This is a genomic window from Nocardia aobensis NBRC 100429 (assembly GCF_000308375.1).
Taxonomy (GTDB): Bacteria; Actinomycetota; Actinomycetes; order Mycobacteriales; family Mycobacteriaceae; genus Nocardia; species Nocardia aobensis.
This window is the reverse complement of record NZ_BAFQ01000150.1, coordinates 1-56,948: the sequence shown is the minus strand read 5'-3', so window position 1 is coordinate 56,948 and position 56,948 is coordinate 1. Positions and strand designations below refer to the sequence as shown.

The window sequence follows — 56,948 nt, the reverse complement described above, 5'->3', positions numbered from 1 at the left end:
GTCGCGAGTACATCGAGAAGATCCCGAGCGGCCGCCCGGTATCGGTCGAACGCGAGGTGTTCCCGTCGCTGCTGGCCGAGGGCGCCCACATCCAGGGCCATGTCGACGCCTCGTACTGGCGGGATATGGGGACGCCGGAGGACTTCGTGCGCGGGTCCGCCGATCTGGTGCGCGGGATCGCGCCCTCGCCGGCGCTGCCGGGTCAGCGCGGGGAATCGCTGGTCCACCCCGGTGCCGGTGTCGCGCCGGGTGCGCTGCTGATCGGCGGCACGGTCGTGGGGCGCGGCGCCGAGGTCGGCGCTGGTGCGCGACTCGACGGTGCGGTGCTGTTCGACGGCGCCCGGGTCGAGGCCGGGGCCACCGTGGAGCGCTCGATCATCGGATTCGGTGCGCGCATCGGGCCGCGGGCGCTGGTCCGCGATGCGGTGATCGGTGACGGCGCCAGCGTCGGCGCCCGCTGTGAGCTGCTGCGCGGCGCCCGCATCTGGCCGGGCGTGGATCTGCCCGACGGCGGGATCCGCTTCTCCACCGACGTCTAGTTCCGGCGACCTGTGCTGTGAGGCGACCTGTGCTGTGAATCGACAAGGCCGCCCGTGCACTCGCACGGGCGGCCTCGTCGTAGCTGCCGGAAGGATGTCGAACACTCGTACCGCTGACTACTGCGGGACGGCTGTGGCCGGCACCACCGCGACGGCGTTACGGGACGACCCCGCCGCCGAACGCTCGCGGATGAGCAGCACGCCGGTCGCGGCGACCAGGGCGGCGGTCAGACCGTGCACACTCAGTGCGGTGGTCACCGAGCCGTGATTGTTCAGCACCGTGAGCATGTCGCCGATCGGGGTCACCGCGGTGGCGAGCATCGCGATGCCGAGCGCGAAACGCTGCCGTGTCAGCAGCAGCGCCAGGAGCACCGCGCCGGAGCTGATATCGCGGACCCCCTTCAGTGTCATGAAGGCGGCCGACTCTCCCTGCGGCCAGGCCGGAAGCCCGAAGCCGGGTGCCATGGAATTCGGTGTGAGGACGTAGCCGAGGCCGATGTACAGGATGAAGGCGACGCCGATCAGGACGAGGGCGGTGGCGAGGCGGGGACGCGTCATTGTCTTGCTCCAAAATCTAGCGTTGCTAACCGATGGGATAAGCGTAAGCGGCAATCGCTAACTTGTCTAGCGTTGCTAGAATTTCGGTATGACGGTTCAGGAACGCAAGGAACGCGAACGTGCCCAGCGCCGGCAGGCGATCATCGACAGTGCGCGTGAACTGGCCGAATCCGACGGCTGGGATGCGGTGACGGTGCGCCGGCTCGCCGAGCGCATCGAATACAGCCAGCCCGTGCTCTACAGTCACTTCTCGGGAAAGCGGGCCATCGTCTCGGCCGTGGCCGAGGAGGGGATCGGTCAGTTGCGGGATGTGCTCCGCGCCGCCCACGAGCAGGCCGACGGCCCCGATGCCGCGATGGAGGCGGTCGCCCGGGCCTATCTGAAATTCGCGGCCGACAACGCCGCCCTCTACGACGCCATGTTCGTCCTCGACACCGAACTGCCCTTCGGTCCCGACGCACCCCAGACCCTGCGCGACTGCTTCGAGGAGCTCGAGCGGCTGTTCCGGCCGCGGGTCCCCGAAGCCGACACCGGGGCCTACACCGAGGTGTTCTGGAGCACGTTGCACGGGATGGCGGCGCTGGACCGCAGTCATCGCCTCCGCCCGGACCTGTGGGAACAGCGCATGGACGTGCTCATCCGCTGGGCCACCCGGAGTTGATGCCCTGAGTCCCTTGGTTTTCGGACCCTACAGTGGTGATCATGGCGGATGCGGTGGTGGTCGGCTCCGGGCCCAACGGTCTGGCCGCGGCGGTGCTACTGGCCCGCGCGGGGCTCGAGGTGGAGGTGTTCGAAGCCGCGGATCGTGCCGGTGGCGGCTGCCGTACCGCGGAGCTCACCCTGCCCGGATATCACCACGACGTGTGCGCGGGCGCGCATCCGATGGCGCTGGCATCCTCGTTCTTCCGCACCTTCGATCTCGGTGCGCACGGCGTCGAATTGGCGACTCCCGCGATCTCCTACGGACATCCGCTCGACGGCGGGGTGGCCGCGTCGGCCTGGCGGGATCTGGACCGGACGGCCGAGGGGCTGGGCCGCGACGGTGCGACGTGGCGGCGCCTGTTCGCCCCGCTGGTGCGGGAGTGGGAGGCGGTGGTGGAGCTGGGGATGTCGGACCTGCGCCGTATTCCTCGTGATCCGCTGTCCGCGCTGCGCTTCGGCCGCCGACTGCTCGAGCAGGCATCTCCGCTGTGGGACCTGCGTTTTCGCGAGGAACGTGCGGCGGCGCTGTTCACCGGGGTGAGCGCGCACGCCATCATGCCGCCGCGGCAGTTCTCGGCGGCCGGTGTGGCGTTGCTGCTGGGCACCCTCGGCCATGTGGGTGGCTGGCCGATTCCGCGCGGCGGCTCACAGGCCATCGTCGATGCGCTGATCGCCGATCTGGAACGCCACGGCGGGCAAGTCCACACCGGGCACCGCGTCGATTCACTGGACGAATTCGCCGGTGTGCGAACGGTTCTGCTCGACACCGCGCCCACGGAACTGCTGCGGATCGCGCGAGTGCCCACGGCATATCGAAACCGGTTGCAGCGCTACCGGTTCGGCGGCGCCGCATGCAAGGTGGATTTCGCTCTGTCGGGCCCGGTGCCGTGGCAGGCGACGGAGCTGGCGGCCGCGGGAACCGTACATGTCGTCGGCACGCGAGCCGAGGCAATGGCCGTCGAACGTCTCGTCGCGTCGGGCCGGCACGCCGAGCGGCCGTACGTTCTGGTGATCCAGCCGGGCGTGGTCGATTCGTCCCGGGCTCCCGGCGGCAACCACACGCTCTACGCCTATGCCCACGTACCCAACGGATCCGGCCGCGACGTGAGTCCCGACGTCGTCGCGCAACTCGAACGCTTCGCCCCCGGCTTCCGTGATCTGATCCAGGCCACCCATGTGCGTCCGGCAGCACACATGCCCGCGCACAACGCCAACTACGTCGGCGGCGATATCGCGGCCGGCGCGATGACCCTGGCGCAGACGATCTTCCGCCCGACGCCGCGCTGGAACCCTTATGCCACCCCGCTTCCCGGTGTGTACCTGTGCTCCGCCGCGACCCCGCCGGGTCCCGGCGTGCACGGCATGTGCGGCATGCACGCCGCGACTCGTGCGCTGCGAGAGCAGTTCGGCATCCGCATCGACCCGGCCGTCCTGCTCGGCGCGTCGTCATGAACCGGAACCCCGCGCGCCGCCATCGGACCGGAGCAGTGATCCTCGGTGCTCGGGCATCCGCCGCCCGAACCGCCGCCGCGGGTCTACACCGGCTGGGTGCGGTACAGATCAGGCTCGATGTACATGACCCGGGCGGCGGGGACGGCCGCCCGCACCCGGGCTTCGGCGTCGTCGATCGCGGCGGCGATATCGGCGATCTCCAGTCCGGGCACGATCGACACCTTCGCCGCCACGAGCATCTCCTCCGGGCCGAGGTATTCGGTGCGCAGGTGGATGACCCGGTCGATGCGCTCCCCGTCGACCAGCTTCGCGCGGATCGCCGCGTCCTGTGCGGGGGTCGCGCCCTCACCGATCAGCAGGCTCTTCATCTCCACGATCAGCACGACCGCGATGACACCGAGCAGCAGGCCGATGCCGAGGGTGCCGATGCCGTCCCAGATGGCGTTGTCGGTCACCACCGTCAGAACCACCGCGGCCAGTGCGATCAGCAGACCGATGAGCGCGCCGGTGTCCTCGAGCAGCACCACGGGCAGTTCCGGGCTGCGCGAGTTGCGGATGAACCGCCACCAACTCGCACCCTCGCGCAGCGGTGCGGATTCCCGCATCGCGGTCATGAAGCTGTAGCCCTCGAGCGCCGCCGCGATGGCCAGGATCACGATCGCCACCAGGGGGGAGGTCAATTCCTCCGGATGCTGGATCTTGTGCACACCTTCGTAGATCGCGTACATCGAGCCGAGGGAGAACAGCACCAGCGCCACGACGAACGAGTAGAAGTAGCGGTTGCGTCCGTAGCCGAACGGATGCAGATCGTCGGCTTCCTGCTCGGCACGTTTCTGCCCGAGCAACAGCAATCCCTGATTACCGGTGTCGGCCACCGAGTGCACGGCCTCGGCCAGCATCGATCCGGAACCGGTGATCGCGGCGCCGACGAATTTCGCCACCGCGATACCGGCATTCGCGCTCAACGCCGCGAAGATCGCCTTCTTCCCGCCACCAGCAGACATGGTGCAGCCCCGGTCCTTTCGTCCCCGGCGCACGCCGGTAGATGTCCGATTTGTTCGATCAATCTACTAAAGCGGCCGAACCGGCCGCGCGCTCACTCGCCCACACACGCGCAGAACAGCTGCGCGGGGCCGCCGAGAGCTCGCGCCCGGATATCGGTATCGGTGGCCGAGATCCACGCGGCGCTGCCGGCGGCGATCGGCAATTCGTTCCCGGCCTGCGACAGCGCCACGGTGCCGGCCGTCACCAGCATGATGCCGGGGCCGACCCGCGGAATGTCGACCGCGGCGGCGTCCTCGGTCAATTCGAAGCGTCGCAAGGCGAATTCCGGGGCGGGCGTGGGGTACCGGAACGAGTTCTCATCGACCGGTTCGGGTTCGATGATCGGCGTGCGCAGCGGTTCGAAATCCAGCACCCGCAGCAGCTCGGGCACGTCGACGTGCTTGGGAGTGAGCCCGCCGCGCAGCACATTGTCCGAATTGGCCATGATCTCGACGCCCATGCCGCGCAGATAGGCGTGCAGGCTGCCGGCGGCCAGGAACAGGCCCTGTCCGGGTTCCAGCGTCAACCGGTTCAGCAGCAGAGCCGCCAGCACCCCGGCATCACCGGGATACGCCTCGGCCAGCTCCAGGGTGGTGCGCGCTTCGGCCGCGAATTCCTTGGCCTGCCTGGGGTATTCGAGCGGGTCGACCTGTTTGAGGTAGCGCACACATCCGTCGAGGACCTTCGGCAGCAGGGTGGCCAGCATAGCCTGCGGCAGGGTGATCCAGGTGGTGAACAGGGTGCGCAGGCCACCCGAATCCGGCTGGGCGGCAAGCAGTTCGGTGTACTGCACCAGCTCCGGCACGGCCAGCGAGTTCAGCAGGTCGACGGTGCGCAGCGGATCGCGGAAACCGGCCAGCGCCTCGAAGCGATCGAGTGCCACCACCAGCTCGGGCTTGTGGGAGTCGTCGCGGTAGTTGCGCATGGGCGAATCCAGCGGCACCCGCGTGTGGTTCTCCCGTTCGAATCCGTAGCGGGCCTGATCGGCGCTGGGATGCGCCTGCAGCGACAGCGGTTCCTCGGCCGCCAGGATCTTCAGCAGGAACGGCAGGCGGCCGCCGAACGCCGAGGCGACCGCGCCCAACTCCCGGTTCGGCTCGGCCTCCAGCAGTTCCAGCAGCGAACGGCCGGTGCCGTCGGTGAGGACCTTCGCCGGGTCGGCGGGGTGGGCGCCGAACCACAATTCGGCCTCGGGATGGGGGGAGGGAACCTCCCGGCCGCACAGCTGAGCGAGTGCGGTGCGAGATCCCCAGGCATAGGAACGCAACGCACCAACGAGTTCGTGCACTAGTAGTGGCCCCCGTCGTAGTGGGCGGGACGGCTCGCGGCTGGGGGGCCGCCGAGCAGACGCAGATAGGCGGCGGCCATTTCCAGCCGCAGCACCAGCACCGCCAGTTGTTCGAGCTCGCTGCCGCGGCCGGCCGCCGGCGCCTGGGGTTCGCCCGCACCGGTATCGCGCGGCACACTCGCCTCGGTGCGCATCAGCTCGATGTCGACGTTGACCAGATCGGCGTCGACGATGCCCGCGCCCGCGCCGAAAACGGCCAGCCGGCGCCGGGCCGCGACCTGATCGCCGTCGGCGCTCACCACGAACACGCGGGCCCGATCGACCGGGGCCGGTCCGTCCAGCTGCTCGTCGTGGAACAGCGGATCGTAACCGGGCGCGGTCCCCTCCGCGGATTCGATCAGCCGTGCGTTCGCGGCCACGGCCTCGGTGAGGTCGACGGCGGCCGCGATCTGCCCCGCGGTCTGCAACAGCACCTCGGCGCCGTGCTCGGCCACCACCGCGGCAGCGGGGGAATCGCCCGTAAGCACCAGCCGCCGTTCCCGCATCCGCGCGGCGAGGGTTTTGGCGGGGTTGTGGAAGACCTCGTGGTGCGGGCCGTCGCGCAGTGCCTCGGCATCGAGCACATCGGCGAGTTCGTCGAGGTTCGGGACCAGCGGTCCGATATGCATCGGGTCGACCGCCTGCAGCACCGCGATGCCGACCGCGACGAATCGCAGCATCCGGTTGTGGTCGAGCACCCGGATCCGCGGCGGCAGCATGGCCGCCCGCCCGGCGGCCGCGGCTCGCATCGGACCCTCGTCGGGTGCGGCGACCACGACTTCGGCGCCGCGGCGCAGTGCCCGGTCGACGGCGCCGGTCAGTCGCGGATCAGCCGAGTCGTCACCGGCGACGACCACCACGTCCAGCGAACCGACCCACTGCGGAATCGTGGTGGCGCTGATGATGGGCAGCCCCGCGCGGTCGCCGAACGCGGCCTGCAGCAGAGTGGCCGCGCGGGCCGCGCGTCCGGTGCCGGAGACCAGCACCAGACTTCGCGGCCGCAGACCGTCGAGCCGGCTGAGCGCGTTTTCGGCGACGGCGGCCGCGGTGGCACGCACCTGGGCGCCCCCGGAGGCGGCCGAACGCAAAATTCCCCCGGAATCCGCGGCCTCCAACGAGGCGACGTCATCGAGGTCGAGTACGGGTGTCCCTGCGATCATCGGGCGTTGCCACCTCCCCTCAATCGGGTCACCACGCCGGGGGATGTCGTTGTCCCCGGGCGAATCCAAGCCCTGTGATTCCACTATTCCAGTCAGCCGCGCACGATGCTCAGAATCTCGGTCACGAGTGCGTCTACTTCCTCCTGCGAACGGGCCTCGACGTTGAGTCGCAACAACGGCTCGGTGTTGGATGCGCGCAGATTGAACCACGCCTGGCCGGGCAGTCGCACGGTCACGCCGTCGAGCCGGTCCACCGATTGCGCGCGCCCTTCGAATGCGGTGACCACCGCCAGGGTTCGCTCCTGCGCATCCGCCACTGTGGAGTTGATCTCCCCGGAGGCCGCGTAGGTCGCGTACGAGGACGCGAGCTCCGACATCGGCCGGTCCTTCTCGCCCAGGGCAGCCAGCACGTGCAGAGCGGCCAGCATACCGGAGTCGGCACCCCAGAAGTCGCGGAAGTAGTAGTGGGCGGAATGCTCGCCGCCGAAGATCGCGCCGGTCGAGGCCATCTGCTGCTTGATGAAGGAATGGCCGACGCGGGTGCGCACGGGCGTGCCGCCGAGTTCGGTGACCAGTTCGGGCACGGCCTGCGAGGTGATCAGGTTGTGAATGATCGTGGCGCCCGGCTCTTTCGCCAGTTCGCGCTCCGCGACCAGCGCGGTGATCGCGGAGGGGGAGACCGGTTCGCCGCGCTCGTCGACGACGAAGCAGCGGTCGGCGTCACCGTCGAACGCCAGGCCGATGTCGGCGCCGGTCTCGCGGACGTACTTCTGCAGGTCGACCAGATTCTTCGGGTCCAGCGGGTTCGCCTCGTGATTGGGGAACGATCCGTCGAGTTCGAAGTAGAGCGGGGCGATGGTCAGCTGCGGCACCGCACCGAGCACGGCGGGGACCGTATAGCCGCCCATCCCGTTACCGGCGTCCACGGCGATCTTCAGCGGCCGGATCGCGCCGAGATCGACCAGCCCGCGCAGGTATTCGGCATAGGCCTCGAGCAAGTTCTGTTCGGTCGCGGTGCCGCGGGTGCCCGGTCCGGCCGGCACGCCCTCGACGAGTTCCTCGGCGATGGTCGCGAGCCCGGTCTCCTGGCCGACCGGCAGCGCGTTGGCCCGGCACAGCTTGATGCCGTTGTAGCGCGCGGGGTTGTGGCTGGCGGTGAACATGGCCCCGGGGCACCGCAGATGGCCGGAGGCGAAGTAGAGCTCGTCGGTGGAGGCGAGCCCGATGTGAACCACGTCGAGTCCCTGATCGAGGACGCCGTCGGCGAAGGCGGCGGCCAGTTCCGGGGAGGAGTCGCGCATATCGTGACCGATGACGATGCGCGTGGCGGGGGTGGCGTCGGTGCGCATCAGCCGGGCGAAGGCCGCGCCGACGTCGCGGACGAATTCCGCGTCGATCTGCTCCCCGACAACTCCGCGAACGTCGTATGCCTTGACAACTGCGTGAACGGACTCGGCAGACCGGGCGACTGTCATGACCAACACCCTAGTAGGGCCGCGGGCCGGTCCGGGCTTCAGGCCGGTCGCGCGTGTGCGGCGCGTGGTGCGGGCTCAGTTCGGGGGATCGGGGAGCACCCGTAGATGGCCGCGACGGCCGGTGCGGCCGGGCCGCTGGGGTCGCGCCGGGGGCGGGGCGTACTCGCTGTAGCCGCGCTGTTCGGGTTCCGGTGCGCGGCGTCGCATCCCGGCTTCGCGGACGGCCTCGGCCAGTGCGGTCAGGTCGTCGTCGTCCGGTGTGCTGGAGGAGAATCCACCTTCGTGCCGGACCAGTTCCCAGCCCTTGGGGGCGGTGATGCGGGAGCCGTGGGTTTCGCACAGATCCCAGGAGTGCGGTTCGGCGACGGTGGCGAGGGGGCCGACGACTGCGGTGGAGTCCGAGTAGACATAGGTGAGCGTCGCGACGGCCGGATTCTTGCAGCCTGGGCGGCAGCAACGACGCATGGGAATCACATCCAGCAGACTAACCCCCCACGCCGGGTGTCGCAGACAGACACGCGGGCCGGTCCCCGGCCACTTCGGGTCGCGCGGGGCTCCGGCTCCGGGGAGATCACGTGGCCCCGCCGCCGGCGCGGTGACTACTGTCGCAAGGTATGACCCGATCGAAGAGGCGGCCGGTGACGACCCGTTCGGTGGTTCGCCGCGGCCGCGGCGTGCGCGGACCGATGCTGCCGCCGTCGGCGCCCGCGCGCCGCACCCGCGGCCAGCAGTTCGACCGCCTGGTGCTGGAGGCGTTCGCCCCGCTGGACGCCCGCTGGCACGATCGCCTGACCAAACTCGACATCGCGGTCGACGACGTCCCCAAGATCCGTCCGCTGCATCCGGATTCGGTCACCTGGCCCGACGAGGTGGTCGCCGACGGCCCGGTCCCGCTCTCCCGCCTGATCCCGGCCGGAGTCGACCGCCACAACGTAGCCACCCGAGCCCGAGTGGTCCTGTTCCGCAAACCCCTCGAACTCCGCGCCCACGACCCGGAAGACCTCCTGGACCTTCTGCGTGAAGTCCTGGTCCAGCAGATAGCCACCTACCTGGGCGTAGACCCGGAGATCATCGACCCGACAGGGGAGTAGGCCCACGAGAGCAGCCGGTCGCCCCGCTCGTCACGGAAAACGAGAACCGGACGACTCGATCACTGTCGCCCCCGTTCCCGCCCCGCTCCGCCGAAGCGAAGCGAGGCGAACGGGGCACCCGGACAACATATTTCGCGAGCACATGGGTAACTCACCGGGTACGCCCACAACCCGGCCAGGCCCACAACCGCCGGCCCGCAACGCGACCCGAGCGGCTCTTACTCGTCCGCAGAGGCCCGGAGAGGCGGCTACGAGATGCCGCGCTTGAGGCGGCGGCGTTCGCGTTCGGACAGGCCGCCCCAGATACCGAACCGCTCGTCGTGGGCGAGTGCGTATTCCAGGCACTCGTCGCGGACCTCGCAGCCCAGGCAGATCCGTTTGGCTTCCCTTGTGGAGCCGCCTTTTTCGGGGAAGAAGGCTTCCGGATCGGTTTGGGCGCACAGCGCCCGTTCCTGCCACTGTTCTTCGATGGTGTCGAACATCGCATCGAAGTCGGTGACGATGAGACTCAGCTGCGGTGTTTCGGGTTTGCGCTGAGTGCGCGCCCACTGCCCTCCTTGCGGAGTTCTGTCGAGCGATCCCGATTCGTTGTTCACCGTGCTGCCCCCCTCTCGTTCGTCGTTCCGGCTGTCAGCGCAGTCGCTTGGTGCTGCGCATGCTGTGGAATCGGTTTGCGATACACCGCCCGGAATGCCCGACGGGGCCAGCTCCTCGGCCATCGCTCCGCCTCCTCACTGTGTGTTAGCGCAGAATGATTTTTCCGTCGGACCGGACGTGCCCACCGACGGTCCCACACCGCGACGTAGTCCCGCGGACATCCCCGAGCTTGTCGTTCCGATGCGAACATGCGTTCGAAACGCGGTCTGCGCCAAAGGCTCTCGCGCGGACCCGGAATGACATGTCTGTGATTAGACACGCCGGACGCGTCGATGGTCAAGCTGCCGACACAATTCCGTTACTATCCGAGGCCGCCTTCGACGCGGTTCGGTAACCTCGAAGTAGCAAATGACCAGCAAATACGCACTCGAACCCCCGCTTCCGGGCACCGCATAGGCTGTGCGGATGTGACTGGAGAACAAGCGGACATCGCGGCCGAGATCGAGCGGATTGATCGTAAACCGCGCATTGCGGTGTTGGTCGGTGGAGTCGGCGGCGCGCGCTTCTTACAAGGTGTACGGGAACTGCTGCCGGAAGCGGATGTAACGGCGCTGGTGAACGTCGGCGACGACGTCTGGATGCACGGTTTACGCATCTGTCCCGACCTGGACACCTGCATGTACACGCTGGGTGGGGGTATCGATACCGAGCGCGGCTGGGGCCGGGTGGGAGAAACCTGGCACGCCAAGGAGGAACTGGCGAAATACCACGCGCAACCGGATTGGTTCGGACTCGGAGATCGCGATATCGCGACGCATCTGGTGCGCAGTGAAATGCTGCGCGCGGGATACCCGCTCTCGGCGGTTACCGAAGCGCTGTGCAATCGCTGGCAGCCCGGTGTGAAACTTCTCCCGGCAACCGACGATCGGTGCGAAACGCACGTTGTGATCAGTGACCCCGACAACCCTGGCGAACGCCGCGCGATTCATTTCCAGGAGTGGTGGGTACGGTACCGAGCAAACGTCGAGACCCATGGATTCGTCACAATCGGGGCGGATCAAGCCAAACCCGCCCCTGGTGTGACGGAAATCATAGAGGGTGCTGATGTGGTGCTGCTGGCCCCCTCGAACCCCGTGGTGAGCATCGGTGCGATCCTCGCGGTGCCGGGTATCCGGGGCGCGTTGCGGACCACCTCTGCCAAAGTCGTCGGTTTATCGCCCGTGATCGGGGGAAAACCCTTGCGCGGCATGGCGGATGAATGCCTCGAGGTGATCGGTGTGGAAACCTCGGCCGAGGCCATCGGACGGCACTTCGGCGCCCGCTCGGACACGGGCATCCTCGACGGCTGGCTCATCCATTCGACCGACGAGGCCGATGTGCCGGGTGTCCAGGTGCGCAGCGTGCCGCTGCTGATGAGCGATCCCGCCGCCACCGCCGCGATGGTGCGGGAGGCGCTCGACATCGCGGGGGTGCCGGCATGAGCACTCAGGAGCGAAACACCGACCATGCGCCCGGCGGGGAGATCAGGATCATCCCCGTGCCGGGGCTACCGGAATTCCGGCCGGGTGACGATGTCGCGGAACACATTGCGGCCCAGGCCCCCTGGCTCGTCGACGGCGACGTGCTGGTCGTGACGAGCAAGATCGTCGCCAAGGCCGAGGGGCGCATCGTCGAGGCGCCCCGGGACCCGGACGAACGCGATGCCGTGCGTCGCAAACTCGTCGACGCCGAGGCGGTGCGGGTGCTGGCGCGCAAGGGGCGCACCCTCATCACCGAGAATCACATCGGCATCGTGCAGGCTGCCTCGGGGGTCGACGGTTCGAATGTGGAGCAGGGCGAATTGGTCCTGCTGCCAACCGATCCCGATGCCAGCGCCGCGGCGCTGCGGGCGGCACTGGCGCAGCGGCTGGGCGTCGACGTCGCGGTGGTGATCACCGACACGATGGGCCGGGCCTGGCGCATCGGCCAGACCGATGCCGCGATCGGTGCCGCCGGTCTGCGTGTCGTGCACGACTATGCCGGCGCGGTCGACGGGCAGGGGAACGAGCTGCAGGTCACCCAGGTGGCGGTGGCCGACGAACTCGCTGCCGCGGCGGATCTCGCGAAGGGCAAGCTGGGCGGCGTGCCGGTCGCGGTCGTGCGCGGGCTGACTCCGCACGACGACGGATCCACCGCCAAGGATCTGCTGCGCGGTGGCGAGGAGGATCTGTTCTGGCTCGGCACCGCCGAGGCGATCGAGCAGGGCCGGCGGGAAGCTCTGTTGCTGCGCCGCTCGGTGCGGACCTTCGCCGACACTCCGGTCGATCCGGAGTTGATCCGCGCCGCGGTCGGCGACGCGCTCACCGCGCCCGCTCCGCATCACACCCGGCCGGTGCGGTTCGTGTGGCTGCGGCAGCCGGCGCTGCGCGCGCGCCTGCTGGATTCGATGGCGGCGCAATGGCGTAACGACCTCGGTGCCGACGGTCTGGATCCCGATCGGGTGGAGCGCCGGGTCGCACGCGGCCGGATCCTGTTCGACGCACCCGAGGTGATCATTCCGTTCTGTGTCCCCGACGGCGCGCACGACTACCCGGACGAGCGCCGCCGCGCCGCCGAGTCGACCATGTTCACCGTCGCGGTCGGTGCGGCTGTGCAGGGTCTGCTGGTCGGTCTGGCCACGCGCGGTGTCGGCAGCTGCTGGATCGGCTCGACCATCTTCGCGCCCGAGGTCACTCGCGAGGTCCTGGGTCTGGCGCCGGACTGGAAACCATTGGGCGCCATAGCCGTCGGCTATCCGGAGGAGGAGCTTTCGCCGCGCCCGCCGCGCGAGGCGGGAACGGGTCTGGTCGAGCTGTGAGTACCGAGTCGTTGCATGCCTCGGCCACCGAGCTGCTCGAAAACTGGAAGCCCGCGACGCATCCGGAACAGTCCGTGCGGGAGGCGATGCTGGCATTTCTCGGTTCGGCGCCGCGCGGCTGTCTGCGCGAACACGCACCCGGTCACATCACCGCCTCGGCGGTGGTGTTCTCACACGACGAGCGTGAGGTGCTGCTGACGCTGCATCCGCGGGTCGGCCGATGGATCCAGTTGGGCGGTCACTGCGAGCCGGGTGACGAGACCGTGGTCGACGCCGCGCTGCGGGAGGCGACCGAGGAGTCCGGGATCGCCGGACTGGAGGTCGAGCCCGGGCTGTACGGCGCGCAGGCCCACCCGATCACCTGCTCGCTCGGGGTGCCGACCCGACACCTGGATCTGCTGTTCAAGATTCGCGCACCGCGCGGCGCGATTCCGGTGCGCAGTGCGGAGTCGACGGATCTGCGGTGGTGGCCGGTCGACGCGCTGCCCGCCGATTCGGACGTGCTACTGCGCTGAATCGATCGTCGACGGCGGGACGGGGTGCGCGCCGCAGCCCGTCCCGCCTGGCCGTTGCGGACTGTCACAACGCGTTTACAAATCGGCAAAAATGTATAGACGTCCGACAGGTGTAGGCATATTGTCCACGGTAATGGTTACCCACATCACAGTGAATGTGGCAGCTGTATCGAATGGAGACGACGATGTCGACCGAAGCCGGAACCGCCGACGGCCTGCTCGACTCGGGCTGGCGTGACCGCAAGCGCTATCTGTGGTTGTGGGGCCTGTTCGCGCCGACGGGGCTGTTCATCATCGGACTCCCACTCATCTGGGGTCTCAACGAACTGGGCTGGCACACCCTCGCGAAGGTGCCGTTCTGGCTCGGCCCGATCCTCATCTATCTGGTCATCCCCGCCGCCGACCTGTTCTTCGGCGCCGACGGCGAGAATCCGCCGGACGAGGTCATGGAGTATCTGGAGAACGACCGGTACTACCGCTACCTCACCTACATCTACCTGCCGTTCCAGTACGCGTCGCTGATCATGGCGTGCTATCTGATCACCGCGGACAACCTGAGCTGGCTCGGTATCGACGGCGGCCTGACCGTCGTGGACAAGATCGGCCTGGCCCTGACGGTCGGCATGGTCGGCGGCATCGGCATCAACACCGCGCACGAACTCGGGCACAAGAAGGTGCATCTGGAGCGCTGGCTGTCGCGGATCGCGCTGGCGCAGACGTTCTACGGCCACTTCTACATCGAGCACAACCGCGGCCATCATGTGCGGGTGGCCACGCCGGAGGATCCCGCGAGTTCCCGTGTGGGCGAGTCGTTCTGGGCGTTCTGGCCGCGCACGGTATGGGGCAGTCTGCGCTCCGCGTGGGGGCTCGAGCGGACCCGGCTGGAACGGCTCGGGAAGCGGCCGTGGAGCCTGCACAACGATGTGCTCAGCGCGTGGGCGATGTCGCTGGTGCTCTACGCGGCGCTGGTGGCCGGCTTCGGCCTCGAGGTACTGCCGTATCTGGTGCTGCAAGCGGTGGTCGGCTTCAGCCTGCTGGAGGCGGTCAACTACCTGGAGCACTACGGTCTGCTGCGGCAGCGCACGGCTCGCGGCCGGTACGAACGGCCGACACCGCGGCACAGCTGGAACAGCGACCACCTCGTCACCAATATCTTCCTGTACCACCTGCAGCGGCACAGCGATCACCATGCCTATCCGACCCGGCGCTATCAGACCCTGCGCAGCTGGGACGGGGCGCCGAATCTGCCGAGTGGCTACGCCAGCATGATCCTGCTCGCCTACTTCCCGCCGCTGTGGCGGCGCGTGATGGACAAGCGCGTCGTGGCCCATTACGACGGCGACCTCACTCAGGCGAACGTGCAGCCGAGCAAGCGGGACAAGGTCCTCGCGCGTTGCCAGGAGGCACGGTGAGCGACGATCGCGCAGCGGCTCACGGTGCCGACCGGGTGCGGGTGTCCCGCATGACACAGGAGGCACGGTGATGGGCGCCTTTCGTTGCCCTGTCTGCGATTACGTCTACGACGAGGCGAAAGGTGCTCCGCGGGAAGGATTTCCGGCGGGCACCCCGTGGGAGTCGGTGCCGGACGACTGGTGCTGCCCGGACTGCGGGGTACGCGAGAAGATCGATTTCGAGGAGGCACGGTGAGCGACAATCGCGCAGCGGCTCGCCGTGCCGACCGGGTGCGGGTGTCCCGCATGACACAGGAGGCGGGATGAGTCGGCCCTATCGGATTTTTCAGTGCGTCCAGTGCGGCTTCGAATACGACGAGGAGCAGGGCTGGCCGGACGAGGGTATTGCGCCGGGGACGCGCTGGGAGGAGATTCCCGACGACTGGACGTGTCCGGACTGTGGGGCGGCCAAGGCCGACTTCTTCATGGTCGAGATCGAACGTTCGTGAGTCGTTTTGACTGCGGAAGCCGCCCGTGACACCGTCGCGGGTATGCCGCGTAACGGATCCCGGGTCCCGTATCAGGAAGCGGCGCGCACCCTGTTGCGCACGTCGGTCCTCGATGCGATGCGGGAACTGCTGATCGAGCGGGACTGGGCCAAGATCACGCTCGGCGACGTCGCGACGCGGGCCGGGGTGAGCCGGCAGACGCTGTACAACGAATTCGGCTCCCGGACGGGGCTGGCGCAGGCCTATGCGCTGCGGCTGGCGGATCAGCTGGTGGACCATGTCGGAACGGCCGTCGCCGACAACGTCGGCGATGCGCGGGCGGCGTTCCGCGAAGGCCTGGCAAATTTCATCCTCGACAGTGCGGCCGACCCGCTGGTGCAGTCCCTGGTGGTCGGTGAGGCCAAGCTGGATCTGCTGCGGTTGATCACGCTCGACGCCGGGCCGCTCATCGAACATGCCGCCCGGCGCTTGGCCGTGGCCTTCGAAAACAGCTGGGTGGGGGCATCGGCGGCGGAGGCGGATGTGCTCGCCCACGCCCTGGTGCGCATCGCCATCAGCTACATTCCGACCCCGGCCGCACTGCATCGCGACGCCCCGGAGGAGTTGAGCAGACTGCTCGCACCGTATGTGGAGGCGATTCTCGCCGCCCGGGACCGGACCGGCGGCCGGTAGCGCGAAACCCGTCCTGTGACAGATAACGATTTGTTCCGGCGCCGGTTGGGGTGCCGGCCGACAACCGCACCGGCCTCCCACGGCCGGAACGACGGCGACGAACAGTCGCTGACCTGCGCGGTCTCCGTGGAAACGGCGGTTGCTCACCCGGTGCGGCGCAGCGGATTCGGGCCCACGCTGTCTGTGACTTCGGGTCCGCGTGTGTAACGGTTACCACTTTGCGGGTTTGAACCGGGCGTAACGGCCTCGGAGCCGCTACATATTTACCTGGCAAGAGTCCAGGTAAATTCAAGTGGGGCAATCAGTGCAAACGGTCGGCAAACGCTCGGGTTCGGCTGATCCCAAGAAGCATCTGTGGATGTTGGGATTGATCGCCCCGGGCTGCGCATTGCTCCCTTCCCAGCTGGTCGCCCGGACCGGCATCGAGGCGTTCTGGTGGATCGGGCCGATCATCGTGCTGATCGTGATACCGCTGCTGGACTGGTTCGTCGGCGAGGACGGCACCAACCCGCGCGACGAGGATTACGAGCGTCTCTCCCACGATCGCTACTACCGGTGGTGCACGTATCTGTTCCTGCCCATCCAGCTGACCGGACTGGTGATCGCGGCCTACATGTGGTCCGGTGACGAACTCGGCGTGGTGGACAAGCTGGGCCTGGCGGCGACGCTCGGATTCGTCAGCGGTATCGGCATCAACGCCGCGCACGAGCTGGGGCATCGGGTGGAACGGCTGGAGCGGTGGCTGGCCAAGCTCGCGCTCGCGCAGTCGGGATACGGACATTTCTTCGTCGAACACAACAAGGGCCACCACGCGCGGGTGGCCACCCCGGACGATCCGGCCAGCGCCCGTTTGGGCGAATCGCTGTGGATGTTCCTGCCGCGCAGCATCTTCGGCGGATTGCGCTCGGCGATCCGGCTGGAACGCGACCGGCTGCACCGCAAGGGCCTCGGCTGGTGGAACGTGCGCAACAACATCCTGCAGGCGTGGTCGATGACGGTGGTGCTCTACGGTGCGCTGCTGGCGGTGTTCGGCCCCGGCATGCTGCCGTATCTGCTGCTGCAGGCCGTGATCGGCTTCGGGTTGCTGGAAACCGTGAACTACGTCGAGCACTACGGGTTGCTGCGCCGCCGTCTGCCCGGTGGCCGCTGGGCGCGCTGCTCGCCGGCCGACAGCTGGAATTCCGATCGGCTGGTCACCAACATCTTCCTGTTCCACCTGCAGCGCCACAGCGACCACCACGCCAATCCGGGACGCCGGTACCAAACGCTGCGCAGTACCCAGGAGGCCCCGCAACTTCCCGCGGGCTACGCGACGATGATCCTGTTGGCCACCGTCCCGCCGCTGTGGCGACGGGTGATGGATCCGAAGGTCGCCGCGCACTACGCGGGCGATCTCGGCCGAGCCAACATCGCGCCGCGCAAGCGGGAGCGCACCCTGCCCGTCTACCGGCTCGCGGGCTAGTCGCGGCGTCAGACGGGGACCAGCTCGGTCCGTTCGGCGGGAGTTCCGGATGCTTCGGCGGGTTCGCTGTCGACCATCGTCGTCTCGTCGAAGGGCAGTTCCCGGTCGAGCACGGCGCGCATCCGGACGTCGTCGATGGTCTTCGTCCAGGTCCCGACCAGGACGGTGGCGACGGCATTACCCGAGAAGTTCGTGATGGCGCGGGCTTCCGACATGAACCGGTCGATGCCGACGATCAGGCCCACACCGTCCAGCAGATCCGGGCGATGGCTCTGTAGACCACCGGCCAGGGTGGCCAGTCCCGCTCCGGTCACCCCGGCCGCGCCCTTGGAGGCGACGATCATGAACACCAGCAGGCCGATCTGCTGCCCGAGCGAGAGCGGTTTACCCATCGCGTCGGCGATGAACAGTGAGGACATCGTCAGGTAGATCGCGGTGCCGTCGAGGTTGAACGAATATCCGGTCGGGACGACGATGCCCACGGTCGAGCGTTCGACACCGAGGTGTTCCATCTTCGCGATCAGCCGCGGCAGCGCCGATTCGGAGGACGAGGTGGAGAAGATCAGCAGATATTCGCGCGCCAGGTAGCGAACCAGCTTGACGATCGATACGCCCGAGCTCACCCGGAGCAGCGCACCCAGTACGCCGAAGACGAAGACCAGGCAGGTCAGATAGAAGGCGAGCATCAACGCCGCGAGCTGTTTCACCGCATCCAGGCCGGTGGCCGCCACCACGTTCGCGATCGCGCCGAAGGCACCGATCGGCGCCAGCCACAGGATCATGGTCAAGATCTTGAACACCAGCTTCTGCGCCAGCCCCACGGCGCGCAGGATCGGTTCGCCCTGCGTACCCATGGCCTGGACGGCGAAGCCGACGAGCAGGGCCACGAACAACGTCTGCAGCACGCTGCCCGCGGTCAGTGACGACAGCAGCGATGTGGGGATGATGCTTTCCAGGAAGTGCCAGGTGCCGCCGGTGCTTTCGGCCTGCTTCACGTATCCGGCAGCCGCGCCGACGTGTTCGTGGACGTTCAGCCCACTGCCCGGCCGCAGCAGATTTCCGACCCCGAGACCGATCGTCAGAGCCACCGTCGACATGATCAGGAAGTAGCCGAGCGCCAGGCCGCCGATCTTGCCGACCCGCGCTGCCGCCCGCACCGAACCGATACCGAGCACGATCGTGCAGAAGATGACCGGCGAGATCATCATCTTGATCAGGTTGACGAACATGGTGCCCAGCTCGCCCACCGACTTCCCGAAGCCGGGCGCGAGCCAGCCGACGAGTACGCCGGCCACGACCGCCACGATGACGGCGAGATAGAGCCAATGGGTACGGTCGCGACGGTGCGTCCGTGTCGAGTCGCTCATGATGTGCCTCCGGTGCTGCCCGATCTGTGCCTCGGGTTCGTACTGTGATGATGGGGGTGACCGTGACCTCGGTCACCATTACGTACGTTTCGTTCACGGGAGGGCCGTTGCGGGCGAAAGGCCGGACCGCGAGTTCGCCTGTGCGGCGCGCCCGGGGCATGACGCTGGCCGGCCAGGTCTTCGTGGTGCAGCTGGCGGTCCTGGTGGTGGTGATCGCGGTCGGGTCGGCGCTGGCGGTGTGGGAGGTGCGCCGCGAACAGGACGATGCGACGGCTCGCCGGGTGACCGGCATCGCGGTCGCCCTCGCTCAGGCGCCGTCCACGGCCGCTGCGGTGCGTACGCCGGATCCCACGACCGTGCTGCAGCCGGTGACCGAACGGATCCGGCAGCGGACCGGCGTCGATTTCATCGTGGTGATGGCACCAGACCGCACCCGCTACACCCACACCGATGTCAGCCGGATCGGACAACCGTTCAGCGGAAACATCGATCGGGCGCTGGCCGGTGAGACGTTCACCGAGACCTACACCGGGACGCTGGGCCCGTCGATCCGGGCGGTCACCCCCGTCGTCGACGACACCGGCCGGGTCGTCGCGCTGGTCTCGGCCGGCGTGACCCGGGCCCGCATCGGCGATCAGGTGAGTGCGCAACTGCCGCTGATCCTCGGTGCGGCCGGCGCCGGTCTGGTGCTGGCCGTGCTGGGCGCATTCCTGCTGCGCCGCAGGCTGCTGCGCCAGACCCAGGGACTGGGCCCGGCCGAACTCCGGACACTCTACGAACATCACGATGCCGTGCTGCACTCCGTGCACGAGGGGCTGATCGTGTTCGACCGCGACGACCAGGAGGCGGCGGTGGTCAACGACGAGGCCAGGCGCCTGCTGGAACTGCCCGACGGCCCGGTGCGCCGCGCCGACCTGCCGGTGTCGCTGCGGCGGCTCGACGCCACGGTGGTCCGCGACGAGATGCATGTGACAGCCGCCCGCGTGCTGGTGGTCAACCAGGACGTCGTCTCCTGGGCGGGGCGACGCCTCGGCACGGTCCTCACCATCCGCGACCACACCGAACTCCGCGACATCATGGGCGAGCTGGATTCCGCGCGCGGTCTGGCCGAATCGCTGCGGGCGCAGGCGCACGAGGCGGCCAATCGGTTGCACGCGGTGATCACGATGGTCGAGCTGGGTCATGTCGATCGAGCTGTCGACTTCGCGACGGCTGAACTGCGGCTGTCCCAAGCACTCATCGACCGCCTGACCGATGCGGTCCACGAGCCGGTCCTGGTCGCGCTGCTGCTCGGCAAGGTCGACCGGGCCATCGAACGCGGTGTGGAGCTGACCGTCGCCGAGGACACCGCGCTGGAGTCGGTCGCCCCGCTGACCGCGCAGGAAGTGGTCACCCTGGTGGGAAATCTGGTCGACAACGCGGTGGACGCGGTCGCGCAGGATCCCGACGCGTGGGTGGAGGTCTCCGTCCGCTCGGAGGCGTCGGCGCTGATGGTCAGGGTCGCCGACAGTGGGCCGGGAATGTCGGAGGAGGCTTTCGCGCAGGCGATGGAACGGGGATATACGACCAAGGCCGAACACCACGGACTCGGACTGGCGCTGGTCTGGCGGCTGGTGACCCGATACGGCGGTACGCTGCGGGCCGAGCGCAGCCCGGAATCGGCTGTCGTGGTGAGGATTCCGGTGCGATGACGGGGCAGCCGATCCGGGTGCTGATCGTGGAGGACGAACCGCGCATCGCCGCGGCGCATCACTCGTATGTCGCGCGGGTGGCCGGATTCGAGCCGGTGGGTGTGGCCGCCACCGGCCGCGATGCGATTCGGACGGCAACCCACGCCGCCGCCGCGGGAAACCCGATCGAGCTGGTGCTGATGGATCTGGGGCTGCCGGATATCGGTGGGCTCGAGGTCACCGCGGCCCTGGCCCGACTGCGGCCGCGACCCGATGTGATCGCCATAACCTCGGCGCGCGACCTCGAGATGGTGCGTGCCGCGGTCGCGCACGGGATCGCGCTGTATCTGCTGAAACCCTTCACCTTCGCGGCTTTCCGCGACAAGCTCGAGCGCTATCTGGAGTTCCGGGCCGCGTTGCCGGCCGGTGATGCGACGCTGACCCAGCACGACATCGATCGGGCGTTGAGCGCGCTGCGCACCGCCGATCCGAAAGCGGCAGCCCCGAAAGGTATTGCGCCGCAGACGCTCCAGGAGATCTCCCGGGCGCTTCGCGCGGCGCCGGACGGGCTGTCGGCGACCGAAACCGGCCGTGCCGTGGGCGTTTCACGTGTCACGGCATGGCGCTATCTGGAACAGTTGGCGACCGACGGCGTGGTGGAACGCCGATCGGACTACGGCCGCGCGGGGCGTCCCCAGGTCCGCTACGTCTGGCGCCGGTGATGCGCGGCCGACCCGGCCGCACCCCGTCGGCGTACACCGAACGCGTGTGAGCGACTAGCCTGAGTTGTCGAACCGACATCCACCGAGAGGCTGATCCAGGCGCATGACGACCTCAGAACTTTCCGCTCAGACGAACCTGACTCCCGATGTCCGCAACGGCATCGACTACAAGGTGGCGGATCTGTCGCTGGCCGAGTTCGGCCGCAAGGAGATTCGACTGGCCGAACACGAGATGCCCGGTCTGATGGCGCTGCGGCGCGAGTACGCGGAGGTGCAGCCGCTGAAGGGTGCGCGCATCTCCGGTTCGCTGCACATGACGGTCCAGACCGCGGTGCTGATCGAGACCCTGGTCGAACTGGGTGCGCAGGTGCGCTGGGCGTCGTGCAACATCTTCTCCACCCAGGATCACGCGGCCGCGGCGGTCGTGGTGGGCCCGCACGGCACGATCGACGAGCCCAAGGGCACGCCGGTCTTCGCCTGGAAGGGCGAGACCCTGGAGGAGTACTGGTGGGCGGCCGAGCAGATGCTCACCTGGCCGAACGAGCCCGCCAACATGATCCTCGACGACGGTGGCGACGCGACCATGCTGGTGCTGCGTGGCGCCCAATTCGAGAAGGCCGGGGTCGTTCCGCCCGAGGACGAGTCGCATTCCACCGAATACAAGGTGTTCCTCAACCTGCTGCGCGCGAGCCTGGCCGCCGATGCGGGCAAGTGGAGCGCGATCGCCGAATCGGTGCAGGGTGTCACCGAGGAGACCACCACCGGCGTGCTGCGGCTGTACCAGTTCGCCGCGGCCGGCGAGCTGACCTTCCCGGCGATCAACGTCAACGACTCGGTCACCAAGTCGAAGTTCGACAACAAGTACGGCACCCGGCATTCGCTGATCGACGGCATCAACCGCGGCACCGATGTGCTGATCGGCGGTAAGAAGGTGCTGATCTGCGGTTACGGCGATGTGGGCAAGGGCTGCGCGGAGTCGATGGCCGGCCAGGGCGCGCGTGTTCAGGTCACCGAGATCGACCCGATCAACGCGCTGCAGGCGCTGATGGACGGCTTCGACGTCGTCACCGTCGAGCAGGCGATCGCCGATGCCGACATCGTGATCACCTCGACCGGCAACAAGGACATCATCGGCCTGGACCACATGAAGGCGATGAAGGATCAGGCGATCCTGGGCAACATCGGCCACTTCGACAACGAGATCGATATGGCGGCGCTGGAGAACTCCGGGGCCACCAAGCTGAACATCAAGCCGCAGGTCGACCTGTGGACCTTCGATTCCGGCAAGTCGATCATCGTGCTGTCCGAGGGCCGGCTGCTGAACCTGGGCAACGCCACCGGCCACCCCTCGTTCGTGATGAGCAACAGCTTCTCCAACCAGGTCATCGCGCAGATCGAGCTGTGGACCAAGCCGGAGCAGTACGACAACGAGGTCTACCGCCTGCCGAAGGTGCTGGACGAGAAGGTCGCGCGCATCCACGTCGAGGCGCTGGGCGGTACCCTGACCAAGCTGACCAAGGACCAGGCCGAGTACATCGGCGTGGACGTCGAGGGCCCGTTCAAGCCGGAGCACTACCGGTACTGAGTTCGGAAACGGTTGTCCCGCCGGTGCTTTCGAGCCCGGCGGGACGTCCGTCTCGTGCGTCGCGAACGCTCAGATCTGGCAGGTGGGGCTGGGGTGGAGCAACCAGCACAGCACCGAGCCCGGCTCGTTCGAACCGCTCGCCGAGCCGGATCCGAGCGGCGTGTCGGCGATCGCGGTGTTCGCCTCCGGCGTCCGGACTGTCGTCGCGGCGGCACAGACGGTGCCCGGGGTGCATCCGTGGCTGATCTGGCCGAGCAGTTTCACCAGGTCGATGAGGCTGCTGCCGGCGCCCCCGTCGGTGGCCGAATCCGCGCTTCCGGAGGTGCCCGCGACCGGGGCGGCCGGCTCGAGCGGGAGCGGTGCGGCCGCCGCGACACCGGCGGCGAGACCCGCGGTGATCGCGAGAGTCGCTGCGGCGGTACGTAATACACGAGAGATGAGCATGGGGCGCCTTCCTGTTTTCGGGACGCTTCCTTCATCCCGCGCGGCGTCGCGGCCGTTATCCGGTGTGATGCCCCCAAAAGTAGTGCCTTATGAAACGTTGGCGTTTCTGATAACGCGCGCGGGTGCGTGGAACAGGGCGGACGCAAAAGTTGTAACCTGCACGTTATGGGTGCACTCATCGCGGTAGAGGGCCTCGACGGCGCGGGTAAGCGGACGTTGATCGACGCCGTCGTCGCGGGCCTGCGCGACCGCGGGCTGCGCGTGGACACGCTGGCCTTCCCGCGCTACGGCCGGTCGATCCACGCGGATCTGGCGGCCGAGGCGCTGCGTGGCCGGCACGGCGATGTGGCCGCATCCGTGAGCGTGATGGCGCTGCTGTTCGCCCTGGATCGCGCCGAGGCCCGCGACGAGTTGTCGAAACTGTTGGCGGACAACGATATTGTGCTGCTCGATCGGTATGTCGCCTCCAATGCCGCCTACAGCGCCGCGCGGGCGGGCGAACAGGCGGACGGCGAAACGAGTTCGTGGGTAGCGGAATTGGAGTTCGGCCGGTTCGAACTGCCGGTGCCCGATATCCAGGTGCTGCTCGACGTGCCGATTGAGCTGGCGATCGAACGCGCCCGGCGCCGAGGTGAACTCGACACCGCCCGCGCGCTCGACGCCTACGAACGAGATATATCGCTGCAGGAGCGTACGGCGGCGGTCTATCGTGTGTTGGCCGAATCGCGGTGGCACGGGCCGTGGTGGGTCCATGCGCCGCAGGACGATCCGGTCCGACTCACCGAACGACTGGCGGAAATGATTGGCCGATAGGGTGGCATGTGCGTCGGTAATGTAACCAGTGTTGGCGTGGTTGCCCGTTCCGAGCCGGAGAGATGACAACATAGTAATTATGAAGCCGAAGATTCTGGTCGTCGACGACGATATGGCGCTCGCCGAGATGCTCACGATCGTCTTGCGCGGCGAGGGTTTCGACCCCCATGTGGTCGGCGACGGCACGCAGGCGCTCACCGCGGTCCGGGAATTACGCCCGGATCTGGTGCTGCTCGACCTCATGCTTCCGGGCATGAACGGTATCGACGTGTGCCGGGTGCTGCGCGCCGATTCCGGTGTGCCGATCGTGATGTTGACGGCCAAGACCGATACGGTCGACGTCGTCCTGGGCTTGGAATCGGGTGCCGACGACTACATCGTCAAACCCTTCAAGCCGAAGGAGCTGGTCGCGCGGGTGCGGGCGCGGTTGCGCCGTACCGACGACGAGCCGGCCGAACTCCTGTCGATCGCCGACATCGTCATCGACGTACCGGCCCACAAGGTGACCCGCAGCGGTCAGCAGATCTCGCTGACCCCGCTCGAGTTCGATCTGCTGGTGGCCCTGGCGCGCAAACCGCGGCAGGTCTTCACCCGCGAGGTGCTGCTCGAGCAGGTGTGGGGTTACCGGCACGCGGCCGACACCCGCCTGGTGAACGTGCACGTGCAGCGACTGCGGGCCAAGGTCGAGAAGGATCCCGAGAACCCTGAGATCGTGCTGACCGTTCGTGGCGTGGGCTACAAGGCCGGACCGCCGTGATCGCAGGCTCCAGAAGCCGCGTCGAGCGGCTGCTGGCAGCTGTGGTGGCCTGGTTCAAATCCGTCGGAGAATCGCTGGGCCACACGTGGCGGCGATCGCTGCAGTTGCGCGTGGTGGTTTCCACGCTCACCCTGTCGCTGATCGTCATCACGATCCTCGGTGTGGTGCTGACCAGTCAGATCACCGACCGCCTCCTGGACGCGAAAGTCAATGCGGCCGTTGAGGAGATGGGCCGCGCCCGCAATACCGTCGAGGCGCAGCTGACGGGCGTCTCCGATTCGAGCACCCAGGCGGTCCGGTTGCAGGACGCCGTGCGCGCACTCTCCACCGGCAGCGGCAGTTCCTCCACCGGCGGGGCCGGAACCTACAACGTCGCCCTGGCGATGGTCGGCGACGGCCAGCAGGAGGTGACCGCCGGGCCGATGCTGGAGGTTCCCGCCGAGTTGCGCCGGTTCGTCCAGCAGAACCAGGTGAGTTACCAGTTCGCGACGATCTCGGATCCGGACGGATATCGCGGGCCGGCGCTGATCATCGGCAGCCCGAGCTCGGAAGTGCCGACCCTCGAGGTCTATCTGATCTTCCCGCTCAACAACGAGCAGCGCAGCCTGAGCCTGATGCGCGGCACCATGCTGATCGGCGGCATCGTGCTGCTGCTGTTGCTGGCCGCGATCACCGCGCTGGTGGCCCGGCAGGTGGTGTTGCCGATCCGCTCGGCCGCCCGCATCGCCGGACGCTTCGCCGACGGCCGCCTCAAGGAGCGGATGCTGGTCCGGGGTGAGGACGATATGGCCAGACTCGCCATGTCGTTCAACGAGATGGCCGAAAGTCTGTCCAATCAGATCACCCAGCTCGAGGAATTCGGCAACCTGCAACGCCGCTTCACCTCCGATGTCAGCCACGAACTGCGGACCCCGCTCACCACGGTGCGGATGGCCGCCGACCTCATCCACGGTTCCAGCGACGAACTCGATCCGGCGCTGGCACGCAGTGCCGAACTGCTGGTGACCGAGCTGGACCGGTTCGAGGGTCTGCTCAACGACCTGCTCGAGATCAGCCGCCACGACGCCGGTGTGGCCGAATTGCAGATCGAATCGCTGGACGTGCGGATGTGCGCGCGGGCGGCGGTCTCCACGGTCCGGCATCTGGCCAAGGAATCCGGCTGCGAACTGGTGGTGGATCTGCCCGAGGAACCGCTGGTCGCGGAGGTCGATCCGCGCCGCGTGGAACGCGTACTGCGCAATCTGCTCGCCAACGCCATCGACCACAGCGAGGGCAAACCTGTCCTCATCCGGATGCGCGGCGACGTCGACGCCAACGCCGTCGCGATGGTGGTGCGCGATCAGGGCGTCGGACTACGGCCCGGCGAGGAGAAGCTGGTCTTCAATCGCTTCTGGCGGTCCGATCCCTCGCGGATGCGGCGTTCCGGCGGTACCGGCCTCGGTCTGTCGATCAGTGTCGAGGATGCGAATCTGCACGACGGACGGCTCGAGGCCTGGGGTGAACCCGGCGCGGGCGCGAGCTTCCGCCTGACCCTGCCGCTGGTGCGCGGACGCAAACTCGGTGCGAGCCCCCTGTCGCTGGAACCGCCCAAGCGGCGGCTGGCCGAACTGCCCGCAGGTTCGGTGGACGCGGCGGGCGAACCGGTGGATCCGGCCCCGGAAACCGATCCGGCGGGTGATTCGCCCGACTCGGCGGCGAGCCGTCCGCCGGACGATGGGCCCGACGGCGCGGCGGGCGTTCCCGGTACCGTCGAAGCGAATGCCGATGACGAACCGTCGGCCCGTACGACGCCGGCGGACGAGGACTCACCGGAATCGCCGGAGGGTGAACCGGCGACCGAGCGGAGATCGCCGAAACCGGCGGGGGAGAGCGCGGGCGGTTCGGACGACACCGCACTCGCCGACAAAGAGGACATCAATCCATGAACCGCACCCGTCTGGCAACGCTGCTCGCCGCGCTGTTCAGCTGCGTGCTGGTTCTCACAGGCTGCGCCAATCTGCCCGATTCCTCGGCTCCGCAGGCGCTGGGCACGCTCAACCACGAACCCACCTCGACCGGCCCGCATCCGCCGATCGTCGGGCGCGACCCGGATCTGCTGCTGCACGACTTCCTGGAGGCGACCGCCGACCCGACCGACCATCATCGGACGGCTCGGCAGTACCTCACCCCGGCGGCCGCACAGAGCTGGGACGACACGGCCAGTACGGTCATCGTCGACAAGCCGGATACGCTGCGCGAATCGCGGTCGGACAATACGGCGACCTATCAGATCCGCGCCCGCAAGGTCGGGCAGCTGGAAGCCGACGGCGCCTACAGCCCGGTGGACAACCTGCTCGAGAGCAAGATCGAGATGACCAAGGTCGGCGGCGAGTGGCGCATCGACGACCTGCCCGCGGGCGTCGCGATAGACAGCAATGCCTTCTACAAGTCCTATCGGCGCTTCACGGTGAACTTCGCCAACCCGGAGGGGACCGCGATGGTGCCGGACCTACGGTGGGTCTCGGCTCGGAAGGAGCAGCTCACCAAGGTCCTGCTGTCGCTGCTCTCGCAGGGGCCGCAGCAGGCCCTCGCGCCCGCCGTGCGCAACGTACTGGCCGATCCGGTGACCGTGCGTGGCATCAGCAAGGCCAACGGCGACGTGGAGGGTGTGGGCGTGGGCCTCGGCGGCGTCCGGGTCGACCTCACCGGCACCGGGGGACTTGATCCACACAGCAGGGAACTGCTGGCCGCCCAGGTGGTGCTGACCCTGTCGAGCGCCGACATCCTGGGCCCGTACTTCTTGTTCGGCGACGGAAAGCCGCTCGACGAACGGCATGCGGAATCCGGCTGGTCGGTCGCCGACGTCGGCAACTACAACGTGATCAACCGCGCACACAACAAGATCGGGCTGCACGTGGTGCGCGACGGCGCGCTGATGAAGGTGACCGACACCTCCGTCGTGCCCGTACCCGGATATTTCGGGGCCGCACGCAATCTGCAGTCGGTCGGTCTGTCCGAGGACGGCAAACTCGTCGCGGCGGTGGCCGACAGCGGCCAGCCCGCGCCGGCTCCGGCGCAGACGTTGATCATCGGCAGCTATGACGGCACGGCGTTCCCGGTGGCCCAGGGCAACAGCTTCACGCGGCCGTCGTGGGCCTTCGACGGTGGATCGGCGTGGGTGGTCGTGGACGGCAACCGCGTCATCCGGGCCGTGCACGACCAGGCCAACGGCAATGTGTCGGTCCAGGACGTCGACTCCTCGGACTTGTTCGCGGTGGCGCCGGCCAGTTCCTCCGGATCGGTTCCGCCGCGGCTGCCCATCACCGAACTGCGGATCTCACGCACCGGCGCGCGGGCGGCGATGATCATCGGCGGCAAGGTCTATGTCGCGGTGGTGGTGCCCAGGGGCGACGGGAAGTACGCGCTCACGTCGCCGCAGCCGGTGGCGGTGAGCCTCAGCACGCCCGCGGTCTCGGCCGACTGGCTCGGCGCCGACACCCTGATCGTGGCCCGCGAGGGCAGCGTCGATCCGGTGCAGTCGGTCGTCATCGACGGATCGCAGCCGAATCCGTTCACCAGCCGGAACCTGACCACCCCGGTGCGCGTGGTCAGCGCCTCCCCGGACGACCAGTACGTCGCCGATTCCCGCGCGGTCATGCAGCTGCAATCGGTGGAGCCCAATACGGAACGCTTCTGGCGAGAGGTCCAGGGCCTGGGCGCCAACGCGATTCCGGTGTTGCCGGGCTAGTCGCCACACGCGCTGGGTGTCGGTGCCCTCGGCCACACTGGGCCGATGCGGACGCTGCTGGATTTGGTCCTGCCGCAGTACTGCGGGGGATGTGGATCGGCCGGAACCGGATGGTGCGAGGAATGTGCCGCGGCCCTGAGCGCGGGGCCGATGCGGGTGTGGCCGCGCACCGATCCGGGGGTGCCGTGCTGGGCGTTGAGCGGATACGCGGGGCCGGCGCGGCGCGCGGTGGTGGCGGCCAAGGAATCGGGCCGCCGGGATCTGGCCGCACCGCTGGGCCGCGCACTGGCCCGCGGCCTGGGCCTGCTGCGCGCTCCCGGCCGTCCGCTGATTCTGGTCCCGGCGCCGAGTCGCCGGGTCGCGGCACGCCGCCGCGGGGGTGATCCGGTGCTGCGGACGGCGCGCGTCGCGACCGGTTGGCTGTCCGATTGCCATCTCGCACCCGTGCTGTGGGCGCGGGGTGGGGTGCGCGACTCGGTCGGATTGAGCGCGCGGGCACGCCGGGACAACCTGGCGGGCCGGATCGCCGGCCGCATCGAATCGACCTCGGTGCTGGTCACCCTGGCGGCCGCCGACATCGTGCTGGTGGACGATGTCCTCACCACGGGGGCGACCGCGGCGGAATCGGTGCGGGTACTGGCCGGCGCGGGGGTGAACGTGCGTGCCGTGATGGTGACATGCGCCGCGTGAGTCGGAGAAATTTGCGTGAACAGTGGCGGACCGATCGTCGGCGTAATAGCGTTGCTGACAGAGCGATCTGACACCCGAACCCAGAGTTTGGAGGTGGCGACTCGGACGACTTCGTACCGAGCTTTCCGGCATGAGTGGCGGGCCACGGGTGGCAGTCTGCAAGCCCTTTCCGAATCCCGCGCAACCCTCTCTTCGTCCGGCTCGGTGCGGTTGCTAACCCGCCGCACATGATTCGGTTGTGCGGCCAGATCCGGGAGGTACGCGTGACGACTTCACGACCTTCAGTGAAAGAAGCAGATCCCTCGACCGGTACGGGCACCCAGCTGGGTTCCGATGAACTGAACGGAGCCGAACAGACTATTTCGGATGTGCCTCGGACGCCCGATGCGGACGTCGTGGTCAAGGGACGTAACGTCGAGGTACCCGATCATTTCCGCATTCACGTCGCGGACCGACTCTCCCGCTTGGAACGTTTCGACCCGTCGATCTACCTTTTCGATGTCGAGCTGTTCCACGAACGAAACCGCCGCCAGCGCAAGAACTGTCAGCGTGTCGAGATCACCGTGCGCGGCAAGGGCCCGGTGGTCCGGGCCGAAGCCTGTGCCGACAGCTTCTACGGCGCACTGGAGTCCGCGGTGGTCAAACTCGAGGCCCGATTGCGGCGCAGCAAGGACCGCCGCCGGGTGCACTACGGAGAGAAGACGCCGGTATCGGTCGCCGAGGCGACGGCCGCCCTGGTGGAAGACACCCTGCCCGCCGGCGCCGACGGATCCGAGTCGGCCGACCGCACCGATACCGAATCGGGCGAGTACGCCGGACCGGGGCATATCGTGCGCACCAAGGTCCATTCCGCGACTCCGATGTCGGTGGACGACGCCCTGTATCAGATGGAGCTCGTCGGCCACGACTTCTTCCTCTTCCACGACCGCGAGACCGATCGTCCGTCGGTGGTGTACCGCCGCCATGCCTTCGACTACGGGTTGATCAGGCTGGCGTAGCGAGTGTCGGAAGCCGGACGGCCGGGGCCGCAACGCCCCGGCCGTTCGCCGTTCACCGGACCGGCGAGATTACCGTGACACCTTGTATCGGAATCTTGCTCGCCCTACTGTAAGGGCATGGCCACCAAGCGTTCTCGTCGCGCCGTCATCGTCGCCGGCGCTCGCACCCCGTTCCTGCGCGCCTTCACCGACTACACCCGAATGGACACCATCGACCTGGGTGTCCTGGCGGTCGGCGGTCTGCTCGAGCGGACCGGGCTGCCCAAGGATCAGGTGCAGGCGATGGTGTGGGGCGGGGTGATCCTGCCGAGCGCGGCGCCCAACGTCGCGCGCGAGATCGCCTTGGATCTGGGCCTCGATCACGGTTGCGAGGGCTACACCGTGACTCGCGCCTGCGCCTCCGGCCTGCAGGCCGTGACCGCGGCGGCGGCCGCCATCGAGCGCGGCGAATACGACATCATGGTCGCCGGCGGCAGCGATTCGACCAGTAATGCCGAGGTGAAGCTGCCGCAGAAGATGGTGCACGCGGCCGCGCCGCTGGCCCTGGGCAAGCCGAAGCCGAAAGATTACCTGTCCGCGGTGGCGCAGCTGGCGCCGTTCACGGATCTGCTGCCGCGACGCCCGAAGATCGCCGAGCGCACCACCGGCGAGGTGATGGGGGAGTCGGCGGAGAAGATGGCCCGCATCCACGGCATCACCCGGGAAGGACAGGACGTCTTCGCCGCCCGCTCGCACCATCGCGCGGCGGCGGCGATCGAATCCGGCCGGTTCGACCGGGAGGTCCTTCCGGTCGCCACCGCGGACGGGAAGACGGTCACCCGAGACGGGCTCGTGCGCGCGAACACCAGTGTGGAGAAGCTGGCGACCCTCGCCCCGGTTTTCCGGCGCGACGGCACGGTGACGGCGGGCAACGCCAGCCCGCTCACCGACGGCGCCGCCGCGGTGCTGCTGATGAGCGAAGAGAAGGCGCGCGCTCTCGGTTTCGAACCGCTGGCGGCCTTCCGGTCCTGGAGTTTCGTGAGCGTCGATCCGTCCGATCAGGTGTTGATCGGTCCCGCCATCTCCATGCCGCGGGCGCTCGACAAGGCCGGCCTGGCCCTGTCGGACATGGATTTCGTCGATATCCACGAGGCCTTCGCCGCTCAGACCCTGTCGGTGGTGTCCGCGCTCGGCAGCGACACATGGGCGAAATCGCGGCTGGACCGCGACAGTGCCGTCGGCGAGATCGACCCGGAGATTCTCAACGTGCACGGCGGTTCGGTCTCGCTCGGCCACCCGTTCGGCGCCACCGGCGCCCGCATGGTGACGACCATGGCCAACGAGCTGGCACTCACCGGGAAGAGCACCGCGCTGCTGGGCATCTGTGCCGCGGGCGGGCACGGCGCGTCCGCCGTCCTCGAACGGGTGTAAGGCGGGGGGCTAGTACCGCTCCCAGTGGATCGCGTCGTCGAGTGGACGCCGGTCGCGCCAGCCGAACCGTTCCAGATCCGGCGTGTGCTGGAATTCGTGCACGGGGCCGACACACAGCCACGCGACGGGACGGATGCCGGCGGGCAGCTCGATCAAGTCGGTGAGGAAGGGGGCGTCGTAGAAGCTCACCCAGCCGACGCCCACCCCTTCGGCGGTGGCGGCCAGCCACAGGTTCTGGATCGCGAGAACGGTGGAATACAAACCGGTTTCGGGCACCGTCGCGCGACCGAGGATCTGCGGTCCGCCGCGACTGTCGTCGTGGGTGACAACGATCCCGGTCCCGCTCTCGGTAATGCCCTCGATCTTGATCGGTTCGAAGGTACGGGCTCGCTCCGGTGGCAGCGAATCCCGGAATTCGATGCGCTTCTCGGCGACGTGTGTGGCGAACCGCGCCAATGTCGCCGGGTCCCGCACGACGACGAAGTCCCACGGCTGCGAATTGCCGACGCTGGGTGCGCGGTGGGCCGCGTCCAGGATTCGGAGCAGGGTCGCATCGTCGACGAGATCTCCGGTGAATTCGGCACGCACATCGCGGCGCCGCCGGATCACGTCATAGATGCTGGCTTCTTGCGGTGACACCGGTTCAGTCAATCAGGCCCGGACACCGGCAGACGAAAGGGGCTCCGCGGAGATCGTCTCCGCGGAGCCCCTTCGCGTTCGGTGATCGCCTCAGGCGGCCGAGCCGACCGTCTGCCGACGTTCCGCCACCCGGCGCTTGCCTTCCTTCAGCGCGGTGCGCAACCCGCGCCGGCGCCCGGTCACCGGGTCGACCGTGCCGATGCCGCCGAACGCGCGCTCGGATTTGGTTTCGGGGGCGTCGTCGGTGCCGCGCCGCAGATATTTGTTGGGCACCGACAGCTTGATGATGGTGCGCCACGACTTCGCGTACTGCACCGGCAGCGAGCCGCTGGTGTAGGGCAGATCGTATTTGTCGCACAATTCCCGCACCCGCACGGCGATGGCCCGCAGCCGGTTGCTCGGCAGGTCCGGGAACAGGTGGTGCTCGATCTGATGGGAGAGGTTGCCGGTCATGAAATGCATGACCGCGCCGCCGGTGATATTGGCGCTGCCCAGCATCTGACGCAGGTACCACTCGCCCTGCGTTTCGTTGAGCACATCGCCCTTGGTGAACTTCTCCGCGCCGTCGGGGAAGTGGCCGCAGAAGATCACCGCGTTGGTCCACACATTGCGGACGATATTGGCGGTGATATTGGCCGTCAGCGTGGACAGGAAGGCCGGTCCGGTCAGCAACGGGAAGATCAGGTAATCCTTGGCCGCCTGCTTGCCGACCTTCTTCAGCACGAGCTTGCGGTCCTGCTCGAATTGCCGGCGTTCCGGCGAATCGGGCGCCCACTTCTTCTTCGCGACCTTGCCCAGCTCCAAATGCTGGATCGCCACGCCGTATTCGAAGAACATCTGCAGCAGCAGGTTGTAGACCGGTTGCCCGAGATAGAACGGCGACCACCGCTGATCGCGCGTCACGCGCAGCAGGCCGTAGCCGATGTCGTCGTCCATACCCAGCACGTTGGTGTACTTGTGGTGCAGGTAGTTGTGCGTGATCTTCCAGTGTTCGGACGGGCCGGCGTTGTCCCACTCCCAGTTGGAGGAGTGGATCTCCGGATCGTTCATCCAGTCCCACTGGCCGTGCATGACGTTGTGGCCGATCTCCATGTTCTCGATGATCTTGGCGGCCGACAACATCGCCGTGCCGGCCAGCCAGGCCGGCGGTAGGAAACTGGCGAACAGCGTTGCGCGACCCCCGATTTCCAGGGCGCGCTGCAAACGGATCACGTTGCGGATGTAGCGGGCGTCGGTCTCGCCTCGGGAGGCTTCGATTTCACGGCGAATCGCATCCAGCTCCGCGCCGATCGCTTCCACATCCTCGGGGGTGAGGTGGGCGTATTCCTTGACATCCGAGATCGCCATGCTGGTTACACTACCGTAGGTTACGGTCCCGTAGGTTATCTCCGGATCGGATTACAACTGTGGCGTATACCGCATTGTGATCGTGCCCGATATGGCTTAGGTTAGTCGCTTTCGTTGTTGCCGCAACCGGACCCGAACAGTCGCTCGTCCGCGCAGTCCGCGGCGTCGGAGTATCTGCTTTTCGGCCCGAGCTTTTTCCTGCAGGGCGAGCTTCGCCTCGCGCAGCGCCGCCTTTTCCTGCCGGGCCTTCTCGCGCAATGCGGCCTTGGCATCGACCAGTGCCGACCGCAATCCCTGTCGCCGCCCGGTGAGGGGGTCGACACCGAACAGCGGCTCCTCGGTACCGGCCGGAAACGGACGGGGCAGCAGCGAGAATTTGCGTTCCGACGACGTCTCCGGGGCGTCGTCGGCGGTACGGCGGAGGAATCGATCGGGCAGCGCCAGTTTGTGAATCGTGCGGAACGCCAGCGCATATTGTTTGCCCAGCGACCCCGTGGTGTACGGCAAGTCGTATTTGTCGCAGAGTTGACGGACCTGCTCGGCGATCTCCGGATACCGATTGCTCGGAATGTCCGGAAAGAGATGGTGCTCGATCTGGTAGCAGAGGTTGCCACTCATGAACGCCATCGCCGGGCCGGCCTGGAAGTTGGCACTGCCCAGCATCTGCCGCAGATACCATTCCGCCCGGGTCTCGTCCGCGAACTGTTCCTGGGTGAATTTCTCGGCGCCGTCCGGGAAATGCCCGCAGAAGATCACCGCGTACGCCCACAGATTGCGGATCAGATTGGCGGTCGCGTTGGCCTTCAGTGTCGCCTTCCAGCCCGGGCCGCTCAGCAGCGGGAAGACCACGAAGTCCTTGGCGACCTGGCGGCCGGCCTTGCGCAGGAACTGCCGGTTGGGTTCGGACAGCAGATCGCTGCGCGGAACTCCGGCCTGCAGTTTCTCGATCTTGAGATCGTGCAGGGCGATACCCCACTCGAAGAGCGCGGCCAGGATCAGATTCGCCACCGGCTGCGCGAGATTGATCGGCTTCCACTCTTCGTCGCGGGTCATGCGCAGGATGCCGAAGCCCACGTCGTCGTCCATGCCGACGATGTTGGTATAGGTGTGATGCGAGAAGTTGTGCGCCCGTTTCCATTGCCCGGAGGTTCCGGTCATATCCCACTCCCAGCTGGTGGAGTGGATCTCCGGGTCGTTCATCCAATCCCATTGCCCGTGGCTGATGTTGTGCCCGAGCTCCATGTTCTCGATGATCTTGGCGACCGACAACATCGCGGTGCCGGCGACCCAGGCCCATTTGTTGCGGCCGGCGAACAGGACCGCCCTGCCCGCGGCCTCGAGCGTGCGCTGGGCGCGAATGGTGCGCCGGATGTAGGCGGCGTCGCGCTCACCCAGCGATTGCTCAACCGTGCGGCGGATGGTGTCGAGTTCCTGCCCCAGTGTCTCGATATCGGCAGCCGTCAGATGCGAATACGCCTTGATGTCGGTGATGGCCACGGTCCTGCAATGCCTCCGCTTCGCTCCGGCGGTTTCGAAATGAATGCCTCTGCCTCGCGTCGGCGGGCCGGTATCGGATTGCCTCCGCTGCGCTTCGGTGCGGTCGCCTCCGCTGCGCTTCGGTGGGAGGTCTCGGTCTGGTCCTCTTCAGGGTATCGGTTACCGGTGGTGATCGCTCGCGCCGCCGCGGGGCCAGCGGGTGAACACCACCGGAACGCGACTCACACGTCCAGGGTGCAGTCTCCAGCCGCGGCCGAGATGCAGGTCTGCACCTTCTCCCCGGCCTGATGTTCGGCGCCGTTGCGCAGATCGCGCACATGCCCGTCGGTCAGGGTGACCACGCAGGTCTGGCAGATACCCATCCGGCAGCCGAACGGCATCTGCACGCCCGCCGCCTCACCGGCCTCGAGCAGGCTGGTGGCGCCGTCGACCTCCGTGCTGCGATCAGTGCGGGCGAAGGTGACGGTGCCGCCCTCGCCGATCGCCGACCGTTCCACCTCGAACCGCTCGACATGCAGTTTGTCGCTGATACCCGCGGCGGCCCAATGCTTTTCGACATCGTTGAGCAGCCCGGCCGGACCGCAGGCCCAGGTCTCGCGCTCGCGCCAGTCCGGGAACCGCGCATCGAGATCGGCCAGATCGAATTTACCCTGCTCACCGGTGAGGTGGATATGGGCGGTGAAACCCGGATGCTTGTCGTGCAGCGCCCGCAGTTCCGCGCCGAACATGACGTCCTCGGCGGTCCGGGCGGAATGGATGTGCACGATGTCGTCCATCGCGTCGCCGTCGGTGCGGTCGGCGGCGCGGCGGTCCATGGTCCGCAGCATGGCCATCACCGGGGTGATGCCGCTGCCCGCGGTGATGAACAACACCTTCGCCGGCGGCGGCTCCGGCAGCACGAACCCGCCCTGCGGCGCGGCCAGACGGACGACCGTGCCCTGCGGCACGCCGTTGACCAGGTGGCTGGACAGGAAGCCCTCCGGCATCGCCTTCACCGCGATCGAGATCACCCGTTCGGCGCGGTTGTCCGGGGCGGTCCAGTCCGGCGGGCAGGTCAGCGAATACGACCGCCAGTGCCAGCGTCCGTCGACCAGGACACCGATGCCGATGTACTGGCCGGGGGTGAAGGTGAAGTCGAAACCCCAGCCCGGCTTGATCACCAGGGTCACCGAATCCGCGGTCTCCTTGCGGACTTCGACGATCCGTCCGCGCAGCTCCCGCGCCGACCACAGCGGATTCACCAGATGCAGATAATCGTCGGGCAGCAGCGGGGTGGTGATGCGGGCGGCCGCTCCGCGCAGCGCGTCCAGGCGCGTGCGTCCGGCCATCTTCGCGTCGGCGACGGGGGCCTCGAGCCATGCCCGCAGGCCTTGTACCGATTTCGACACCATCGTGCGAATGCTCATTTCCTGTGATCACGCGCCTGCGGCGCACCCTTCGAGCCAAGGTTACGGCATCGTAGGTTAGCGGGCGGATCAGAGGAGGTCGAGCAGGAACGGCAACTCCTGTGCCGCATACCAAGCCAGCTGGTGATCCTCCGCGTCGCCCAGCACGAATTCCGCGTCCGGATCGCCCAGATCGGCCGCATCGATGACGTCGACGGCCTTGGCGACCTGCGGTTCGGCCTCGGCCAGGTCGACGTGCACCGAGGCGATGCGCTGGTAGGTGATCGGCCCGGACAGCCGGACCACCGCATCGTCGAGATCCGGGCGCAGGGTCGTGCCCGTCACATCGGCGGCGATCACGGCACGGCGATAGACCGGGGCCGAATACGACGATCCGCCGTCCTCGGCGGGAGCGTCGGGATCGGTGCCGGCGGGCTCGGCGTCGTCGTCGGCCTGCAGCAGCGCGGATTCGCGTTCCTCGGCGAGCAGTCGCAGCGATGCGCGCGCGGCCTCGCCCATCGCCACCTCGGCCAGTTCCTCGTCGTCGCCGGAGGCGTATGCCTCGCGCAGCGCGGGGGTGACCGCGAAGGCGGTGTCGTTGACGGCGCGAATTTCGCGCTGCGCCACCAATTCCCGGAGCATGGCGATGGTGGCCGGGACATAGACGCGTAGCTTGCCCTGATCAGACGCAGGCACCGAGCATCTCCTCCATGGATTCGCGCACCGCCGCCGCCAGTACGGCGATATCGGCCATCGCCTCGCGGTCGGCATTGAGACCGTAGAACACACGTCCGTCGTAGGACGTGATTCCGATGCTCGACGCCTGATTGCGCAGCAACGGCGATACCGGATACATCTCCAGCATCCGTGCGCCGCCGATGTACATCGGCCGCTGCGGACCCGGCGCGTTGGTGATCACCAGATTGAATGTGTGTTCTGCGAACGTACTCGCCGCCCGCACACTCATCGCGTGCAGGCTGGCCGGGGCGAAGCCGGCCATGTGAACCAGGGTGCGCGCCCGTACCGCGCGTCCGTGCCGGGAATTCTCGGCCGTGGCGTGCGAGATGTGCGACAACCGCATGACCGGATTCTGCTCTCCCACCGGCAGATCGATCAGGAACGAGGAGACCTCGCTCGCCGGGCGCAGCGTGTCGTCGGGCGGCCCGTCGACGTAGACCGACATCGGCACCACCGCTCGCAGCACCGCCGATTCGACCAGGACCTCACCCCGCGACTGCAGGAAGATCCGTAAGGCGCCGGTCACCACGGCGAGAATGGCGTCGTTGATCGAGCAGTCGAAGTGTCTTCGGATCCGGCGATAGTCCTCGAGGTCGGTCCGTGCGATATCGAATCGGCGGCATCGCGAGATCGAGGTGTTGAAGGGACTGTCCGGTGCCGTGCGCCCGGCCGCGCGCACCCGGCTGACGGCGGCGTCGACGGCCTTACCCGCGGCGGCCACCACCGCGGACGCGTTGGCGCCGGCGTCGCGCACGACTTCCCACGCCGCCGCGGGCTGGGTCGCCATTTCGGCCAGCGACATGCCCAGCAGTTCCACCTCGCCGGGTTCGCGGTGAGCCACCCAGGTATCGGTGGCGACCACCCGCGGCGCGGGCCCCGAGTCGAGGATGACGTGCCCGATCTCGAGTGCGGTATCGCCGTCGACCAGCGCCGAATGGGTTTTGGTGAAGATCGCGCAGCGGTCGCCGGACAGTCCTTCGATCAGGTACATCTCCCACAGCGGCCGGCTCGGGTCGAGTGCTCGCGAGGACAGCCGCCCGACCAGTTCGTAGAGCTGTTCGTCGGAGCCCGGAGCCGGCAGCGCCGAACGTCGCACGTGATAGGTGAGGTCGAAGCGACTGTCCTCGACCCAGACCGGACGACCCAGTTTGAACGGCACCTCGCGCACCTTGCGGCGGTAGCGCGGCACCATCGACAACCGGCTGTCGACCAGGTCCAGCAGTGTCTGATAGTCCACGCACGAGGAGCCGTCGCCGGGGTCCTCGGGGGCGACGCGCACGATCGCGAGAGAGCCGATGTGCATGGGATTGCTGCTCGACTCGAGCCGGAAGAACGACGCGTCCTGCGGCGTCAGTCTCGTGATCACGCTGTCCGATGCTCCTCTCCGTTGCCGCTCTCCATTGTGGGGTGACACAAACCTTCCGCGCGGGACTGTGTGGGACTTGTCGCGTCGGTGCCGGAATTCCGCCTTCGAGGATGCCGGACATGGCATGCTGGTTCGATCCGTGCCCAAGCATGCCGACCAGGGGGAGTGTCGAATGCTCGAGTCTTCTGCAAGCCCGGTATACACCCGCCGCGCCCGCCGCGCGCCGCTATTCGAACCACCGTTGGATCCGAAAGGCTCCGGTGATCGAACGCCGCTCGATCGGGGGACCGCCGACCATGGTGTGCCGCGACTGCGGGCACCGCGCCGGTCCGCCCACGACGGGCGCTCGCCGGGCTCCGGAGCCGGTGCGCCGCCACCGCGGCGGATTTCCGAAAGCGATGAAAATAGTTCTGCTGCAGCTTCTTTCGCGGAGAAGTCGCTGCGGCTGGTGCTGGAGGTCATCGACGGCCGGCGTCCGCTCGGGCAGCTGCGTTCGGTGGTCGAGCCGACCGTGCTGGCCGCCGTCGAAACGCTCGCCCGCACGGCCGCCGCGGAACGCCGCCTCGGGACGGCGGTGCTCGTCACGGTGAGACTGGCGGAGGTCACCGGGCACACCGCGGAAGTGTGCGGCGGATACGAGCGGGGGGAGCGCCGGTTCGCCGTCGCCGCGCGGTTGGTGCTGCGGCGTGGACACTGGCGGATGAGTGCCCTGCGCATGCGGTGATCGCCGGGCGCGTGTCGTCCCGAAGTGTGATCGATCACTGTCGGCCCCGAGGGGGCATCGCTGTCTGTGGATGTGCTGGCGCGGCGGCGCCTACGATGGAGGCCGCATTACCATGGACGATGCCGCTTATCCGCGCGCCGGGAATTTCGCCCATACGATGAGGCGGGGGCTTCGGTATGCCGCGAGTAGTGCGGTGTGCCGAAGATGTAGCACTGCAAGACGACAACATCGACCAGAGGACTGACGAGACCCGTGCCTGCGCTGACACTGACGAGGTTGCTACGTTTTGGTGAGGGTCGCACCGTCAAGCGGCTCGCGCATCTGGCCGACGAAGTTCTCAGTCTGGACGACGAGTACGCCGATCTGACCGACGCGGAACTGCGCGCGAAGACCGACGAATTCAAACAGCGCTACGCCGACGGCGAATCCCTGGACGAGTTGCTGCTCGAGGCTTTCGCGGCCGCCCGTGAGGCCTCCTGGCGCGTGCTGAATCAGAAGCATTACAAGGTGCAGGTGATGGGTGGCGCGGCCCTGCACATCGGCAATGTCGCCGAGATGAAAACCGGTGAAGGTAAGACGCTCACCTCGGTGCTTCCCGCGTATCTCAACGCCATCAGCGGCGACGGTGTCCACATCGTCACCACCAACGACTACCTGGCCCGCCGTGACTCCGAGTGGATGGGCCGCGTGCACCGTTTCCTCGGCCTGCAGGTCGGCGCGATCCTGTCCGGGATGAGCCCCGCCGAGCGGCGTGCGGCCTACAGCGCCGACATCACCTACGGCACGAACAACGAATTCGGCTTCGATTATCTGCGCGACAACATGACCCATTCGCTGGACGATCTGGTCCAGCGCGGGCACAACTTCGCCGTGGTCGACGAGGTCGACTCGATTCTGATCGACGAGGCCCGCACGCCGCTGATCATTTCCGGCCCGGCCGACGCGTCGAGTAAGTGGTATGCCGAATTCGCCCGTATCGCACCGCTTCTGAAGAAGGATGTGCACTACGAGGTCGACATCAAGAAGCGCACCATCGGCGTGCACGAGGCCGGTGTCGAATTCGTCGAGGATCAGCTCGGTATCGACAATCTGTACGAGGCCGCCAACTCGCCGCTGGTCAGCTATCTGAACAACGCGATCAAGGCCAAGGAACTCTACGCTCGCGACAAGGATTACATCGTCCGCAACGGCGAGGTCATCATCGTCGACGAATTCACCGGCCGCATTCTGGTCGGCCGTCGCTACAACGAGGGCATGCACCAGGCCATCGAGGCCAAAGAAGGTGTGGAGATCCAGCCGGAGAACCAGACGCTGGCCACCATCACACTGCAGAACTATTTCCGCCTGTACGATAAATTGTCCGGTATGACCGGTACCGCCGAAACCGAGGCGGCCGAGCTCCACCAGACCTACGGTCTCGGCGTGGTGCCGATCCCGACCAACAAGCCGATGATCCGCATGGATCAGGCGGACCTGATCTACAAGACCGAGGAATCGAAATTCGCCGCGGTGGCCGACGACATCGCCGAGCGGCACGAGAAGAACCAGCCGGTGCTGATCGGTACCACCTCGGTGGAGCGCTCGGAGTATCTGTCGAAGCTGCTCACCAAGCGCGGTATCCCGCACAACGTGCTGAACGCGAAGTTCCACGAGCAGGAAGCGCAGATCATCGCCGAGGCCGGCCGCCCGGGCGCGGTCACCGTGGCGACGAATATGGCCGGCCGTGGTACCGACATCGTGCTCGGCGGTAACCCCGACATCATCACCGATACGCTGCTGCGGCGGCAGGGCCTGGATCCGGTCGAGACGCCGGACGACTACGAGGCCAACTGGCTGCCCGCGCTGGAGCAGGTCAAGCGGCAGGTCGAAGACGACGCCGATCTGGTGCGCGACGCCGGCGGCCTCTACGTGCTGGGCACCGAGCGGCACGAGTCGCGGCGCATCGACAACCAGCTGCGCGGTCGTGCCGGCCGCCAGGGCGACCCGGGTGAATCGCGCTTCTACCTCTCGCTCGGCGACGAGTTGATGCGGCGCTTCAACGGTGCGGCCCTGGAGTCGATCATGACCCGGCTCAACCTGCCCGACGACGTGCCGATCGAGGCCAAGATGGTCTCCCGCGCGATCAAGAGCGCCCAGACCCAGGTCGAGCAGCAGAACTTCGAAATCCGCAAGAACGTTCTGAAGTACGACGAGGTGATGAACCAGCAGCGCACCGTCATCTACGCCGAGCGCCAGCGCATCCTGGCCGGCGAGGATATGGAGGGCCAGGTTCAGTCGATGATCACCGACGTGATCACCGCCTACGTCGACGGCGCCACTTCCGAGGGCTACGTCGAGGACTGGGATCTGGCCAAGCTGTGGACGGCGCTGAAGACGCTGTACTCGGTCGGCATCGAATACCAGGATCTGACCGGTGAAACCGAGGACGGCGAGATCGGCGAACTGAGCCGCGAGGAACTGCTCGAGGCCGTTCTCGAAGACGCCCACGACGCTTATGCGCGGCGTGAGAAGGAGATCGACGATCTGGCCGGTCCCGGCAGCATGCGCAACCTCGAACGCCAGGTCCTGCTGTCGGTCCTGGACCGCAAGTGGCGCGAACACCTCTACGAGATGGACTACCTCAAGGAGGGCATCGGCCTGCGCGCGATGGCGCAGCGCGATCCGCTCGTCGAGTACCAGCGCGAGGGTTTCGACATGTTCGCCGCCATGCTCGAGGGCTTGAAGGAGGAGTCGGTCGGCTTCCTGTTCAACCTCCAGGTGGAGGTCCAGCAGGCCCCCGAACAGCAGCCCGCGGTCGACCCCGGCCTGCGGTCCCCGGTGGGCGCGATGCATCCCGCTCCGGCCGTGCCCCAGGGTAACGGCGCCGCCGAGAACGCCCCGGCGGCCTTGCGCGCCAAGGGAATCGACGAATCCGGCCCGCGCGGTCTCAGCTTCTCCGGCCCGGACGAAGGTGGCCACGCCGAAGTCCGCAGCGCCGCCCAGGAATACGGCGACACCCCCGCCACCGGCATGACCCGCCGCGAACGCCGCGAGGCCGAGCGCGACCGCGCCAAGCAGGGCAAGCCGGCGAAGACCAAGCGCCGCCGGTAATTCCGGCACAAGACAGCGGCCGGCCCACCGATCAGGTGGGCCGGCCGCTGTCGTGATGTCAGGTTTCGGTGTGTTGCTCGTAGCGTTCGCGAGCCGCGTGGACCCGGTCCATGTTCTGCTCGGCCCAGTCTTTGACTGCGCGCATCACCGGTAGCAGGGAGTGGCCGAGTGAGGTGAGCTCGTATTCGACGCGGACCGGGACCGCGGGGGTAACCGTGCGGGAGACCAGCCCGTCGCGTTCGAGGTTGCGCAGGGTTTGGGTGAGCATCTTCTGGCTGATGCTGGCGAGGCGGCGTTGCAGGTCGCTGTAGCGCTGGGGGCCGTCGGCGAGGGCGTTGACGGCCAGGCTCACCCATTTGTCGGCGATCCGGTCGAGTAGTTGCCGAGCGGGGCATTGTGCCAGGTACGCGTCGTAGTCTGCGCTCGCCTGGGCTCGGTGTTGGGCGGCGGTTCGGGTGGCCACGGGTCTCCTCGGGGTGGGATACGCACCTTCGAGTGCGTACTTCCCTATGGAGAGTAGCTCTCCATAGGTTGTGCAGCATGAGTTCTCGAAACAGCATGCGGGCGGTGGTCGTTCGGCGGGTGGGTGGCCCGGAGGCACTCGAGGTGGTGCGGGTGCCGGTGCCCGAGCCCGGACCGCGGCAGGTGCGGATCCGGGTGGAGGCGGCGGCGGTCAATCCGGTCGATATCGCGACCCGCAGCGGCGCCCTGATCGACGCGGGTCTGATGGCGCCGCGCGAGACCATCGGAATCGGCTGGGACGTCGCGGGAACCGTCGACAGTATCGGTCCCGGCGTCACGACATTCGTTGTGGGGCAACGGGTTATCGGACTGCGTGATCTGCTCGACCGGTCGCTGGGTGCTTACGCCGAGTATCTGGTGCTCGATACCGATGCGGTCGCGCCGGCGCCACCGGACGTCGATGCGACCGAGGCGGCCACGCTGCCGCTGAATGCGCTGACCGCGCAGCAGGCGCTCGCGCTGCTCGGCCTTCGCGCCGGTGACACCGTGCTGGTGACCGGCGCCGCGGGAGCGGTCGGCGGTTTCGCGGTCGAGTTGGCCGTGCGTAGCGGGTTGCGGGTGGTCGCGCAGGTCGCCGACGACGATGCGGCATTCGTTCGCGGACTCGGCGCCGAATGGACCGTGCCCCGCACGTGCGCCGACCTCGCCGAAGCGGTAGGTGCGCTGGTTCCGGGAGGTGTGGATGGCGCGTTGGACGGCGCGGGCCTGGGTGTGCGTGCCACGGCAGCGGTTCGCAACGGCGGCGCGTACGCCGGGGTGACCGGTGGTCCGGCCCCTGTTCCGTTGCGCGGCATGAGAATTCATCAGGAATGGATCAGAGCCGACGGAACCGCGCTCGCCGAACTCGCGGCGCTCGGGCTGACCTTGCGGGTAGCCGACGTCCTTCCGCTCGAGCGCGCGGCCGAGGCGCACGAGCGGTTGTCCGCCGGTGGATTGCGCGGACGGCTGGTGCTCACGCCGTAGTCACCCGCTGGTTATGTGTTTCGTCAGCACGCCGCGGCGATCTCGTCTGTGACTTCTCAACAGCGGGAACCGGGAGGCAGGCGAACAGCTAATACGGGGCATACGGTCGGTTTCATCGAAGGCCGAGACCGACCAGGAGCTGCCCATGTGTTCGACGCCGCAATTCTCACCGCACCGCGTCACCGAGACCGCCGTGGCCGCGGCCTCCGGTGCGGTATCCGCCACCGCGCCGAGAGGCGGTGCTCGCGGTGACCGGTGACCCCGCAGATACCGGGGGCGCCCGGATGGCCACGGTATCGCCGCTGCTGGTGCTGGAGGGAGGCGGCACCGAGGTGATCGGCGGCCTCCCCACCGCCGAGATGCTGCTGCGGATGGTGCGTGATTCGCGCCCGGCCGCGCATCCCCTGGACCCGCTCGCGCGGCAACTCGCGGAACTGCACACCGGTGTGGCCCAGTCGCACGATGCCGAGTATCGCCGCGCGGCCGAGGCATCGCGCCGCGAGACCGTGCGTGTGATCGACCGATGGATCGAAGCCCACGTGCCGCAGCATCGGCACGGCACCGCGATCCACACCGAAACCGTCGGTTCCGTGATCGATCGGCTCATGGCGGCCTACGCCCGTGCCGCACATCTACTGGAAACCGCCACCGACGATCTGGCATTGCACGCGGCGTGGTTCCGGGTGGCAGAACTGGTCAACGGCTACGACGATCTGGTCGCGGCGATCACGCACGGCGAGCGCCGGCTGCCGACCTCGGCCTGAACACGGCCGGTCTCCGCACTCGGCGGGCGGATCGGAACCGCGTCACGCCCGCCGGGCGGTGACCAGAAGGTACTCCCAGCGCATCCGCCCGCCGCCGAGGTCGTGGCGAGCGGCCAGGTCGGCGAGGGCGCGGTCCAGTTCGGCGATGCGATCCGGGTCGCCGGCCAGGGCTTTGTACACGGCGACCGTGGGACCGTAATTGGCCTTGAAGAAGTCACGGAAGCGGTCCCCGTCGGCGAAACATTCCACCGTCGCGAATTCGCGCTCGATGTGCAGGTCGGTGACGCGGTCGCCGAACAGGTCCCGGAGGTGGTCGGCGGTGCCCCACAGCAGCGGCGATTGCGCACCGGGCGGCGGTGGCGGCGCGAACCGCTTCACGATGGCGAACATTTCGCCGATGAATCCCTCCGGTGTCCAGTTGATCAGCCCTATCGTCGCCTTCGGCGCGGTCACGCGGAGCAGCTCGTCGGCGGCCGCCCGGTGCGACGGGGCGAACATGATGCCGACGCAGGACATGGCGACGTCGAATCGGCCGTCGTCGTACGGCAGCGCCTCGGCGTCGGCGGTCTCCCAGGTGAGGTGGATACCGCGGGCGGCCGCCGCGGCCCGGCCCGCGTCGAACATTTCCGGCGTCAGGTCACTGGCGATGACGTCCGCTCCGGCTTCGGCCGCCGGAATGGCCGCATTCCCCGCTCCGGCGGCGATATCGAGCACTCGCCGGCCGGGACGGATATCGCAGGCTCGAACCAGGCGCCGGCCCAGGCCGGGGATGACGGTGTCCGCGACGCGGGGATAGTCGCCGAGGGCCCAGAGTGCGTGTGTGCGTTCGGTGAGGTCGACGGGTGATTGCTGGGTGGGATGGATAACTGTCATATCGCTAGCATCCGGCGGCGGCGGTAGCGTCGGCCAGTTCAACATCTGTACCCGGGGCGCGCCGAGTGGTCTACTGGTTGTGTGTCCGGCTACGGGGAGTTCTGCCCGATCGCCAAGGCCATGGATGTCCTCGACGAGCGGTGGACGCTGCTGGTCGTGCGCGAACTACTCTTGGGCAGTACACATTTCAACGAGCTGCGGCGGGGCAATCCGAAGATGTCACCCGCTCTGCTCTCCCGTCGTCTGCGCTCGCTGGAGCGGTCCGGGGTACTGCGTCGCGAGATCGGTGTCGATGGACGCGCCGCCTACATCCTGACCGACGCCGGACGAGAGCTGTCGACCGTCGTGCAGGCGCTCGGAGCGTGGGGGGTGCGCTGGATCGGCGATCTCGGCGACCGGGATCTGGATCCGCACCTGTTGCTGTGGGATATCCGTCGCACGATACCGATCCGGGCGTGGCCCGACGAGCGGACGGTTCTGGCGGTCGAGTTCACCGATGTCCCCGGCAAGGAGGCGCACTGGTGGCTGCTGGTCGAGCGCGGTACCGCGGCGATCTGCGACTACGACCCCGGATTCGAGATCGCGGCGACCGTGCGCAGCACGTTGCGGCAGCTCACCGAGATCTGGCGGGGCGACCGGAGCTGGGCGGCGGCGCTACGGGACGAAACGACCGAGATCGTGGGCCCGGCATCGATTCGGCGGCAGGTACCGCATTGGATCGGGCAGGCGAGCCTGGCGGCGACTCCGCGCCCGGAACGCGCCGAGTGAGCACCTCAGCCGTTGCCGACGACCCACGGATCGTTGGAATTCAGTGCCGTCAGCAGCAGCCGGATCGCCGCGACCCGTCGTTCCTTGCCGGGTAGTTCGTCCAGTGCGCATTCCGGGTCGGCGGGCGGGCCGAGGTGGGTGCAGCCGCGGGGGCAGTCCTCGATGGCCTCGGACAGGTCGGGGAAGGCGGCGATCACGTCGTCGGGCGAGATGTGGGCGAGGCCGAAGGAGCGGATGCCGGGGGTGTCGATGACCCAGCCGCCGCCCTCGAGCGGCAGAGCCACCGACTGGGTCGAGGTATGGCGGCCCTTGCCGACCCCGGAGACCGTCCCCACGGCTCGTTCCGCTTCGGGGACAACGCGATTCACCAGCGTGGACTTGCCGACACCGGAGTGGCCGAGCAGGCAGGTCAGTGAATCCCGCAGGAGGTCGCGAATGGGTTCCAGCGGATCGTCGCGGCCGCCGTAGACGATGGTCAGATCCAGATCCGCGAATTCCGAGGCGAATTCGGAGTCGGCGGCGAGGTCGTGTTTGGTCAGGCACAGAATCGGTTGCAGCCCACCGGCATACGCGGCCACCATGGCGCGTTCGACGAAGCCGGTGCGGGGCGGCGGATCGGCCAGCGCCACGACGATGAACAACTGCTCGGCGTTCGACACCACGATGCGTTCGAAGGGATCGGTGTCGTCGGCGGTGCGGCGCAGCACCGTTCGGCGATCGGCGACGCGGACGATCCGCGCCAGGGTGTCGGGCCGGCCGGTCAGGTCGCCGACCACATCCACCTGATCGCCCACCACGATCGGCGTGCGGCCCAGTTCCCGCGCCCGCATCGCGACCACGCGGCGATCCGGATCGTCGCCGAGCACACACCCCCAGCGCCCCCGATCCACCGAAACCACCATGGCCGACACCGCGTCTCGGTGTTCCGGCCGGGTCTTGGTGCGGGGTCGCGAACCCCTGCCCGGGCGGACCCGGACATCGGATTCGTCGTACTCCCGGCGCCTCAGTGGGCCGCTCCCTCACCCGATAAGGCGCCGGCGCCCGCCAGCATCGATTCCCACAGGGTGACGAATTCGGGCAGTGTCTTGGCAGTGGTGCCGATGTCCTCGATGCTCACGCCGGGTACGCGCAGGCCGAGAATCGCTCCCGCCGTGGCCATCCGGTGATCGGCGTAGGAATGCCACTGGCCGCCCTGCAGCGGCGCCGGCTCGATGCTCAGCCCGTCCTCGGTTTCGGTGACATTGCCGCCGAGGCGGTTGATCTCGGTGGTCAGCGCGGCCAGCCGATCGGTTTCGTGTCCCCGCAGATGGGCGATTCCACGCAACCGCGAGGGGGAGTCGGCCAGTGCGGCCAGGGCGGCCACGGTCGGCGTCAGCTCGCCCACATCGTGCAGGTCGATATCGATACCGGCGAGGGACCGCGGGCCGCGCACGGTCAATTTGCCGTCGAAGCGCCGCACCTCCGCGCCCATCCGGACCAGGATTTCGCGGATCACGTCACCGGCCTGGGTGGTCAGCTGCGGCCAGTGCGGAATCGTCACCTCACCACCGGTCACCGCAGCCGCGGCCAGGAAGGGAGTGGCGTTGGACAGATCCGGTTCGACGTCCCAGTCGACGGCGTGGATCGGCCCCGGCTCGACGGTCCAGACCTGTTCCTTGCGCGGATCGGCCGGCGCCTGCACCCGCACCCCGGCCTGCTGCAGCATCTGCACCGTCATCTCGATATGCGGCATGGACGGCAGCGGTGCGCCCTCGTGCTGCACGGTGATCCCGGTCTCGAAACGCGCCGCCGACAACAGCAGCCCGGAGACGAACTGCGAGGAACCGGAGGCGTCGATGGTGACCGACCCGCCGCGCAGCGTCCCGGCGCCGTGGACGACGAAGGGCAGGGTGTTGCCGTCGATGTCGACGCCGAGGCTGCGCAGCGCGTCGAGAATCGTGTGCAGCGGGCGCAGCTGCGCCTGCTCGTCACCGAAGAACGCGACATCGCCGTGCGCGAGCGCGGCCACCGACGGCAGGAACCGCATCACGGTGCCGGCCAGTCCGCAATCGACGGTGGCGTTGTGCAATTGCGTCGGCGGGGTGACAGCGAGGGTGTCGCCGTCACCGGTGATTTCGGTGCCCATCGCGCGCAAGCCCGCGATCATCAGCTCGGTGTCCCGGCTGCGCAGGGCGCCGGTGATCGTCGAGGGGCGGTCGGCGAGCGCGGCCAGAATCAGTGCCCGGTTGGTGATCGATTTGGACCCGGGCAGGGTGACGGTCGCGTGCACGGCATGGTCGATGTGGGGCGCGGGCCAGAAACTCACCGGACCATCTTCGCGCATGAGAGCCGACCCCGTGTGCAGGGAGCGCGGTTTTGTGATCTCCGACGTATGCTCGTTTATTTGCTGGATTCGGACATTTGCGCCCTCATGCGGGATCTCGCCGGTAGCCACGGCCGTTTTCGGCACGCGAAAGGGCCCGCACCATTGGGTGCGGGCCCGATCGAGATGCTTCTACTTGTTGCGGCCGTGCAGCAGCGGAACCACCTTGCGCAGCAGCTTCATCGTGCTGTCGGTGCGCTTGTAGCTCAGCAGCGCCATACCCGGAATGGCGAAGCGCTGCACCGCGATCGAATGCGGGCTGGTGAACTCCAGCAGACCGGGCGCACCGTGGATACGGCCGATACCGGAGTCGCCGACACCGCCGAAGGGCAGCGACGCGATGGCGGCGAAGCCGAGCACCGAGTTGACCGAGGTCGCACCGGCGCGCAGGCGGCGGGCGATCGCGCGCCCGTGCTTGCGCGAGTAGACCGCCGAACCCAGGCCGTACTTGGAGTTGTTCGCCAGGTCGACCGCCTCGTCGATGTTCTCGACGGTGCGGATGGTGACGGTCGGGCCGAAGGTTTCCTCGCAGACGGCGTCGGAACTCTCGTCGACATCGACCAGCACCACCGGCTCGATATACGGCGCGTGCACCGATTCCGGGCCGCCCAGCACCGCGGTGCCGCCGTTGGCCAGCGCCGATTCGATGTGCCGGCGCACGATGTCGACCTGCGAGGGCATGGTCATCGGACCGTAGGAGGCCTTGTCGTCGGATCCGGCGTGCACGTTCGACAGGATCTTCTTCACCTCGGCCAGGAACGGCTCGCGAATCGACTTGTCGACGTAGACGCGTTCGACCCCGGCGCAGGTCTGGCCGCTGTTCATGGTCGCGCCGTAGGCCACGGCGTCGGCTGCCGCCGCGATATCGGCGTCGGCGGCGACGATCACCGCGTCCTTGCCGCCGCATTCCAGCAGCACCGGAGTCAGTGTGTCGGCCGCGGCGGCCATGATCTTCTTGCCGGTCGCGGTGGAGCCGGTGAAGGCGATCTTGTCGACCCCGGCGCGCACCAGCGCGGCACCGGTCGCGCCGAAGCCGTTGATCGTGACGAAAACGCCCTCGGGCAGGCCGGGGTTGGCGTCCACGAAAGCCTGGCCGACGAAGTTGCCGATCGCGGTGGAGTATTCGCTCGGCTTGAACACCACGGTGTTGCCGGCGGCCAGCGCGTAGGCGAGCGAGCCGTTGGGGGTGTAGACGGGGTAGTTCCACGGGCCGATCACCCCGACCACGCCCAGCGGCCGCTGTTCGATCGACGCCGCGAAGTTCGACATCAGGGCGCCGGGTGAGACCTTCTTCGGTTTGAGGACCTTCTCGGCGTTCTTGGCGGCCCAGGCGATGTGTTCGAGGGCCAGCATCAATTCCAGGTACGCGTCGTCGCGCGGTTTGCCGTTCTCGGCGTGGATGAGATCGCAGAATTCGTCGGCACGGGCGACGAGGCGGCTGGACCAGCGCAGCAGCGCTCGCTTGCGATCGGCGAAGCTGAGGCCGCCCCAGGTCGCGGCGGCCGCGCGGGCCTTGGTGACGGCCGCGCGCACCGCCTCGTCGTCGGCGATGGGGTGCGTGGCGATGACCTCGCCCGTGGCCGGATTGAGTGAGGAGAGCTCGGTGGGCCGAGCGGATTCGGCTGCCTGCGCCGACGCGGTGGTGGCGGTGGACTCGGTGGTGGACATGGTGCGGCGACCCCTAATGAGAGAGTTGTGGCAAAAAGTTCTCACATTCGCGATGTGATGTCAATCGCCTTCAGTTGGATTCGTCTCGTTGTGCGGGTAAGGCCGAGCCTACGGATTCTGTCGGTCCGCGATGGCAGCATGGAGATATGTGCGGCAGATATGCGACCACGGCGAATCCGGCCCGGCTGGCGGTCGAACTCGATGCCCTCGACGAGACCGCCGACGGGGCGCCGGGCGGCGATTCCGCCCGAGGAAAAGCGGCGCCCGGCGGTGATGGTGACAAGGGCGGTAGATCCGGAGACGGCGCCAACTACAACGTCGCCCCGACGAATCAGATCCTCACGGTCGTTCGCCGCCACGACCACGACCACCCCGACGACGACCCCGCCCTGCGGATTCGCCGCATGCGCTGGGGTCTGATCCCGGTGTGGACCAAGGCCGCCGAACCGGGGGTTCCGGCCAAGGGCAAGCCGCTGTTCAATGCCCGCGCCGACCGTGCCGCCACCGCACCCTCGTTCCGGGATTCGGTGAAGAAGCGTCGCTGTCTGGTTCCGATGGACGGTTGGTACGAGTGGCTCACCGAACCGCATCCCACCGGGTCCGGCAAGGCCGTGAAACAGCCGTACTACATGTCGGATGCGGAGGGGAACCGGTTGTACATGGCCGGACTGTGGTCGGTGTGGCGGGATCCGGCACAGCGGGATATGGCCCCGCTGATGTCCTGCACGATCCTCACCACCGACGCGGTGGGCGATCTGACCCGCATCCACGATCGGATGCCGCTGATGATGCCGCGCGAACACTGGGGCGCCTGGCTCGACCCCGACCATCCGGCGCCGCACGAACTACTGGAAACCCCTGAGCCGCAGGTGATTTCGTCGATCGTCGCGCGGCCGGTCTCGCCACTGGTGAATTCGGTGCGCAACAACGGTCCGCAGCTGCTGGATCCGATGCCGGGCGCGGGCAGCGAACAGGCCGGGCAGATCAGCCTGATCTGAACCCGGCCCGGCGCTGTTCGCCTGCCGCTAGTCACATTTCACGGACGGTATCGCGATATTCAGCCCGCATTTCAGGACGTCGGCGCCCATCTCGACGATCTTCGTGGTGGTGTCGGTGGCCAGTTCTATGATGTCGGTGGTGGCGTGGCCGCCCAGCTTCTCGGCCTTCTCCGCCTGTGGATCCTGCTCCGGCGTGCCCGGATGTTCGGCGTCGCCGCCGAGCGGATAGTTCGGATCGTAAACGGGGACCGGCGCGCTCGGAGCAGCGCCGGCGGGCGCTGCCGTCAGCAGACCGGATCCCAGGGTGAGCAGTGCGACGCCGGCGGTCGCGGCGAGCAGGCTACGTACGCGCGGACGATGAATCATTTCGCATCACATCCTCGGTTCGGAACGAATCGGGGGAGAACGAACTGCTCGACCAGTAACGCACAGAGACAGGTGAGCTTCCGGTAATTGGCGGGAATCGTGGGTGTGGCGCAGCGTGTCCGGCGGAGTGTTGCCGCCCGCGCCGGATCACCTCCGCGGAGTCGCCGCCGGACCCGGCTCCGCACTCGCCTGCAGCCCACCCGCCGTGCGTAGCGGCACTTCCTTCCAGAACACCACCAGCAGCAGCGCGATCCCGGCGATGGCCGTGACGGCGAGGAATACCGTATCCATCGAATCGGCGAAACCGACCTGGAACGGGCGGGCCAGCGTCGGATTCAACTGCTGGATCACCGAACTGTCGCTCATCACCTGGCCCGCTGCCGAAACATCGTGGGAAAGTAGGCCTTTCGACAGCGCCGCATCGGCCGGATTGCTGCTGTGCGCACCGTCGATCACCGCCTGCTGGTAGGCCGGTTGCGTTGCCGCACTGTGCAATTCGTCGCTGATATGCGGTGTCAGCTGTGCGAACAGGATGGACAGGAAGACCGCCACGCCCAAGGTGCCGCCGATCTGCCGGAAGAAGGTGGCCGCCGCGGTGGACACGCCCATATCCTTCGGCGGCAATGCGTTCTGCAATGCCAGCGTGAGCGGCTGCATGAGGTTGCCGAGGCCGAATCCGGTGATCGCCATGAAGATCATCACCAGCCACAGCGGGCTGTCGGCGCCGATCAGATGCAGCAGGAACAGTCCGAGCGTCAGCAGGCCGGCGCCGATCAGCGGGAAGATGCGGTAGCGGCCGGTGCGGGAGATGGTCTGACCCGCGATGACCGAGGCGGTCATCATGCCGAGCACCATGGGCAGCATCTGGAGTCCCGCGACCGTCGGACTCGATCCGCGCACCACCTGCAGATACTGCGGCAGCAGGGAGATCCCGCCGAACATGCCGGCGCCCACCACGAACGAAATGACCACGCCCAGAGCGAAGGTCGAATTCTTGAACATCCGCAGCGGAATCAGGGCCAGATCGCCGAGTTTCGCCTCGACCGCGACGAAGCCGAGAACGCCGACCACGCCGATCAGATAGCAGGCGATGGCGTCCGGGCTGCCCCAGCCCCATTCCCGGCCCTGCTCGGCCACGACCAGCAGCGGGACGATGCCGACCGCCAGCATCAGCACGCCCCACCAGTCGATCCGCACACCGGGATGCGGGCGCCGCGGTAGCTGCAGGACCTTGGTGACCACGGCGAAGGCGAGCAGTCCGATCGGGACGTTGACCAGGAACACCCAGCGCCAGCCGTCGATGCCCAGAATGGCCGGCTGACCGGCGAACAGGCCGCCCAGCACGGGCCCCACGACGCTCGAGGTGCCGAAGACGGCCAGGAAGTAGCCCTGATAGCGGGCGCGCTCACGCGGCGAGACGATATCGCCCATGATGGTCAGCGCCAGCGACATCAGCCCACCCGCGCCCAGCCCCTGGAATGCGCGGAAGGCGGCCAGTTCGTACATCGACTGAGCCATGGTGCACAGCAGCGATCCGGCGACGAAGATGGCGATCGCCGCCAGATAGAAGGGCTTGCGCCCGAACATGTCCGACAATTTCCCGTACAGCGGCGTGCTGAGGGTGGCGGTGATGAGGTAGGCGGTGGTGACCCACGCCTGCAGCGAATAGCCGCTGAGGTCGTCGGAAATGGTGCGAATGGCCGTGGACACGATGGTCTGGTCCAGTGAGGCCAGCAGCATGCCGAGGATCAGGCCGCTCATGATCACCAGCACCTGCCGGTGGGTGAAGCCCGCGGCGTCCGGGGTGGTGCCGGCTGCGGCCGGGGTGGTGGTCGTGGTCACGAATTCTTCTCCGTCGCAGGGCCTTCCGTGGGGGAGGGGAGGGTGAGTATCGCCGGTCGCGCGGCTTCGTAGTCGTCGACGAAGCGGTGCAGCAGGACCGCGAACTGCTCGCGGTCGGGGTCGTTCCAGTCGGTCAGAATGCGGCCGATCATCTCGTTGCGCCGCGCGCGCAGCTGGGCGGCCATCTCCTTGCCGGCGTCAGTGACGATCAGGACGCTGGCGCGGCCGTCGCTGGGATCGGCCTCGCGGCGCAACAGGCCCCGCTTGACCAGGGCCGCCACCTGGCGGCTGATCGTGGAAGCGTCGGAGTACATGGCCTCGGCCAGTGCGCCGGAGCGCATCGGGCCGTCCCACAGCAGGCGGAAGATGATGCGGTAGGCCGAGAGGTCGACATCGCCGTGCGAGGTCGCCGCCACCTGGGCGTTCGTCCGCTCCCGGATCCGCCCCAGCCGAATCAGCTGCTGGGCGATCTGATCGATCACCTGCTCGCTGTCCATGTATCGGACCTCCCGCTGTCGCCCGCTCGACCGCGTACCGGCCGAAAACTACTTGTATCAATCAACTATTTGTATACACCAACTAGTTGTTACATGCAAATATTTCCGATTCGCGTGGTCGGATCTCCCAGGCTGCGAGAAATCAGGCGACGACGGGCGCTGTGACCGCGCCGGTCAGCCGGATCAGCTCGGCGGGGGCGAGTTCGATCTCGAGCCCGCGCTTGCCGGCGCTGAAGAGGATGCGATCCCAGCTCAGGGCGGATTCGTCCAGCACAGTGGGCAGTGCGCGCTTCTGTCCGAGCGGCGACACGCCGCCCAGGACGTAACCGGTGATGCGCTGGGCCTTCGCCTTGTCGGCCATGGCCGCCTTGGGTGCGCCCAGCGCCGCGGCCGCCGCCTTCAGCGACAGCGACTGCGGAACCGGGAGCACCGCGACCGCGGGCGTGCCGGTCGACAGTTCGATGACCAGCGTCTTGAAGATCTGAGCGGCCGTCACACCCACCCGCTCCGACAGAGCGGTGACGGCCTCTTCGCCGTAGGACTCGCTGCGCGGATCGTGCGGATAGGAATGCACCACATGGGGCACCTTCGCCTGGGTCAGCGCCCGGATCGCGGGTGTCGATGCGGCCATGCCGGTCACCCTAGCGGCGCCCGTTCACACCCGGCAATCGCATGTACGCCGGGTGTGACGCGTCCGGCGGGAACACAGTCGGGGTCGTGCATGTTGCACTGTTCCGCCAGCACAGCGCAGCTGCCTTCGCAGCCGCTCGAGATCGGAAAAGTTCGAAGGAGATGCCGGTGACCGTCCTCGTCGACGAACGCCCGGTAACGACCGGCGACTCGCTGTCGTACCCGCTGATCGACATCATCGTCCCGAACACCGGGTTCGATCGGCGACCCTCGCGCGCGGTAGATTCAGATGCTACGGCGACCGAAGGGACTTCCGTGACGAGCGACGACGAACTGGCGGCCGATCGCCCCCGCGGTGACACCGCGGGCGGTTCCCGACCGGAAGATATCGAGATCCCCGACGACCCGGTGGACGACGACACGGCGTCCGAGGATGCCGAGGCTCGCGACGCCGAGGACGCGGAGATCGACGGCGATTCGACCGTGCGCTCCACGGCCGACGAGGCCGAACTCGCGCGGCGTTTCGAGCGTGACGCGCTGCCGCTGCTGGATCAGCTCTACGGTGCGGCCCTGCGAATGACCCGCAACCCGGCCGACGCCGAGGATCTGGTGCAGGAGACCTTCGCCAAGGCATACCAGGGCTTCCGGTCCTTCCGGGAGGGCACCAACCTGCGGGCCTGGCTGTACCGGATCCTCACCAACACCTACATCAACTCCTATCGCAAGAAGCAGCGCCAGCCCGCGCAGTACCCCACCGACGAGATCACCGACTGGCAGCTCGCCGCCACGGCCGAGCACACCTCCACCGGTCTGCGCTCGGCGGAGATGGAGGCGTTGGAGGCGCTGCCCGACGACGACATCAAGGCGGCACTGCAGTCGCTGCCGGAGGAATTCCGGATGGCGGTGTACTACGCCGATGTGGAGGGCTTCCCCTACAAGGAGATTGCCGACATCATGGGGACCCCGATCGGCACCGTCATGTCCCGGCTGCACCGCGGGCGCAAACAGCTCAAGGGGCTGTTGGCCGATGTCGCGCACGAGCGGGGTTTCGATCGGAACCGAACGGGCAACGGGGCGCGTCAGGAGGTAACCCAGTGAGCACGAGTGGGCACGAGCACGACGATCGGGGTGCCGGGGACGAGATGGAACTGGACTGTTCGGCGGTACTCACCGACGTCTGGCTGATTCTCGACGGCGAATGCGACGAGGCCACGCGGGCGCGATTGCAGCACCACATGGACCATTGCTCGCCGTGTATCGAGGCATACGGTCTGGAAGAGAAGCTCAAGCGCCTGCTGAGTCGCAAATGCGGTGGGGATCGTGCCCCCGAATCCCTGCGCGAGCGGCTCACTCTCGACATCCGGCGGTCGATCACCATCACCGAAACCCGGGTCGAACGCGAGTCCTGACCGCACGAACGAATGCGGCACGCCATCCATGATGGCGTGCCGCATTGTCGTTTTCAGCAGTGCACCGAGTCCGCTGGGCGGTCCCGGGGCGCACGGCGCGACGGCTCAGGAGTTGGGCCGCTTGCCGTGGTTGGCCGCATTCTTACGGCGGCTGCGCTTCTTACGCCCACGCTTACCCATCGGTATCTCCCTTCTGACCACACCAGGCTGGGGTGAACCCGCCTCAGGTGCGAGTTCCTGGGAGGAAAGGTTACATGCGCCGCGCGCCCGCCCGGCAATCGGCCGGTGAGCGGCCGGAAAGCAGTGACCCGCGCCACCGCCGGTATCGGCGCGTCAGATGACCGCGGGTGCTACGCGCGCGACAGGGGGGAGTGGCGTGGTGTCGGCGGTGGTGGCGAAGGCTCGGATCACGAAGGCGGCGAAGCGGCGCGAGGCGGCGACCCGGGCGGCCGGCGAGCCGATGTGAATGCCTCGGTTGGCCAGGAGCATGAGGATCAGGTCGTCGACGACGAAATCGGGCCGCAGCCGACCGGCGTCCTTCGCTCGATGTGCCAGTGTGGCAACGGCTTTCAGTGCGTATTCGCGTTCGGTGGTGAAATCCAGCGCGTGCGGAAAGGTGGCCGTGAAGGCTTCGGTGAAGCCTCGGCTGCGAGCGTGCAGTGCGAAGAGCTTCTCGATCACGAGGCAGAAGCCTCGCCACGCGTCCGGCTCCGCGAGTCCCTCGTCCACCACGGCCCGGCAGGCGTGCATCTGTTCCGCGAACGCCTCGGTGGCCAGGATCTGCTTGGTCGGGAAGCGCCGGTACAGCGTGGCCGGGCCGACTCCCGCGCGGCGGGCGACCTCGCGCATCGGCACGTCCAAGCCCTCGGTCGCGAACAGGGCGCGAGCCGCCTCCAGGATGCGTTCGCGGTTGTCGCGGGCATCGGAGCGCAGGGGTTGAGGCAAATCGTCGGGCACCACTCTCACTTTAGCTAAACGGACGGGGGC

The 56,948-nt window shown here is 67.7% G+C and carries 56 protein-coding genes (1 of these 56 running past the window's edge); 30 read left to right on the top strand and 26 right to left on the bottom strand.

Translation table 11 applies throughout. The features are described 5' to 3' along the window. Positions 1-539 carry the 3' portion of a mannose-1-phosphate guanylyltransferase gene (gene manB / locus RJ03_RS19805; RefSeq protein WP_062995279.1) on the top strand. Its footprint begins 535 nt before the window's first position, so 539 of the gene's 1,074 nt are visible here — the last part of the coding sequence; its start codon lies beyond the left edge, outside the window; the stop codon is at positions 537-539. A gap of 117 nt (positions 540-656) precedes the next feature. Here manB and RJ03_RS19800 read toward each other — a convergent pair whose 3' ends face one another. After that, on the bottom strand, positions 657-1,097 hold the full coding sequence (locus tag RJ03_RS19800) for a DUF4267 domain-containing protein (RefSeq protein WP_036504574.1): 441 nt from the start codon (positions 1,095-1,097) through the stop codon (positions 657-659). A gap of 88 nt (positions 1,098-1,185) precedes the next feature. Between RJ03_RS19800 and RJ03_RS19795 the strand changes: the two genes are divergently transcribed. Together RJ03_RS19795 and RJ03_RS19790 are read left to right on the top strand one after the other, a co-directional pair. Next, on the top strand, positions 1,186-1,758 hold the full coding sequence (locus RJ03_RS19795; protein WP_036504573.1) for a TetR/AcrR family transcriptional regulator: 573 nt from the start codon (positions 1,186-1,188) through the stop codon (positions 1,756-1,758). A 41-nt stretch (positions 1,759-1,799) separates the two neighbouring features. Beyond that, positions 1,800-3,251 (top strand): phytoene desaturase family protein, encoded by a 1,452-nt coding sequence (locus tag RJ03_RS19790; RefSeq protein ID WP_036504660.1) that lies wholly within the window; start codon positions 1,800-1,802, stop codon positions 3,249-3,251. 83 nt (positions 3,252-3,334) lie between these two features. On the opposite strand, the gene RJ03_RS19785 is transcribed toward RJ03_RS19790, so the two are convergent. The 5 genes from RJ03_RS19785 to RJ03_RS19765 form a co-directional block, all read right to left on the bottom strand. Then, positions 3,335-4,255 carry a cation diffusion facilitator family transporter gene (locus tag RJ03_RS19785; RefSeq protein ID WP_036504571.1) on the bottom strand — a complete coding sequence of 307 codons (921 nt, stop codon included), beginning with the start codon at positions 4,253-4,255 and terminating at the stop codon, positions 3,335-3,337. Between the two features lie 92 nt (positions 4,256-4,347). Continuing rightward, on the bottom strand, positions 4,348-5,583 hold the full coding sequence (gene manA / locus RJ03_RS19780; RefSeq protein ID WP_036504569.1) for a mannose-6-phosphate isomerase, class I: 1,236 nt from the start codon (positions 5,581-5,583) through the stop codon (positions 4,348-4,350). Further along, positions 5,583-6,782 (bottom strand): amino acid adenylation domain-containing protein, encoded by a 1,200-nt coding sequence (locus RJ03_RS19775; RefSeq protein ID WP_036504567.1) that lies wholly within the window; start codon positions 6,780-6,782, stop codon positions 5,583-5,585. The genes manA and RJ03_RS19775 overlap by 1 nt, the downstream gene beginning before the upstream one ends. Positions 6,783-6,874: 92 nt before the next feature. Further along, positions 6,875-8,257 carry a phosphomannomutase/phosphoglucomutase gene (locus RJ03_RS19770; protein WP_036504565.1) on the bottom strand — a complete coding sequence of 461 codons (1,383 nt, stop codon included), beginning with the start codon at positions 8,255-8,257 and terminating at the stop codon, positions 6,875-6,877. Positions 8,258-8,332: 75 nt separating this feature from the next. After that, a complete protein-coding gene (locus tag RJ03_RS19765; protein WP_036504562.1) occupies positions 8,333-8,722 on the bottom strand; it encodes a DUF3499 domain-containing protein in 390 nt (129 codons plus the stop codon). Between the two features lie 149 nt (positions 8,723-8,871). Between RJ03_RS19765 and RJ03_RS19760 the strand changes: the two genes are divergently transcribed. Then, complete coding sequence (locus tag RJ03_RS19760) at positions 8,872-9,348, top strand: metallopeptidase family protein (RefSeq protein ID WP_167331878.1); 477 nt, start codon at positions 8,872-8,874, stop codon at positions 9,346-9,348. Between the two features lie 248 nt (positions 9,349-9,596). Here the strand turns inward: RJ03_RS19760 and RJ03_RS19755 are convergent, their stop codons facing one another. Next, positions 9,597-9,830 (bottom strand): WhiB family transcriptional regulator, encoded by a 234-nt coding sequence (locus RJ03_RS19755; RefSeq protein WP_036504657.1) that lies wholly within the window; start codon positions 9,828-9,830, stop codon positions 9,597-9,599. A gap of 624 nt (positions 9,831-10,454) precedes the next feature. Here RJ03_RS19755 and cofD point away from each other — a divergent pair. From cofD to RJ03_RS19720, 8 genes are all read left to right on the top strand, one after another. Continuing rightward, a complete protein-coding gene (cofD, locus tag RJ03_RS19750) occupies positions 10,455-11,426 on the top strand; it encodes a 2-phospho-L-lactate transferase (protein WP_198163935.1) in 972 nt (323 codons plus the stop codon). Continuing rightward, on the top strand, positions 11,423-12,781 hold the full coding sequence (locus RJ03_RS19745; RefSeq protein WP_036504558.1) for a coenzyme F420-0:L-glutamate ligase: 1,359 nt from the start codon (positions 11,423-11,425) through the stop codon (positions 12,779-12,781). Before cofD ends, RJ03_RS19745 begins: the two co-directional genes overlap by 4 nt. Then, positions 12,778-13,296 carry an NUDIX hydrolase gene (locus tag RJ03_RS19740; RefSeq protein ID WP_036504556.1) on the top strand — a complete coding sequence of 173 codons (519 nt, stop codon included), beginning with the start codon at positions 12,778-12,780 and terminating at the stop codon, positions 13,294-13,296. Before RJ03_RS19745 ends, RJ03_RS19740 begins: the two co-directional genes overlap by 4 nt. Positions 13,297-13,481: 185 nt before the next feature. Further along, positions 13,482-14,708 carry an alkane 1-monooxygenase gene (locus RJ03_RS19735; protein ID WP_051024909.1) on the top strand — a complete coding sequence of 409 codons (1,227 nt, stop codon included), beginning with the start codon at positions 13,482-13,484 and terminating at the stop codon, positions 14,706-14,708. Between the two features lie 70 nt (positions 14,709-14,778). Then, the gene (locus RJ03_RS36150; protein WP_083871167.1) at positions 14,779-14,943 is read left to right on the top strand and encodes a rubredoxin; all 165 of its coding nucleotides are present in this window, start codon (positions 14,779-14,781) and stop codon (positions 14,941-14,943) included. 67 nt (positions 14,944-15,010) lie between these two features. Further along, positions 15,011-15,196, top strand: coding sequence for a rubredoxin (locus RJ03_RS19730; RefSeq protein ID WP_036504555.1), 186 nt, complete (start codon positions 15,011-15,013; stop codon positions 15,194-15,196). Between the two features lie 42 nt (positions 15,197-15,238). Further along, positions 15,239-15,868 (top strand): TetR/AcrR family transcriptional regulator, encoded by a 630-nt coding sequence (locus tag RJ03_RS19725; RefSeq protein ID WP_051024908.1) that lies wholly within the window; start codon positions 15,239-15,241, stop codon positions 15,866-15,868. Between the two features lie 358 nt (positions 15,869-16,226). Next, positions 16,227-17,330: an alkane 1-monooxygenase gene (locus tag RJ03_RS19720; RefSeq protein WP_051024907.1), complete on the top strand. Its 1,104-nt coding sequence runs from the start codon at positions 16,227-16,229 to the stop codon at positions 17,328-17,330. An 8-nt stretch (positions 17,331-17,338) separates the two neighbouring features. Here RJ03_RS19720 and RJ03_RS19715 read toward each other — a convergent pair whose 3' ends face one another. After that, on the bottom strand, positions 17,339-18,697 hold the full coding sequence (locus tag RJ03_RS19715) for a cation:dicarboxylate symporter family transporter (protein ID WP_036504551.1): 1,359 nt from the start codon (positions 18,695-18,697) through the stop codon (positions 17,339-17,341). Positions 18,698-18,855: 158 nt separating this feature from the next. Here RJ03_RS19715 and RJ03_RS19710 point away from each other — a divergent pair, with 158 nt between their 5' ends. From RJ03_RS19710 to ahcY, 3 genes are all read left to right on the top strand, one after another. Further along, a complete protein-coding gene (locus tag RJ03_RS19710) occupies positions 18,856-20,388 on the top strand; it encodes a sensor histidine kinase (RefSeq protein ID WP_036504550.1) in 1,533 nt (510 codons plus the stop codon). Further along, complete coding sequence (locus RJ03_RS19705; RefSeq protein WP_036504548.1) at positions 20,385-21,089, top strand: response regulator; 705 nt, start codon at positions 20,385-20,387, stop codon at positions 21,087-21,089. The genes RJ03_RS19710 and RJ03_RS19705 overlap by 4 nt, the downstream gene beginning before the upstream one ends. 103 nt (positions 21,090-21,192) lie before the next feature. Beyond that, positions 21,193-22,674 carry an adenosylhomocysteinase gene (gene ahcY, locus RJ03_RS19700; RefSeq protein ID WP_036504546.1) on the top strand — a complete coding sequence of 494 codons (1,482 nt, stop codon included), beginning with the start codon at positions 21,193-21,195 and terminating at the stop codon, positions 22,672-22,674. Between the two features lie 69 nt (positions 22,675-22,743). On the opposite strand, the gene RJ03_RS19695 is transcribed toward ahcY, so the two are convergent. Beyond that, positions 22,744-23,118 (bottom strand): hypothetical protein, encoded by a 375-nt coding sequence (locus tag RJ03_RS19695; RefSeq protein WP_036504543.1) that lies wholly within the window; start codon positions 23,116-23,118, stop codon positions 22,744-22,746. A 165-nt stretch (positions 23,119-23,283) separates the two neighbouring features. Between RJ03_RS19695 and RJ03_RS19690 the strand changes: the two genes are divergently transcribed. From RJ03_RS19690 to RJ03_RS19660, 7 genes are all read left to right on the top strand, one after another. Beyond that, a complete protein-coding gene (locus tag RJ03_RS19690; protein WP_036504541.1) occupies positions 23,284-23,931 on the top strand; it encodes a dTMP kinase in 648 nt (215 codons plus the stop codon). A gap of 79 nt (positions 23,932-24,010) precedes the next feature. Further along, a complete protein-coding gene (gene mtrA / locus RJ03_RS19685; RefSeq protein WP_030515021.1) occupies positions 24,011-24,688 on the top strand; it encodes an MtrAB system response regulator MtrA in 678 nt (225 codons plus the stop codon). Continuing rightward, the gene (mtrB, locus tag RJ03_RS19680) at positions 24,685-26,613 is read left to right on the top strand and encodes an MtrAB system histidine kinase MtrB (protein ID WP_167331989.1); all 1,929 of its coding nucleotides are present in this window, start codon (positions 24,685-24,687) and stop codon (positions 26,611-26,613) included. The genes mtrA and mtrB overlap by 4 nt, the downstream gene beginning before the upstream one ends. Further along, positions 26,610-28,415, top strand: coding sequence for an MtrAB system accessory lipoprotein LpqB (gene lpqB, locus RJ03_RS19675; protein WP_036504539.1), 1,806 nt, complete (start codon positions 26,610-26,612; stop codon positions 28,413-28,415). Before mtrB ends, lpqB begins: the two co-directional genes overlap by 4 nt. 45 nt (positions 28,416-28,460) lie before the next feature. Continuing rightward, positions 28,461-29,105: a ComF family protein gene (locus RJ03_RS19670; protein ID WP_036504538.1), complete on the top strand. Its 645-nt coding sequence runs from the start codon at positions 28,461-28,463 to the stop codon at positions 29,103-29,105. A gap of 368 nt (positions 29,106-29,473) precedes the next feature. Next, positions 29,474-30,103, top strand: coding sequence for a ribosome hibernation-promoting factor, HPF/YfiA family (gene hpf, locus RJ03_RS19665; protein WP_232329548.1), 630 nt, complete (start codon positions 29,474-29,476; stop codon positions 30,101-30,103). A gap of 117 nt (positions 30,104-30,220) precedes the next feature. Further along, positions 30,221-31,513, top strand: a complete 1,293-nt coding sequence (locus tag RJ03_RS19660) for an acetyl-CoA C-acyltransferase (RefSeq protein ID WP_036504536.1) — start codon at positions 30,221-30,223, stop codon at positions 31,511-31,513. Between the two features lie 9 nt (positions 31,514-31,522). On the opposite strand, the gene bluB is transcribed toward RJ03_RS19660, so the two are convergent. The 6 genes from bluB to RJ03_RS19630 form a co-directional block, all read right to left on the bottom strand. Then, positions 31,523-32,152, bottom strand: a complete 630-nt coding sequence (gene bluB / locus RJ03_RS19655) for a 5,6-dimethylbenzimidazole synthase (RefSeq protein WP_036504534.1) — start codon at positions 32,150-32,152, stop codon at positions 31,523-31,525. A gap of 90 nt (positions 32,153-32,242) precedes the next feature. Further along, positions 32,243-33,499: a fatty acid desaturase family protein gene (locus RJ03_RS19650; protein WP_036504532.1), complete on the bottom strand. Its 1,257-nt coding sequence runs from the start codon at positions 33,497-33,499 to the stop codon at positions 32,243-32,245. A 96-nt stretch (positions 33,500-33,595) separates the two neighbouring features. Continuing rightward, entirely contained in the window at positions 33,596-34,996 is a 1,401-nt protein-coding gene (locus tag RJ03_RS19645; protein ID WP_036504531.1) for a fatty acid desaturase family protein, read from the bottom strand. 221 nt (positions 34,997-35,217) lie between these two features. Further along, complete coding sequence (locus RJ03_RS19640) at positions 35,218-36,387, bottom strand: ferredoxin reductase (protein ID WP_036504649.1); 1,170 nt, start codon at positions 36,385-36,387, stop codon at positions 35,218-35,220. An 84-nt stretch (positions 36,388-36,471) separates the two neighbouring features. Further along, positions 36,472-37,023 (bottom strand): DUF6912 family protein, encoded by a 552-nt coding sequence (locus RJ03_RS19635; RefSeq protein WP_036504530.1) that lies wholly within the window; start codon positions 37,021-37,023, stop codon positions 36,472-36,474. A gap of 40 nt (positions 37,024-37,063) precedes the next feature. Further along, positions 37,064-38,485, bottom strand: coding sequence for a WS/DGAT/MGAT family O-acyltransferase (locus RJ03_RS19630; protein ID WP_036504528.1), 1,422 nt, complete (start codon positions 38,483-38,485; stop codon positions 37,064-37,066). 172 nt (positions 38,486-38,657) lie between these two features. Between RJ03_RS19630 and RJ03_RS37265 the strand changes: the two genes are divergently transcribed. Then, positions 38,658-39,209: an Rv3235 family protein gene (locus tag RJ03_RS37265; RefSeq protein ID WP_157122189.1), complete on the top strand. Its 552-nt coding sequence runs from the start codon at positions 38,658-38,660 to the stop codon at positions 39,207-39,209. Positions 39,210-39,461: 252 nt separating this feature from the next. Continuing rightward, positions 39,462-42,299, top strand: coding sequence for a preprotein translocase subunit SecA (gene secA / locus RJ03_RS19620; RefSeq protein WP_036504526.1), 2,838 nt, complete (start codon positions 39,462-39,464; stop codon positions 42,297-42,299). A 58-nt stretch (positions 42,300-42,357) separates the two neighbouring features. Here secA and RJ03_RS19615 read toward each other — a convergent pair whose 3' ends face one another. Further along, positions 42,358-42,762 (bottom strand): winged helix-turn-helix transcriptional regulator, encoded by a 405-nt coding sequence (locus RJ03_RS19615; protein WP_036504523.1) that lies wholly within the window; start codon positions 42,760-42,762, stop codon positions 42,358-42,360. A gap of 77 nt (positions 42,763-42,839) precedes the next feature. Between RJ03_RS19615 and RJ03_RS19610 the strand changes: the two genes are divergently transcribed. Beyond that, positions 42,840-43,784, top strand: a complete 945-nt coding sequence (locus RJ03_RS19610; RefSeq protein ID WP_036504522.1) for an NADP-dependent oxidoreductase — start codon at positions 42,840-42,842, stop codon at positions 43,782-43,784. Between the two features lie 248 nt (positions 43,785-44,032). Continuing rightward, positions 44,033-44,548, top strand: a complete 516-nt coding sequence (locus RJ03_RS19605; protein ID WP_167331987.1) for a DUF4254 domain-containing protein — start codon at positions 44,033-44,035, stop codon at positions 44,546-44,548. A 42-nt stretch (positions 44,549-44,590) separates the two neighbouring features. Here RJ03_RS19605 and RJ03_RS19600 read toward each other — a convergent pair whose 3' ends face one another. Next, complete coding sequence (locus tag RJ03_RS19600; RefSeq protein ID WP_036504521.1) at positions 44,591-45,421, bottom strand: class I SAM-dependent methyltransferase; 831 nt, start codon at positions 45,419-45,421, stop codon at positions 44,591-44,593. Between the two features lie 81 nt (positions 45,422-45,502). Between RJ03_RS19600 and RJ03_RS19595 the strand changes: the two genes are divergently transcribed. Next, positions 45,503-46,189, top strand: a complete 687-nt coding sequence (locus RJ03_RS19595; protein ID WP_036504519.1) for a winged helix-turn-helix transcriptional regulator — start codon at positions 45,503-45,505, stop codon at positions 46,187-46,189. A gap of 5 nt (positions 46,190-46,194) precedes the next feature. Here RJ03_RS19595 and rsgA read toward each other — a convergent pair whose 3' ends face one another. The 3 genes from rsgA to RJ03_RS19580 form a co-directional block, all read right to left on the bottom strand. Further along, the gene (gene rsgA, locus RJ03_RS19590; protein ID WP_036504518.1) at positions 46,195-47,196 is read right to left on the bottom strand and encodes a ribosome small subunit-dependent GTPase A; all 1,002 of its coding nucleotides are present in this window, start codon (positions 47,194-47,196) and stop codon (positions 46,195-46,197) included. Beyond that, the gene (gene aroA / locus RJ03_RS19585) at positions 47,193-48,512 is read right to left on the bottom strand and encodes a 3-phosphoshikimate 1-carboxyvinyltransferase (RefSeq protein WP_036504517.1); all 1,320 of its coding nucleotides are present in this window, start codon (positions 48,510-48,512) and stop codon (positions 47,193-47,195) included. The genes rsgA and aroA overlap by 4 nt, the downstream gene beginning before the upstream one ends. Positions 48,513-48,683: 171 nt before the next feature. Further along, positions 48,684-50,219 (bottom strand): aldehyde dehydrogenase family protein, encoded by a 1,536-nt coding sequence (locus RJ03_RS19580; protein ID WP_036504515.1) that lies wholly within the window; start codon positions 50,217-50,219, stop codon positions 48,684-48,686. Between the two features lie 146 nt (positions 50,220-50,365). On the opposite strand from RJ03_RS19580, the gene RJ03_RS19575 reads away from it, so the two are divergent. Next, on the top strand, positions 50,366-51,217 hold the full coding sequence (locus tag RJ03_RS19575) for an SOS response-associated peptidase (protein ID WP_036504514.1): 852 nt from the start codon (positions 50,366-50,368) through the stop codon (positions 51,215-51,217). A 27-nt stretch (positions 51,218-51,244) separates the two neighbouring features. On the opposite strand, the gene RJ03_RS19570 is transcribed toward RJ03_RS19575, so the two are convergent. From RJ03_RS19570 to ybaK, 4 genes are all read right to left on the bottom strand, one after another. Beyond that, positions 51,245-51,583, bottom strand: coding sequence for a hypothetical protein (locus tag RJ03_RS19570; RefSeq protein ID WP_036504512.1), 339 nt, complete (start codon positions 51,581-51,583; stop codon positions 51,245-51,247). A gap of 147 nt (positions 51,584-51,730) precedes the next feature. Next, positions 51,731-53,344 carry an MDR family MFS transporter gene (locus RJ03_RS19565; RefSeq protein ID WP_083871161.1) on the bottom strand — a complete coding sequence of 538 codons (1,614 nt, stop codon included), beginning with the start codon at positions 53,342-53,344 and terminating at the stop codon, positions 51,731-51,733. Positions 53,345-53,421: 77 nt separating this feature from the next. Then, positions 53,422-53,922, bottom strand: a complete 501-nt coding sequence (locus RJ03_RS19560; RefSeq protein WP_036504507.1) for a MarR family winged helix-turn-helix transcriptional regulator — start codon at positions 53,920-53,922, stop codon at positions 53,422-53,424. A gap of 142 nt (positions 53,923-54,064) precedes the next feature. After that, positions 54,065-54,553, bottom strand: coding sequence for a Cys-tRNA(Pro) deacylase (gene ybaK / locus RJ03_RS19555; RefSeq protein WP_036504505.1), 489 nt, complete (start codon positions 54,551-54,553; stop codon positions 54,065-54,067). 464 nt (positions 54,554-55,017) lie between these two features. Here ybaK and RJ03_RS19550 point away from each other — a divergent pair, with 464 nt between their 5' ends. Beyond that, entirely contained in the window at positions 55,018-55,650 is a 633-nt protein-coding gene (locus tag RJ03_RS19550) for a sigma-70 family RNA polymerase sigma factor (protein WP_051024905.1), read from the top strand. Between the two features lie 44 nt (positions 55,651-55,694). Further along, positions 55,695-55,961 carry a mycothiol system anti-sigma-R factor gene (gene rsrA, locus RJ03_RS19545; RefSeq protein WP_036504643.1) on the top strand — a complete coding sequence of 89 codons (267 nt, stop codon included), beginning with the start codon at positions 55,695-55,697 and terminating at the stop codon, positions 55,959-55,961. Positions 55,962-56,066: 105 nt separating this feature from the next. Here rsrA and RJ03_RS39085 read toward each other — a convergent pair whose 3' ends face one another. Beyond that, positions 56,067-56,141, bottom strand: a complete 75-nt coding sequence (locus tag RJ03_RS39085) for a 50S ribosomal protein bL37 (RefSeq protein WP_369801531.1) — start codon at positions 56,139-56,141, stop codon at positions 56,067-56,069. A gap of 153 nt (positions 56,142-56,294) precedes the next feature. Then, positions 56,295-56,918: a TetR/AcrR family transcriptional regulator gene (locus tag RJ03_RS19540; protein WP_174372324.1), complete on the bottom strand. Its 624-nt coding sequence runs from the start codon at positions 56,916-56,918 to the stop codon at positions 56,295-56,297. Positions 56,919-56,948: the final 30 nt, after the last annotated feature.

Coding starts and splice junctions, on each gene's coding strand:
- RJ03_RS19670 (WP_036504538.1), top strand. CDS start 28,461: ATGCGGACGCTGCTGGATTTGGTCCTGCCGCAGTACTGCGGGGGATGT.
- RJ03_RS19570 (WP_036504512.1), bottom strand. CDS start 51,583: ATGATTCATCGTCCGCGCGTACGTAGCCTGCTCGCCGCGACCGCCGGC.
- RJ03_RS19695 (WP_036504543.1), bottom strand. CDS start 23,118: ATGCTCATCTCTCGTGTATTACGTACCGCCGCAGCGACTCTCGCGATC.
- RJ03_RS19755 (WP_036504657.1), bottom strand. CDS start 9,830: ATGTTCGACACCATCGAAGAACAGTGGCAGGAACGGGCGCTGTGCGCC.
- RJ03_RS19720 (WP_051024907.1), top strand. CDS start 16,227: ATGTTGGGATTGATCGCCCCGGGCTGCGCATTGCTCCCTTCCCAGCTG.
- RJ03_RS19785 (WP_036504571.1), bottom strand. CDS start 4,255: ATGTCTGCTGGTGGCGGGAAGAAGGCGATCTTCGCGGCGTTGAGCGCG.
- RJ03_RS19565 (WP_083871161.1), bottom strand. CDS start 53,344: ATGAGCGGCCTGATCCTCGGCATGCTGCTGGCCTCACTGGACCAGACC.
- RJ03_RS19725 (WP_051024908.1), top strand. CDS start 15,239: ATGCCGCGTAACGGATCCCGGGTCCCGTATCAGGAAGCGGCGCGCACC.
- RJ03_RS19735 (WP_051024909.1), top strand. CDS start 13,482: ATGTCGACCGAAGCCGGAACCGCCGACGGCCTGCTCGACTCGGGCTGG.
- lpqB (WP_036504539.1), top strand. CDS start 26,610: ATGAACCGCACCCGTCTGGCAACGCTGCTCGCCGCGCTGTTCAGCTGC.
- RJ03_RS19800 (WP_036504574.1), bottom strand. CDS start 1,097: ATGACGCGTCCCCGCCTCGCCACCGCCCTCGTCCTGATCGGCGTCGCC.
- RJ03_RS19635 (WP_036504530.1), bottom strand. CDS start 37,023: ATGCTCCGGGAATTGGTGGCGCAGCGCGAAATTCGCGCCGTCAACGAC.
- RJ03_RS19730 (WP_036504555.1), top strand. CDS start 15,011: ATGAGTCGGCCCTATCGGATTTTTCAGTGCGTCCAGTGCGGCTTCGAA.
- aroA (WP_036504517.1), bottom strand. CDS start 48,512: ATGCGCGAAGATGGTCCGGTGAGTTTCTGGCCCGCGCCCCACATCGAC.
- mtrA (WP_030515021.1), top strand. CDS start 24,011: ATGAAGCCGAAGATTCTGGTCGTCGACGACGATATGGCGCTCGCCGAG.
- RJ03_RS19770 (WP_036504565.1), bottom strand. CDS start 8,257: ATGACAGTCGCCCGGTCTGCCGAGTCCGTTCACGCAGTTGTCAAGGCA.
- RJ03_RS19775 (WP_036504567.1), bottom strand. CDS start 6,782: ATGATCGCAGGGACACCCGTACTCGACCTCGATGACGTCGCCTCGTTG.
- RJ03_RS37265 (WP_157122189.1), top strand. CDS start 38,658: ATGCTCGAGTCTTCTGCAAGCCCGGTATACACCCGCCGCGCCCGCCGC.
- RJ03_RS19650 (WP_036504532.1), bottom strand. CDS start 33,499: ATGGCGATCTCGGATGTCAAGGAATACGCCCACCTCACCCCCGAGGAT.
- RJ03_RS19715 (WP_036504551.1), bottom strand. CDS start 18,697: ATGAGCGACTCGACACGGACGCACCGTCGCGACCGTACCCATTGGCTC.
- RJ03_RS19790 (WP_036504660.1), top strand. CDS start 1,800: ATGGCGGATGCGGTGGTGGTCGGCTCCGGGCCCAACGGTCTGGCCGCG.
- rsrA (WP_036504643.1), top strand. CDS start 55,695: ATGGAACTGGACTGTTCGGCGGTACTCACCGACGTCTGGCTGATTCTC.
- RJ03_RS19600 (WP_036504521.1), bottom strand. CDS start 45,421: ATGACAGTTATCCATCCCACCCAGCAATCACCCGTCGACCTCACCGAA.
- ybaK (WP_036504505.1), bottom strand. CDS start 54,553: ATGGCCGCATCGACACCCGCGATCCGGGCGCTGACCCAGGCGAAGGTG.
- RJ03_RS36150 (WP_083871167.1), top strand. CDS start 14,779: ATGGGCGCCTTTCGTTGCCCTGTCTGCGATTACGTCTACGACGAGGCG.
- RJ03_RS19765 (WP_036504562.1), bottom strand. CDS start 8,722: ATGCGTCGTTGCTGCCGCCCAGGCTGCAAGAATCCGGCCGTCGCGACG.
- RJ03_RS19690 (WP_036504541.1), top strand. CDS start 23,284: ATGGGTGCACTCATCGCGGTAGAGGGCCTCGACGGCGCGGGTAAGCGG.
- RJ03_RS19610 (WP_036504522.1), top strand. CDS start 42,840: ATGAGTTCTCGAAACAGCATGCGGGCGGTGGTCGTTCGGCGGGTGGGT.
- ahcY (WP_036504546.1), top strand. CDS start 21,193: ATGACGACCTCAGAACTTTCCGCTCAGACGAACCTGACTCCCGATGTC.
- RJ03_RS19560 (WP_036504507.1), bottom strand. CDS start 53,922: ATGGACAGCGAGCAGGTGATCGATCAGATCGCCCAGCAGCTGATTCGG.
- RJ03_RS19705 (WP_036504548.1), top strand. CDS start 20,385: ATGACGGGGCAGCCGATCCGGGTGCTGATCGTGGAGGACGAACCGCGC.
- RJ03_RS19660 (WP_036504536.1), top strand. CDS start 30,221: ATGGCCACCAAGCGTTCTCGTCGCGCCGTCATCGTCGCCGGCGCTCGC.
- RJ03_RS19760 (WP_167331878.1), top strand. CDS start 8,872: ATGACCCGATCGAAGAGGCGGCCGGTGACGACCCGTTCGGTGGTTCGC.
- RJ03_RS19710 (WP_036504550.1), top strand. CDS start 18,856: ATGACGCTGGCCGGCCAGGTCTTCGTGGTGCAGCTGGCGGTCCTGGTG.
- RJ03_RS19795 (WP_036504573.1), top strand. CDS start 1,186: ATGACGGTTCAGGAACGCAAGGAACGCGAACGTGCCCAGCGCCGGCAG.
- RJ03_RS19575 (WP_036504514.1), top strand. CDS start 50,366: ATGTGCGGCAGATATGCGACCACGGCGAATCCGGCCCGGCTGGCGGTC.
- RJ03_RS19640 (WP_036504649.1), bottom strand. CDS start 36,387: ATGGTGTCGAAATCGGTACAAGGCCTGCGGGCATGGCTCGAGGCCCCC.
- RJ03_RS19745 (WP_036504558.1), top strand. CDS start 11,423: ATGAGCACTCAGGAGCGAAACACCGACCATGCGCCCGGCGGGGAGATC.
- RJ03_RS19580 (WP_036504515.1), bottom strand. CDS start 50,219: ATGTCCACCACCGAGTCCACCGCCACCACCGCGTCGGCGCAGGCAGCC.